Origin of the sequence: Streptomyces sp. NPDC096152 (assembly GCF_044763235.1) — a bacterium.
Lineage (GTDB): Bacteria > Actinomycetota > Actinomycetes > Streptomycetales > Streptomycetaceae > Streptomyces.
Genome location: NZ_JBIWFW010000009.1, coordinates 225,625 through 281,212, shown reverse-complemented (window position 1 = coordinate 281,212; position 55,588 = coordinate 225,625). Strand labels below are relative to the sequence as shown.

General features: G+C 73.4%; 51 protein-coding genes and 1 pseudogene (1 of these 52 cut by a window edge). 28 read left to right on the top strand and 24 right to left on the bottom strand.

All coding sequences use genetic code 11. The annotated features are described in order from the left end of the window. The 6 genes from ACIQ9G_RS29435 to ACIQ9G_RS29410 form a co-directional block, all read left to right on the top strand. Positions 1-356: the 3' portion of a sigma-70 family RNA polymerase sigma factor gene (locus ACIQ9G_RS29435; protein WP_403615444.1), read on the top strand. It extends 271 nt beyond the left edge of the window; the window shows 356 of its 627 coding nt (coding positions 272-627); the start codon falls outside the window, past its left edge; the stop codon is at positions 354-356. A 71-nt stretch (positions 357-427) separates the two neighbouring features. Then, positions 428-1,633, top strand: a complete 1,206-nt coding sequence (locus tag ACIQ9G_RS29430) for a MerR family transcriptional regulator (protein WP_403615887.1) — start codon at positions 428-430, stop codon at positions 1,631-1,633. 91 nt (positions 1,634-1,724) lie between these two features. Continuing rightward, positions 1,725-2,213 (top strand): hypothetical protein, encoded by a 489-nt coding sequence (locus ACIQ9G_RS29425; protein ID WP_356192159.1) that lies wholly within the window; start codon positions 1,725-1,727, stop codon positions 2,211-2,213. Between the two features lie 35 nt (positions 2,214-2,248). After that, positions 2,249-2,779 (top strand): hypothetical protein, encoded by a 531-nt coding sequence (locus tag ACIQ9G_RS29420; protein ID WP_403615441.1) that lies wholly within the window; start codon positions 2,249-2,251, stop codon positions 2,777-2,779. 15 nt (positions 2,780-2,794) lie between these two features. Continuing rightward, positions 2,795-4,009 (top strand): MAB_1171c family putative transporter, encoded by a 1,215-nt coding sequence (locus ACIQ9G_RS29415; RefSeq protein ID WP_403615438.1) that lies wholly within the window; start codon positions 2,795-2,797, stop codon positions 4,007-4,009. Continuing rightward, the gene (locus ACIQ9G_RS29410) at positions 4,006-5,577 is read left to right on the top strand and encodes an amidase (RefSeq protein ID WP_403615436.1); all 1,572 of its coding nucleotides are present in this window, start codon (positions 4,006-4,008) and stop codon (positions 5,575-5,577) included. Before ACIQ9G_RS29415 ends, ACIQ9G_RS29410 begins: the two co-directional genes overlap by 4 nt. A 339-nt stretch (positions 5,578-5,916) precedes the next feature. Here the strand turns inward: ACIQ9G_RS29410 and ACIQ9G_RS29405 are convergent, their stop codons facing one another. The 3 genes from ACIQ9G_RS29405 to ACIQ9G_RS29395 all read right to left on the bottom strand — a co-directional run bounded on the left by ACIQ9G_RS29405 (position 5,917) and on the right by ACIQ9G_RS29395 (position 9,364). Continuing rightward, positions 5,917-7,104 carry a GDSL-type esterase/lipase family protein gene (locus ACIQ9G_RS29405; RefSeq protein ID WP_403615433.1) on the bottom strand — a complete coding sequence of 396 codons (1,188 nt, stop codon included), beginning with the start codon at positions 7,102-7,104 and terminating at the stop codon, positions 5,917-5,919. A gap of 56 nt (positions 7,105-7,160) precedes the next feature. Beyond that, positions 7,161-7,730, bottom strand: coding sequence for a TetR/AcrR family transcriptional regulator (locus ACIQ9G_RS29400; protein WP_403615431.1), 570 nt, complete (start codon positions 7,728-7,730; stop codon positions 7,161-7,163). Positions 7,731-7,837: 107 nt separating this feature from the next. Then, positions 7,838-9,364 (bottom strand): CHAD domain-containing protein, encoded by a 1,527-nt coding sequence (locus tag ACIQ9G_RS29395; protein ID WP_403615428.1) that lies wholly within the window; start codon positions 9,362-9,364, stop codon positions 7,838-7,840. A 218-nt stretch (positions 9,365-9,582) separates the two neighbouring features. On the opposite strand from ACIQ9G_RS29395, the gene ACIQ9G_RS29390 reads away from it, so the two are divergent. Together ACIQ9G_RS29390 and ACIQ9G_RS29385 are read left to right on the top strand one after the other, a co-directional pair. Next, complete coding sequence (locus ACIQ9G_RS29390; RefSeq protein WP_403615425.1) at positions 9,583-10,461, top strand: serine hydrolase; 879 nt, start codon at positions 9,583-9,585, stop codon at positions 10,459-10,461. A 142-nt stretch (positions 10,462-10,603) separates the two neighbouring features. Next, entirely contained in the window at positions 10,604-11,923 is a 1,320-nt protein-coding gene (locus ACIQ9G_RS29385; protein WP_403615422.1) for a serine/threonine-protein kinase, read from the top strand. Between the two features lie 125 nt (positions 11,924-12,048). On the opposite strand, the gene ACIQ9G_RS29380 is transcribed toward ACIQ9G_RS29385, so the two are convergent. From ACIQ9G_RS29380 to ACIQ9G_RS29365, 4 genes are all read right to left on the bottom strand, one after another. Further along, positions 12,049-12,498, bottom strand: a complete 450-nt coding sequence (locus ACIQ9G_RS29380; RefSeq protein ID WP_403615420.1) for a response regulator — start codon at positions 12,496-12,498, stop codon at positions 12,049-12,051. Next, a complete protein-coding gene (locus tag ACIQ9G_RS29375; protein ID WP_403615884.1) occupies positions 12,495-14,051 on the bottom strand; it encodes an ATP-binding protein in 1,557 nt (518 codons plus the stop codon). Before ACIQ9G_RS29375 ends, ACIQ9G_RS29380 begins: the two co-directional genes overlap by 4 nt. 112 nt (positions 14,052-14,163) lie before the next feature. Continuing rightward, positions 14,164-15,435, bottom strand: a complete 1,272-nt coding sequence (locus ACIQ9G_RS29370) for a PP2C family protein-serine/threonine phosphatase (RefSeq protein WP_403615418.1) — start codon at positions 15,433-15,435, stop codon at positions 14,164-14,166. Between the two features lie 278 nt (positions 15,436-15,713). Continuing rightward, positions 15,714-16,199: a MarR family transcriptional regulator gene (locus tag ACIQ9G_RS29365; protein ID WP_403615415.1), complete on the bottom strand. Its 486-nt coding sequence runs from the start codon at positions 16,197-16,199 to the stop codon at positions 15,714-15,716. A gap of 211 nt (positions 16,200-16,410) precedes the next feature. Here ACIQ9G_RS29365 and ACIQ9G_RS29360 point away from each other — a divergent pair, with 211 nt between their 5' ends. After that, the gene (locus ACIQ9G_RS29360) at positions 16,411-17,607 is read left to right on the top strand and encodes a PP2C family protein-serine/threonine phosphatase (RefSeq protein WP_403615412.1); all 1,197 of its coding nucleotides are present in this window, start codon (positions 16,411-16,413) and stop codon (positions 17,605-17,607) included. A gap of 40 nt (positions 17,608-17,647) precedes the next feature. Here the strand turns inward: ACIQ9G_RS29360 and ACIQ9G_RS29355 are convergent, their stop codons facing one another. Next, on the bottom strand, positions 17,648-18,148 hold the full coding sequence (locus ACIQ9G_RS29355) for a MarR family winged helix-turn-helix transcriptional regulator (RefSeq protein WP_403615409.1): 501 nt from the start codon (positions 18,146-18,148) through the stop codon (positions 17,648-17,650). 196 nt (positions 18,149-18,344) lie between these two features. On the opposite strand from ACIQ9G_RS29355, the gene ACIQ9G_RS29350 reads away from it, so the two are divergent. Beyond that, a complete protein-coding gene (locus ACIQ9G_RS29350; protein WP_356195214.1) occupies positions 18,345-18,500 on the top strand; it encodes a DUF6131 family protein in 156 nt (51 codons plus the stop codon). A gap of 183 nt (positions 18,501-18,683) precedes the next feature. Next, the gene (locus ACIQ9G_RS29345) at positions 18,684-19,115 is read left to right on the top strand and encodes a DUF6003 family protein (protein ID WP_403615407.1); all 432 of its coding nucleotides are present in this window, start codon (positions 18,684-18,686) and stop codon (positions 19,113-19,115) included. Between the two features lie 15 nt (positions 19,116-19,130). Here the strand turns inward: ACIQ9G_RS29345 and ACIQ9G_RS29340 are convergent, their stop codons facing one another. Both ACIQ9G_RS29340 and proP read right to left on the bottom strand, forming a co-directional pair. Continuing rightward, entirely contained in the window at positions 19,131-21,158 is a 2,028-nt protein-coding gene (locus ACIQ9G_RS29340; RefSeq protein WP_403615405.1) for an ATP-binding protein, read from the bottom strand. A 139-nt stretch (positions 21,159-21,297) separates the two neighbouring features. Continuing rightward, positions 21,298-22,806, bottom strand: a complete 1,509-nt coding sequence (proP, locus tag ACIQ9G_RS29335; RefSeq protein WP_403615403.1) for a glycine betaine/L-proline transporter ProP — start codon at positions 22,804-22,806, stop codon at positions 21,298-21,300. 220 nt (positions 22,807-23,026) lie between these two features. On the opposite strand from proP, the gene ACIQ9G_RS29330 reads away from it, so the two are divergent. The 3 genes from ACIQ9G_RS29330 to ACIQ9G_RS29320 all read left to right on the top strand — a co-directional run bounded on the left by ACIQ9G_RS29330 (position 23,027) and on the right by ACIQ9G_RS29320 (position 25,664). Then, the gene (locus ACIQ9G_RS29330) at positions 23,027-23,497 is read left to right on the top strand and encodes a cation:proton antiporter regulatory subunit (protein ID WP_403615400.1); all 471 of its coding nucleotides are present in this window, start codon (positions 23,027-23,029) and stop codon (positions 23,495-23,497) included. Positions 23,498-23,503: 6 nt separating this feature from the next. Next, positions 23,504-24,778, top strand: a complete 1,275-nt coding sequence (locus tag ACIQ9G_RS29325; RefSeq protein WP_403615398.1) for a cation:proton antiporter — start codon at positions 23,504-23,506, stop codon at positions 24,776-24,778. A 250-nt stretch (positions 24,779-25,028) separates the two neighbouring features. Continuing rightward, positions 25,029-25,664 carry a class I SAM-dependent methyltransferase gene (locus ACIQ9G_RS29320; protein ID WP_403615395.1) on the top strand — a complete coding sequence of 212 codons (636 nt, stop codon included), beginning with the start codon at positions 25,029-25,031 and terminating at the stop codon, positions 25,662-25,664. A 12-nt stretch (positions 25,665-25,676) separates the two neighbouring features. On the opposite strand, the gene ACIQ9G_RS29315 is transcribed toward ACIQ9G_RS29320, so the two are convergent. After that, entirely contained in the window at positions 25,677-26,090 is a 414-nt protein-coding gene (locus ACIQ9G_RS29315) for a DUF4232 domain-containing protein (protein WP_403615881.1), read from the bottom strand. On the opposite strand from ACIQ9G_RS29315, the gene ACIQ9G_RS29310 reads away from it, so the two are divergent. From ACIQ9G_RS29310 to ACIQ9G_RS29290, 5 genes are all read left to right on the top strand, one after another. Further along, positions 26,023-26,355, top strand: coding sequence for a hypothetical protein (locus ACIQ9G_RS29310; RefSeq protein WP_403615920.1), 333 nt, complete (start codon positions 26,023-26,025; stop codon positions 26,353-26,355). The genes ACIQ9G_RS29315 and ACIQ9G_RS29310 overlap by 68 nt on opposite strands. 413 nt (positions 26,356-26,768) lie before the next feature. Beyond that, positions 26,769-27,143 carry a hypothetical protein gene (locus ACIQ9G_RS29305; RefSeq protein WP_392191432.1) on the top strand — a complete coding sequence of 125 codons (375 nt, stop codon included), beginning with the start codon at positions 26,769-26,771 and terminating at the stop codon, positions 27,141-27,143. Between the two features lie 199 nt (positions 27,144-27,342). Continuing rightward, complete coding sequence (locus ACIQ9G_RS29300) at positions 27,343-27,708, top strand: ArsR/SmtB family transcription factor (protein WP_392191431.1); 366 nt, start codon at positions 27,343-27,345, stop codon at positions 27,706-27,708. A 153-nt stretch (positions 27,709-27,861) separates the two neighbouring features. Further along, positions 27,862-28,449 carry an RNA polymerase sigma factor gene (locus ACIQ9G_RS29295; RefSeq protein ID WP_403615878.1) on the top strand — a complete coding sequence of 196 codons (588 nt, stop codon included), beginning with the start codon at positions 27,862-27,864 and terminating at the stop codon, positions 28,447-28,449. Continuing rightward, positions 28,439-29,215 (top strand): hypothetical protein, encoded by a 777-nt coding sequence (locus ACIQ9G_RS29290; protein ID WP_403615391.1) that lies wholly within the window; start codon positions 28,439-28,441, stop codon positions 29,213-29,215. Before ACIQ9G_RS29295 ends, ACIQ9G_RS29290 begins: the two co-directional genes overlap by 11 nt. An 81-nt stretch (positions 29,216-29,296) precedes the next feature. Here the strand turns inward: ACIQ9G_RS29290 and ACIQ9G_RS29285 are convergent, their stop codons facing one another. The 3 genes from ACIQ9G_RS29285 to ACIQ9G_RS29275 form a co-directional block, all read right to left on the bottom strand. After that, entirely contained in the window at positions 29,297-30,295 is a 999-nt protein-coding gene (locus ACIQ9G_RS29285) for a serine/threonine-protein kinase (protein WP_403615388.1), read from the bottom strand. Further along, positions 30,292-32,154 (bottom strand): ABC transporter ATP-binding protein, encoded by a 1,863-nt coding sequence (locus tag ACIQ9G_RS29280; RefSeq protein ID WP_403615386.1) that lies wholly within the window; start codon positions 32,152-32,154, stop codon positions 30,292-30,294. Before ACIQ9G_RS29280 ends, ACIQ9G_RS29285 begins: the two co-directional genes overlap by 4 nt. Before the next feature lie 67 nt (positions 32,155-32,221). Further along, positions 32,222-32,380: a hypothetical protein gene (locus ACIQ9G_RS29275; protein ID WP_403615384.1), complete on the bottom strand. Its 159-nt coding sequence runs from the start codon at positions 32,378-32,380 to the stop codon at positions 32,222-32,224. A gap of 193 nt (positions 32,381-32,573) precedes the next feature. Between ACIQ9G_RS29275 and ACIQ9G_RS29270 the strand changes: the two genes are divergently transcribed. Continuing rightward, positions 32,574-33,053 (top strand): copper-binding protein, encoded by a 480-nt coding sequence (locus ACIQ9G_RS29270; RefSeq protein ID WP_403615381.1) that lies wholly within the window; start codon positions 32,574-32,576, stop codon positions 33,051-33,053. A gap of 99 nt (positions 33,054-33,152) precedes the next feature. On the opposite strand, the gene ACIQ9G_RS29265 is transcribed toward ACIQ9G_RS29270, so the two are convergent. Next, positions 33,153-33,584, bottom strand: a complete 432-nt coding sequence (locus ACIQ9G_RS29265; protein ID WP_403615378.1) for a hypothetical protein — start codon at positions 33,582-33,584, stop codon at positions 33,153-33,155. 482 nt (positions 33,585-34,066) lie between these two features. On the opposite strand from ACIQ9G_RS29265, the gene ACIQ9G_RS29260 reads away from it, so the two are divergent. Beyond that, entirely contained in the window at positions 34,067-35,272 is a 1,206-nt protein-coding gene (locus tag ACIQ9G_RS29260; RefSeq protein ID WP_403615376.1) for a globin domain-containing protein, read from the top strand. Positions 35,273-35,288: 16 nt separating this feature from the next. On the opposite strand, the gene pgm is transcribed toward ACIQ9G_RS29260, so the two are convergent. Then, positions 35,289-36,929, bottom strand: a complete 1,641-nt coding sequence (gene pgm / locus ACIQ9G_RS29255; protein WP_403615374.1) for a phosphoglucomutase (alpha-D-glucose-1,6-bisphosphate-dependent) — start codon at positions 36,927-36,929, stop codon at positions 35,289-35,291. A gap of 392 nt (positions 36,930-37,321) precedes the next feature. Here pgm and ACIQ9G_RS29250 point away from each other — a divergent pair, with 392 nt between their 5' ends. Beyond that, entirely contained in the window at positions 37,322-37,948 is a 627-nt protein-coding gene (locus tag ACIQ9G_RS29250; protein ID WP_403615372.1) for a hypothetical protein, read from the top strand. 30 nt (positions 37,949-37,978) lie between these two features. On the opposite strand, the gene ACIQ9G_RS29245 is transcribed toward ACIQ9G_RS29250, so the two are convergent. Together ACIQ9G_RS29245 and ACIQ9G_RS29240 are read right to left on the bottom strand one after the other, a co-directional pair. Continuing rightward, positions 37,979-38,368 carry a TraR/DksA family transcriptional regulator gene (locus tag ACIQ9G_RS29245; protein WP_403615369.1) on the bottom strand — a complete coding sequence of 130 codons (390 nt, stop codon included), beginning with the start codon at positions 38,366-38,368 and terminating at the stop codon, positions 37,979-37,981. Positions 38,369-38,501: 133 nt separating this feature from the next. Next, positions 38,502-39,437, bottom strand: a complete 936-nt coding sequence (locus ACIQ9G_RS29240; RefSeq protein ID WP_403615367.1) for a LysR family transcriptional regulator — start codon at positions 39,435-39,437, stop codon at positions 38,502-38,504. Between the two features lie 94 nt (positions 39,438-39,531). On the opposite strand from ACIQ9G_RS29240, the gene mdlC reads away from it, so the two are divergent. The 4 genes from mdlC to ACIQ9G_RS29220 all read left to right on the top strand — a co-directional run bounded on the left by mdlC (position 39,532) and on the right by ACIQ9G_RS29220 (position 45,599). Next, positions 39,532-41,118 (top strand): benzoylformate decarboxylase, encoded by a 1,587-nt coding sequence (gene mdlC / locus ACIQ9G_RS29235; RefSeq protein WP_403615364.1) that lies wholly within the window; start codon positions 39,532-39,534, stop codon positions 41,116-41,118. A 43-nt stretch (positions 41,119-41,161) separates the two neighbouring features. Next, positions 41,162-42,616 carry a benzaldehyde dehydrogenase gene (locus ACIQ9G_RS29230; RefSeq protein ID WP_403615361.1) on the top strand — a complete coding sequence of 485 codons (1,455 nt, stop codon included), beginning with the start codon at positions 41,162-41,164 and terminating at the stop codon, positions 42,614-42,616. A gap of 183 nt (positions 42,617-42,799) precedes the next feature. Next, a complete protein-coding gene (locus ACIQ9G_RS29225) occupies positions 42,800-44,074 on the top strand; it encodes an MFS transporter (RefSeq protein WP_403615359.1) in 1,275 nt (424 codons plus the stop codon). A gap of 211 nt (positions 44,075-44,285) precedes the next feature. Next, positions 44,286-45,599 (top strand): phosphatidylserine/phosphatidylglycerophosphate/cardiolipin synthase family protein, encoded by a 1,314-nt coding sequence (locus ACIQ9G_RS29220; protein ID WP_403615357.1) that lies wholly within the window; start codon positions 44,286-44,288, stop codon positions 45,597-45,599. 75 nt (positions 45,600-45,674) lie between these two features. Here ACIQ9G_RS29220 and ACIQ9G_RS29215 read toward each other — a convergent pair whose 3' ends face one another. The 5 genes from ACIQ9G_RS29215 to ACIQ9G_RS29195 all read right to left on the bottom strand — a co-directional run bounded on the left by ACIQ9G_RS29215 (position 45,675) and on the right by ACIQ9G_RS29195 (position 52,575). Continuing rightward, positions 45,675-48,389, bottom strand: coding sequence for a SpoIIE family protein phosphatase (locus tag ACIQ9G_RS29215; protein WP_403615875.1), 2,715 nt, complete (start codon positions 48,387-48,389; stop codon positions 45,675-45,677). A gap of 404 nt (positions 48,390-48,793) precedes the next feature. Then, positions 48,794-49,672, bottom strand: a complete 879-nt coding sequence (locus ACIQ9G_RS29210) for an aldo/keto reductase (protein WP_403615354.1) — start codon at positions 49,670-49,672, stop codon at positions 48,794-48,796. A 334-nt stretch (positions 49,673-50,006) separates the two neighbouring features. Then, on the bottom strand, positions 50,007-50,582 hold the full coding sequence (locus ACIQ9G_RS29205) for a transcriptional regulator (protein WP_403615352.1): 576 nt from the start codon (positions 50,580-50,582) through the stop codon (positions 50,007-50,009). Positions 50,583-50,617: 35 nt separating this feature from the next. Continuing rightward, complete coding sequence (locus tag ACIQ9G_RS29200) at positions 50,618-52,264, bottom strand: helix-turn-helix domain-containing protein (RefSeq protein WP_403615349.1); 1,647 nt, start codon at positions 52,262-52,264, stop codon at positions 50,618-50,620. Next, entirely contained in the window at positions 52,261-52,575 is a 315-nt protein-coding gene (locus tag ACIQ9G_RS29195; protein WP_403615347.1) for a helix-turn-helix domain-containing protein, read from the bottom strand. The genes ACIQ9G_RS29200 and ACIQ9G_RS29195 overlap by 4 nt, the downstream gene beginning before the upstream one ends. A gap of 175 nt (positions 52,576-52,750) precedes the next feature. Between ACIQ9G_RS29195 and ACIQ9G_RS29190 the strand changes: the two genes are divergently transcribed. Beyond that, complete coding sequence (locus ACIQ9G_RS29190) at positions 52,751-53,623, top strand: trypsin-like serine protease (RefSeq protein WP_403615345.1); 873 nt, start codon at positions 52,751-52,753, stop codon at positions 53,621-53,623. 55 nt (positions 53,624-53,678) lie between these two features. Here the strand turns inward: ACIQ9G_RS29190 and ACIQ9G_RS29185 are convergent, their stop codons facing one another. After that, positions 53,679-54,902: an RNA-guided endonuclease InsQ/TnpB family protein gene (locus ACIQ9G_RS29185; RefSeq protein ID WP_403615342.1), complete on the bottom strand. Its 1,224-nt coding sequence runs from the start codon at positions 54,900-54,902 to the stop codon at positions 53,679-53,681. Positions 54,903-54,936: 34 nt separating this feature from the next. On the opposite strand from ACIQ9G_RS29185, the pseudogene tnpA reads away from it, so the two are divergent. After that, positions 54,937-55,368, top strand: a pseudogene (gene tnpA, locus ACIQ9G_RS29180) (IS200/IS605 family transposase). Positions 55,369-55,588: the final 220 nt, after the last annotated feature.

Sequence of the window (55,588 nt, the reverse complement as noted above, 5' to 3'; positions counted from 1 at the left end):
TGTCGGCGTGGCTGGTCGGCATCACCCGACGCAAGATCGCCGACGCCCTGTCGGCCCGCACCCGGCGCACGGAGCTGGCGGTGGCCGCCGGTTCGACAGCCGCGCTGCGGGCCCCCGACCGGGCCGCGCAGCCGGACGGCGTCCTGGACCGCGTCCTCGTCGGCCACGAGCTGGCCCGCCTGCCGGCCCCCCAGCGCCGCGTGCTCGGCCTGGCGTTCTACGACGACCTGACGCAGCGGCAGATCGCACAGGTCACCGGCTGGCCCCTGGGCACCGTCAAGAGCCACGCCCGGCGCGGACTGCACCGCCTCGCACGCTGCCTGCGGGAGGACACCGCCCCCGCCCGCACGGCGTGAACGATGCGGAAACGATGCAGGGGAGAGTCATGGTCGTGCCGAGCCCTGCGAAGTCCACGGCGTCCCCCGACGTGGGCGTGACCACCGGTTTCCTCGCGAAGAGACTCGGCGTCTCCCCCACCACACTGCGCTCCTGGGACCGCCGGTACGGGCTGGGACCCGCGGCGCGCGCGGACGGCCGCCACCGCCGGTGGTCGCCGGACGACGTCGCCATGATGCAGGAGATGTGCCGGCTGACGGCGGCGGGCGTGCCCCCGGCCGAGGCGGCCCGCGCCGCACAGGAATTCGCCCGCGGGCGCAGCGCGGCGGATCCGCCGGTGACCTCGTCGCCGCAGGCGGCGTCGCAGCAGGCGGTCCCGCCGGGGTCGGCCACGGCGCCGGTGTCGTCGGACCCGGCGTCGTCGGACCCGGTCTCGCGGCCCTCGATCTCGTCGCCGTCCCTCGCGCGGCCGTCGGTCCCGCGGTCGGCAGTCCCGCGGTCGGCGGATTCGCCGCCGTCGGTCTCGCGGCCGTCGGTCTCGCCGCCGTCCTCACCGCCGCTCCGGCGCGGGGCGGAGCCCGCCGCCACCGGGTCCTCGACGCGGGCGTCCCGGTCGGGCAGCGGGCTGCCGCTGGGCGACGTGCGCCAGGAGTGCCGCGGACTGGCGCGCGCCGCCGTGCGCCTGGACGGCGCGGCGGTGCAGGAGCAGGTGGCGGCGGCCGTCCGGACGTACGGTCTGGTGACCGCCTGGGACGAGGTGCTCGCCCCGACGCTGCGCGCGGTCGGCCGCAAGTGGCAGTCCTCCGGCGACGGTTACGTGGAGGTCGAGCACCTGCTGTCCTGGCACGTCTCCGCGACGGTGCGTCAGGTGTACGTCGGTTCCGTCCTGCGCGGGAGGCGCACGGACTCCTCCCCCGTCGTGCTCGCCGGGCTGCCCGGCGAGCACCACACCCTGCCGATCGAGACGCTGTGCGCGGCGCTGGCGGAGCGGCAGGTGCCGGTCCTGATGCTCGGCGGCGCCGTTCCCGCCGAGGCGCTCGTCGCGGCGGTGCGGCGGGTCGGTCCCGCGGCGGTGGCGCTGTGGTCGCAGTCCCGTTCCACGGCGAGCCCGGCGCTGGCCGGGCACATCGCCGGGCTGCGCTGGGGAGTTCGCGGCGCCCGGCGGCAGAGCCGGGTGCTGCTCCTCGGCCCCGGATGGGGCAGGCGGACGGATCCTGGACTGCTGCGCCCGCACAGCCTGCGGGACACCTTGCGGGCCCTGTCGTCCGTTGAGTCCGGAGGCGAACGGCCCCAGTAGGCAAGCCTGTTGCCCGTGGGGGCTTCCCCCGGGGCTTCCCTCCGCGATAGCGTCAACTATAGTTTCAGCGGACCGGGAGGGAGCGGTGCAGGTGGCGGAGCCGGACGACAACTCCGATGCGGGGACGGCGGAGGAACAGAAGCCGATCCCCGTGCCGGGCCCGGGGGCGCCGTTCGCCGACCGTCTCAACTTCCTCTTCGACAGGGTACGCCCGGCCGGGGCAAGGGAGTTCAGCAACCAGCACGTGGCGCGCACCATCTCCGCGTACGGCGACGAGAGCGTCACCGGCGCGTGGATCGGCAAACTCCGCAGGGGCGAGGGGAAGCCCACCATCACCCTCGTACCGCTCCTCGCGCGCTTCTTCGGGGTCGAGGCCGCCTACTTCGTGGAGGACGAGGTCACCCAGAAGGTGGCCACGCAGTTCGAACTCCTGCGCAAGATCAAGGAGAACGGCATCGAGCAGATCTTCCTGCGCTCCATGGGCGTCTCCGCGGCCGGTCAGCGCAAGGTGCTGGCCGCGCTCGACGCGGTCCGCGAGGAGGAGGGCCTGCCCCCCGAGCCGGAGGAGGAGTTGCCGTGACGGGCCGACGGGCCGCGACGAGGAGGGGAGTCCGCATGGGGCGCCGTGACCGCACGGCCGACGAGGTAGAACGCCGCAGCCGCGCGTTCCTCGACACGCTCGACCTGCCCGCGGTGGACAGCGTGCTGGACCTGGTGCCGTTCATGGAGGACCGGCGCGGACGCTCCCTCCAGCTCGTGCCGTTCACCCCGGACCCCGCCGACCCGGACTCCCTGGACGCCTCCGCGCCGTGCGGACTGTGGCTGGCCACGAAGACCACGGACTACGTCTTCTACGACGCCGGCATCAGCCGCTCCCACGCGGAGATCATCGTGGCGCACGAGTTCGCCCACATGCTCAGGCAGCACCGCGGCAACGCCGCCAAGTCCCCGTTCGGCAACCTCGGCGGCCTGATCACGGACATCGATCCGGGCACGATCCAGCTCATCCTCGGCCGCACCCGCTACAACGACCCGGAGGAGTTCGAGGCCGAGATGCTCGGCTCCCTGCTGCAGGAGCGTGTGAGCACCTCCCGCCCCGCGCCCGCCCCGGACACCGACCCCATCGCCCGCACTCTGCTGCGCTGACCCCCGCAAAGGCCCGTGAAAGACATCCTTCACCCCCTCTGCCTGGCCATCGCGAGCACCGGGTTCGTCCTGCTGCTGCGCGACCTCGGCAGGAGCAGACGCGATCCCGCGCTCGTCGCGCTGGCCTTCACCTACGGCTTCTCCGCGGTGAGTTACGCCGTGTCGCTCACCTGGGTGTGGGTGCGCATCGACGGCGTCTTCGGGGTCACCAACATCTCCGTGCCGCTCGCGCAGAGCTGCGTCATCCTCGTCCTGGCGCTCCAGTCGACCGTGCTGGCGTACTGGTCGATGCGGCCCGAGCGGGCCCGCCGGCGCGGCCGCCTGCTGTTCGTCACGGCGGCCGCGGTCATCGTCGGCATGTCGGTGCTGTTCGCCCTCCTGACCCCGGCGACGACCCGGCCCGTCGACTTCTCGCTCTACTACGCGCACGACCCCTTCTTCCAGGCGTACGTGCTGCTGTACTTCGGCACCTACAGCGCCGCCGAGATCTATCTGGCCGTCTCCTGCTGGACGTACGCCCGCACCGCGAGCACCGCGTCGATCGCCTGGGGTCTGCGCCTGATCACCGTGGGCGCCGTCGTCACCCTCGGCTACAGCGGCCTCCGCATCGCCGCCGTCGTCGGCGCCGAAACCGGCTTCAGCGTCGACCGCTGGAACAACTTCGCCTGGGCCTGCGGCGACATCGGCGCCACCCTCACCCAGATCGGCTACTTCCTGCCCGTCCTCGCCCGCCGGATGGACGCCGCCCGCGACTGGACGGCCGCGCACCTCACCTACAGGCGCCTGCGCCCGCTGTGGGCCGCCCTCGACCGGGCGGACCCCGGCATCACCCTGCGCCGCCCGGCGCGGCAGCGCGAGGAGGTCCTGCGCGGCCGCAGCGCCCACTTCCCCCTGCTGCGCCGCCGGGTGGAGATCCGTCAGGGCCAGAAACTGCTCCGCCGCTACCTCGACCCGGGCACCCGCGCGCGGGCGGAGTCCCGCCGCCGCGCCGAGGGACTGACCGGTGCCGAACTCGCCGCCGCCGTCACCGCCGACCAGATCCACCACGCGCTGCTCCTGCACCGCGCGGACACCCCGGCGGACCAGCCGGCCGAGTACGCCGACGCCGCTCTCTCCCTGGCCACCACCGACGACGAGCTGCGTCATCTCCGGCGCGTCGCCGCCTACTTCACCCCGCCCGCCCACGGCGACACGCCCCGTTCCCGTACGTCGTCGGGAGCCGGCACGTGATCCTGCGCCGCACCCTGCTCCTGGCCTCGACCGCCCTCGCCACCGCGGGATCCGTACTCACCCCCGCGGCCGCCCGTTCCCGTCCCCCCACGCAGAAACCCGCGCGCATGCCCCTTCATCTCGATTCCGCCCGCCGACAGCTCGCCGCCCTCCGCAGCGGCCAGACCAGCAGCCGCGACCTGCTGGAGCAGTACCTGCGGCACATCGACCGGACCAACCCCGGCCTGAACGCCGTGGTCACCCTGGACGCCGAGGGTGCCCGCGCGGCCGCCGACCGCGCCGACCGGCACCTGGCCCGGACCGGCGAACCCCTCGGCGCGCTCCACGGGCTGCCCATGACGGTCAAGGACGCCCTGGAGACGAAGGGGATGCGCACCACGTGCGGCTCCCCCGACCTCGCCGACCACGTGCCCGACACGGACGCCGACGTGGTGGCGCTGCTGCGCGCGGCCGGCGCCGTCGTCATCGGCAAGACCAACGTCCCGACGCTCTGCCAGGACATCCAGACCGGCAACCCGGTCTTCGGCACCACGAAGAACCCCTACGCCGGGGACCGCACCGCCGGCGGCTCCTCCGGCGGACCGGCCGCCGCAGTCGCCACCGGACTGACCGCCCTCGAGGTCGGCTCCGACCTCGCCGGGTCGCTGCGCCTGCCGGCCGCCTACTGCGGCGTCTACGCCCTGCGCACCTCCCGCGGCACCGTGCCGGTCGTCCCCACCCGCGGCCACATCCCGCGCCCGCCGGGCTGGCTCACCAGCTCCGACATGCTCGCCCTCGGGCCGATCGCGCGTTCGGCCGCAGACCTCGACCTGCTCCTGGACGTGATCGCCGCGCCCTCCCCCGCCGACGGCGCCGCCTGGAAGGTGTCCCTGCCCGCCCCGGCCGAGGCCGGGCTCGACCGGTACCGCATCGGCGTCTGGGCCGACGACCCGTACTGCCGTGTGGACGCCGCCGTCCGCGCGCTGTTCGACGAGGTCGTGGCGCGCGTGCGCAAGGCCGGCGCCACCGTCGACGAGACCACCCGGCCCGTCGACTTCGCGGCCGGCGACCGGCTGTTCCAGCGCCTGATGTACGCCACCAGCTCGGCCACCGCGACCGACGAGGCGTTCGCCGCGGAGGTGCGGGCCGCCGAGGGCCTCGCCGACGACCCCGGCGCCCTCTACCTCACCTCGCGCACCATGCGGCACCGGGACTGGGCCCGCGCCGACGAGGAGCGGCAGAGGCTGCGGGCGCGCTGGGCCGCCTACTTCACCGACCACGACGTCCTGATCACGCCGGCCGCCCCCACCGCGGCCGTCCCCGACCAGACGTCCGTCCCGACGCCCCAGCGGTACATCACCGTTGACGGCGTCCGGCGCTCCTACTTCGACCAGACGAGCTGGATCAACCTGGCCGGTCCGGTCGGGCTGCCCTCCCTCGTCGTGCCCGCCGGGCGGACAGAGGACGGCCTGCCGCTGTCGGTCCAGGTGATCGGCCCGTACCTGGCCGACCGGACGGTCGTCGCCGTGGGCGAACTGCTCGCCCGCGTACTGCCCGCCGCGCCGCGGCCCGAGGCCCTCACCGGCTGACGGCCGCCCGGGACCCGGGTGTGTCCAGCCCCCACGGGGGTGGGGCAGGGCATGCCCGAACGGCAGAGGGGCCCCAGCTCGCACCTGGGGCCCCTCTGCGCTGCCGCACCCGCCGCGGGCGGCAGCCCCGCACCGGGCGGCGCGGCAGGGCGGCGGACCCGTGAGCGAGGTGGCGTGTCTCCGCATCCCGGGGGGCGGTGACGTGTGGAACCCCGCTTTGGGGTTAGTCTGTTCACAGGCCCGGATGCTGCATCCCCCGTCGGCGTCCGGGCCGTTCACGTTCCCGAGGGCCTGGGTAGTGGCCCCGATCGCGGTGGTCCCGTGCGCGGAGGCCCGGTATCAGGCGGTTTCCCGCGCGAAGGGGCCGCCGGCGGTGAAGGCCAGCTCGGCGAAGCGTTCCCCGATCCGGCGGTGGGTGTCCGCGTCCGGGTGGAGCCCGTCGGGCAGCGGCAGTTCGTCGTGGTCGGCGGGTCCGTAGAGTTCGCGCCCGTCGAGGAGACGCAGGTTCGGGTCCTCGGGCGCCCGCTGCCCGACGATCCGGGCCAGCTCCTCCCGTATGACCCCCAGAGTCAGCTTGCCGCTCGCGCGTTCCGCCGGATCGCCCGCGGCCCGGAAGCGCAGGCGCCCGGTGCTGAGCGCGCCGAGGTCCGGGGCGCTCGGGCCGGGTGTGTCCTCGTGGATGGGGCACAGGAGGGGCGAGACGACGAGCAGCGGCGCGGTGGGGTGGCCCTCGCGGACGGTGTCGAGGAAGCCGTGGACGGCGGGGGTGAAGGCGCGCAGCCGCATCAGGTCGGTGTTGACGAGATTGATGCCGATCTTGACGCTGATCAGGTCGGCGGGGGTGTCGCGCAGGGTGCGGGCGGTGAACGGGTCGAGCAGGGCGCTGCCGCTGAGACCGAGGTTGATCAGTTCCACACCGGCCAGGGAGGCGGCCCGGGCGGGCCAGGTGGTGGTGGGGCTCGCGGCGTCGGAGCCGTGGCTGATCGAACTCCCGTGGTGCAGCCACACCGTGCTGGCGTGGTCCGGGGCGGGCTCGACGGGCGCGTCGGTGCGCAGGGCGACCAGTTCGGTGGTCTCGTTGTGCGGCAGCCAGATCTCGACGGTCTTCATCTCGCCGGGCAGGCCGGTGAAGCGGAGGGTGCCCACCGGGCCGGGCCGGTGCTCGGCGGCTCCGGTGGCCATGTCGACGGTCAGGGTGCTGCCGCCGCGCACGCTGCCCTGTCCGGCGAGGCGGCCGTCGACGAGGAGGTCGTACACGCCGTCCGGGCGGGGCGGGGCTCCCGCGTAGACCCGTTTGGTGGGGAGTGTGTCCAGTTCGACGGCGGTGGCCCGGGTGCGCAGGACCAGCCGTACGCCGGAGGGCTGGGACTCCGCCAGGGCGAGCTGGCCGTCGGGACACTGGGCGCGGGCCCGGGCGGGCAGCCGGTGCGGCAGCACGCCGTGCGCCGTGCGTTCCAGGTCGAGGGCGCCGCGCAGGAGGCCGGCGGTGACGGGCGTGGTGATCCACTCGTGCTCGGTGGTGTGCATGGTTGCGGCCTGTTGGTCGAAGGGGTGGGGCGGCGCGGGGGGCACGGGTGCGGCGGTCAGGGCGCGGGCCAGTTGCGCAGCAGGGCGTCGAGGGCGTCCAGGACCCGTGACCAGGTCTCCTCGGTGTCGGGGGCGCTGTGGCTGAACCCTCCCCCGAGCTCCAGGCTGACGTAGCCGTGGAAGACGCTGCCCAGCAGGCGGACCGCGTGGGTCTGGTCCGGCTCGGTCAGGTCGTAGCCGCGCAGGAGCGCGCGCGTCATCTGTGCGTGCCGGGGCCCGGCACTGGCGGCCGCCGTCTCCGGGTCGAGCCTGAGCTGGGCCGCGGCGTAGCGGCCGGGGTGCTCCCGGGCGTAGTCGCGGTAGACGCCGGCGAGCGCGGTCAGCGCGTCCTTGCCGGCCCGCCCGGCCAGGGCGTCGGCGGCACGGTCGGCGAGTTCCTCCAGGGCGAGCAGCGCGATCCTGGTCCTGAGGTCCTGGGAGTTCCTCACGTGCGAGTAGAGGCTGGCGACCTTCACGTCGAAGTGCCGGGCGAGCGCCGAGACGGTCACCTGGTCGAACCCGACCTCGTCGGCCAGGTCCGCCCCGGCCCGCGCCAGGCGCTCCGCGGTGAGCCCCACACGTGCCATGACCTTCCTCCCACTCGACCAAAGGCATTATGCAGTTTCCTAAAACCTTTAGGCAACTGCACGCACGGACAGCCGGGGGGGGAGGACGGCCGGGAGCCTCGCGGTGGCTACGCGAGCGACGACCTCGCCTTCCCGGCCCGCTCCCAGACCTCCGGCAGCTGCTCTTCGCGCAGGGCGGCCGTGACGCGCTCCTGGCCGTGCAGCAGGCCCCAGGTGAAGCTGGACTCCCCCGCCGCGTGAGCCGCGACGGCCAGGCGCCGCAGCGCGTCCTGGGTCACGACGCCGTCGTGGTGCGCTCCGCTCACCCGCTGGACGGCCTTGACGCGCTTGCCGAGCCGCCGGGCGGGACGGCCGAGGGCGGGACGGGCCGCCTCGGCGGCGTAGCGCAGCCGCTTGGCCGCCTTGCGGGCCTGGTGGACCGCGGCGTTCCGGTCCGGGCCGGGCGGCAGACCGAGCGCGCGGTCCATGCGCCGCTCCAGCCGGCCGTACTCCTTGACCAGCGACTTGACCATGACCTTCTCGGGCCTGCGGCGGGCCTTGGCGCGCAGGGGCGGGCGTGCGGCCAGTTCGCTCAGCCGGTCCAGCAGGGCCGTGTAGCGGGGCGAGTCGAGGGCCGCGAGGGTGCGTCCGCGGGTCGCGGCCCGTTCCGCCACGTCCCAGGTCTGCAGGCGTGCGGCGACGGGGCCGAGGACCAGCTCGGCGGGCAGTTCTCGCACCCCGGCGTGCAGGCGTTCGCTCAGCACCTCCTGGTCGCGTTCCGGCCCGAGCTCCCCGGCCAGCCAGCGCAGTTCGCCGCGGACGGGGTCGGTGACGTCGCGGTCGAGGACGGAACGGTAGGAGCGCAGGGCGCCGCGCAGCCGGCGGCAGGCGACGCGCATCCGGTGCACCGAGTCGGGCGCGCCGCGGCGGACCGCCGGGTCCAGGTCGACCAGCGCGCGTATCTGTTCGCGCAGGTGGTCGCGGAGGTACGCGCCGGCCGAGCCCGGGACCACGTCCGTCTCCGGCTCCTCGGCGCCGAGCGCGCCCGGCGTCGTCTCCGTCAGGGCGCGGGCCAGCTTGGAGGGGCTCTGCGCACGGCCGACGCCCCTCTTGCGCAGGATCTTCTCGACGCCGTCCAGCAGTGCGGGGTCGCCGCCCTCGGCAAGCTCGACCTCCATCTCCGTCCACACGGCGTGGCCGCCCCCCTCGACCAGCGAGTCGGCACGCACCGTGTCCAGGCTCAGCTCGGCGAGGGCGCCGCCCCGGGCGTCGACGAGGTCCCGGACGGACCGGGTGGTGCGGATGCGCACCACCGGCCGCACCGGCGCGCCGCGGGTGCGGGAGTGGACGAGAGCACGCAGTTCGTCCGGTACGTCGTCGGTGAGCGGGGCCTGCACCTCCTCGCGGCTGTCCCCGGCCAGGGGCAGCTTGAGGTGCCAGCCGGCGTCCGCGCCGCCCGTCCTGCGCCGCAGCGTCGCCGCGCCGCGGGCCAGCCGCAGGTCGGCGGTGTCGTAGTAGACGGCGTCCAGGTCCTGGATGCCCCGGTCGACCAGCGACGCACCGGGGTGCGCACGGGCCAGGTCGGGCAGCCACGCGATGTCGTCGGCCGCAGGCGCCGCGTACTTGCGTTCGGTCTCTCGTTTCGACTGGGCCATACAGTGCCCGTTGACGGAAACGGGCAGATGAAACCCTTCGGCCCCTCCCGGCGGCGGCGCGCTTCCGCTTATGGCGCTTTTCACAATCCGGCCGAAACGGGGCTCGCGGTGACGGCGGTCACCTCACGGAACCCGCGATTTGTCTACGTTCGCTGCCATGTGACCCTGTCCGACCACCCGCTGAGGCTCCCGTGATCCTGCCGTACCGACCCTGCCCCGTGCCGCCCTCGACGACCGCGGGGAGGCGCCGTGGCGGACGCGCCGTCGCCGCCGGCGTGCTCCTCGCCTCCCTGACCACGCTCCTGTCGGCCGCCGCCCCGCACGCGGCGACGGCCGCCGGGGCCGCACCGTCGGTGCGGAGCGGCGCCCCGACCGGGAAGCCCCTGCCGGTCCGGCCTCAGGGCAGGGCCCGGGTCACGGCCGCGGTGCTCGACCTCGACGGCCCGGCCCGGCAGCCCACCGTGTACGGCGACGACGCCCCGTACGACACCGCCAGCATCAGCAAGGTCGACATCCTCGCGGCGCTGCTGCTCAAGGCCCAGGACGCGCACCGGGGCCTCACCGCCCAGGAGCGCGCCTACGCCGCACCAATGATCCGGCGCAGCGACAACGCCTCCGCGAACGCCCTGTGGCGGCGGATCGGCAGGGCGCCGGGTCTGGCGGCGGCGAACAAGCGCCTGGGGCTGACCGCCACGCGCGGCGGCTCCGGCCCCCGGTGGGGGCTCACCCGGACCACGGCGAGCGACCAGGTACGGCTGCTGCGGGCGGTGTTCGGCACCCCGTCGGCGGCGCACGCGGGCTCCACGGCACTCAACGGGGGGTCCCGGGCCTACATCCGCACCCTCATGACGCATGTGTCGAGCGACCAGACGTGGGGCGTGCCGGCGGCCTCCGGCGCCGCGCCGGCCGTGAAGAACGGCTGGCTGCAACGCGACACGTCCGGGCTGTGGGACGTCAACAGCGTCGGCCAGGTCGGGGCGCACGGCCACCGCTACCTCGTCGCGGTCCTGTCGGACGGCAGCGCGTCGATGAAGGACGGCGTCCGGCTGGTGGAGGCCGCGGCCCGGGCGAGCGTCTCCTCCGCCTCCGGTCGCTGACCGGCGCACCGACGCGGCGGGCGAAAGCGCTCGACGGCGGCGCGACCGTCACCGATGGGGTGGACCGCGCGAAAGCGGGTACTTGCGACCAGGCACGGTTGGCCATTGCGCACTGCTTGCGTCGACAGTAACGGAGAGACAGATGAAGGGCCCTCGATCGGGTTTCCCGTCGACACTTCTGGCGCGGCCTGCCGAAGTCGTCGGTGGCCGCTACCGGTTGGGGACGCGGATCGGACAGGGCGGCGTGGCCGACGTCCACGAGGGCGTCGATCTCCGCCTGGGACGGCAGGTGGCCGTCAAGGTCTTCCGGCCGGGGTCCGACCCGCACATGGAGGAACGCTTCTCGGAGGAGGCGGTCCTCCTCGCCCGCATGCAGCACCCGAGCCTGGTCACCGTCTACGACGTCGGCCGGCACGGGGACCGCGACTACCTGGTGATGCAGCTGGTGAAGGGCCCGACACTGCGCCGGTGCCTGTTGGCCGGGCCCCTGCGCCCCGGGCGCGTCGCCGAACTGGGTGCCGCGCTCGGCCGCGCGCTCGCCCATGTCCACGGAGCCGGTGTCGTCCACCGTGACGTCAAGCCGTCCAACGTCCTGCTGAACTCCTCCGGACATCCCCATCTGACGGACTTCGGCATCGCGCGGCTGGCCGACTCCACCCGCCACACCGCCTCCGACGTACTGATAGGGACCGCCGCCTATCTCTCCCCGGAGCAGGTCATGGGCCAAGCGGTGGGCTCGCCCGCCGACGTCTACGCGCTCGGCCTGGTCCTCCTGGAGTGCCTCAAAGGGGAACTCGAGTACGAGGGGACCCCCCTGGAGGCCGCCGTCGCCCGGATGCACCGGCCGCCCGTGGTGCCGGACTGGGTCCCCGACGATCTGGCGTCCCTACTGCTCCTCATGACGGCCAAGGACGCGGCGGCGCGCCCCGACGCCGAGCACTGTGCCGAGGCGCTGTCGGCCCTGGCCGTTCCCTCCGACGCGACGGCAACCTCATCGCTCACCGCGGCGGACATCGAGGCGCCGCTCCAGGCACCCGCCGTCGCACCGCCCACCCGGCCCCGGCGTACGGGCCGGGGCGCACAGGTCCGGAGGCTGGCGGTGGGCACGGCCCTCACGGCACTCTCGGCCGCGGCGCTGGGGGCCGGATTCACCACGGTCTCGGACAGCCCCCCGAACAGCGGTGAACGGGCCGCACCCACGTCCCCGCTCACCCGGCAGCCCTCCGATGGCACGCCGCGGGCTCCCCGGCCGACCGGTCCGGCGTCCCACTCCTCCATGCCCTCCGCCGCCGCCGCGGCCGACCCCGTACAGCAGACCTCGCACCGGGAGGACTACACCGGGAGTGGAGGCAGCGTGTCCGGGCACGTCCCCGGGACCCACGGCGGCCGCAAGGCGGCCGCCCCGGCGCACCAGCCCAAGGGCCATGGCGGAGCCCACGCGAAGCCCAAGGGCCGCGGCTGAACGGCACATCGCCCAAGAGCTCGCATTGAACGGCACGTCGCCCGAGGGCCGCGGCCGAAGCGCGCGTACGGACCGATGCCGCCACGGCGTTCGCCGGCAGTGTCGGGCAGTCCGTCCGCCGCTGCTCAGCGTCTGTGCCTCGGCAGGCGGACGACCTGGACGAAGAAGTCGTCGATCTGGCGGACGGCGGCGATGAACTGGTCCAGGTCCACGGGCTTGGTGACGTAGGCGTTGGCGTGCAGCTTGTAGCTGCGCAGGATGTCCTCCTCGGCGGCGGAGGTGGTGAGCACCACGACCGGGATGTGGGCCAGGTCCGGGTCGGACTTGATCCTTTCCAGAACCTGACGGCCGTCGTACTTGGGCAGGTTGAGGTCGAGCAGGATCAGGTCCGGCCGCGGCGCGGCGGCGTGCTCGCCGCGCCGGTAGAGGAAGTCGAGCGCCTCCTCGCCGTCCCGTACGACGTGGAGGGTGTTGCCGATCTTGTTGTCCTCGAAGGCCTCACGGGTCATCAACTCGTCACCGGGGTCGTCCTCCACGAGGAGGACGTCGATGGGGGTGGCAGCGGGGACGGTCATGTCAGGGCCTTCTCTTCGGTGCGGGAGTCCGGACGGGCGTCGGCGTCCTCCGCCGTGCCGGTGTCGGACGGAAGGGTGAAGCAGATGCGGGTGCCGCCGGTGTGCGCGGTGTCGATCCAGATCCGGCCGCCGTGGTACTCGACGATCTTCTTGCACAGCGCCAGGCCGATGCCGGTGCCTCCGTAGGCGTCGCGGCTGTGCAGGCGCTGGAAGATGACGAAGACCTTCTCGGCGAACTCCTCCGGGATGCCGATGCCGTTGTCGGCGACGCACAACCGCCACATGTCGGGCTGGTCCGGGTCGGTCTCGCAGGTGACCCGGATGTGCGGCGCGAGGTCCGGGCGGCGGAACTTGACCGCGTTGCCGACCAGGTTCTGCCACAGCATGGCCAGCAGCATCGGATCGCCGACGATCCCGGGCAGCCGCTCCGGCCGCTCGACGCGGGCGCCGGACTCCTCGACGGACGCCGCCAGGTTCGCCAGCGCCCTGGCGAACGCATCGTCCAGCTCGACGGGGAGCCGGGAGTCGTTGACCCGTCCGACGCGGGAGAAGGTGAGCAGGTCGTTGATGAGCACCTGCATCCGCTTGGCTCCGTCGACCGCGAAGTCGATGTACTGCTGTCCGCGCTCGTCCAGACTGTCGCCGTAGCGCTTCTCCAGCAGCTGGCAGAAGGAGGCGACCTTGCGCAGCGGTTCCTGCAGGTCGTGGGAGGCGACGTAGGCGAACTGCTCCAGTTCGGCGTTGGACCGGCGCAGCTCCACCGCCTGGGCGTCCAGGTCGGCGGCCTGCCGGACCAGGATGTCCTGGGCACCGCGGGAGGCCTCCAACTCGGTCACGATCCGCTGCCGCATGTCCTCGACGTCGCGCGCCACGGCGGTCAGGTCGGCGGGACCGTCGCCGGTGATGACATGCGCGAAGTCGCCCCGTGCCACCTGCCGGGAGGCCGCGCGCAACGCCTCCAGCGGGCGGGCCACCAGCAGCTTGACCAGGAAAGCGAGCACCACCCCGGTGAGCAGGAACGCCGCCACCATGCCGGTCAGGACCGCGTCGCGCACGGTGCGGGCGTGCGCCAGCCGGGCCCGGCCGTCCTCGACCGCCCGGGCGAGGTCGCCGTTCTGCTTCGACCACAGCGTGCGCAGGTGGTCGAAGGCGGCCTTTCCGCGTTCGGCGTTCGTCCGGTCGATCGTCCGGGGCCGGCCCGGGGTGATGCCCGCCGCCAGCGGTTCGGCGTAGGTGCGCCGCCACGCGGCCGCTCCCCGCTCGACGGCGCGCAGATCCGCGACGAGCACCGGCCGGTCGCCGAGGAGGTCGCGCAGCCGGGCGGCCGAGTGTGCCTCGTCCTGCTTGCCCCGGGCGTACGGGGAGAGGAACTGGCGGTCGGCGGCGATGGCGTAGCCGCGGATGCCGGTCTCCTGGTTCACGAGCGCCGCCTGCAGCCGGTAGGCCTCCACCTGGGCCGGCTGCACCCGCAGGAGCAACTCGTCGGTGACCTCGGCGGTGCTGTTGAGCAGGCTGGAGCCCACCGCGGTGCCGACCACCACCAGCAGCACCATCAGCGCCAGTACGAGGTGGAACCACCCCCGCACCGTCAGCCGGCGCCCGGCCGTCCGGGCCCTGCCCGCGATCTTCCTCACCGTGTGCTCCGCCACCGTTCGTCCCGTCCGTTCAGTTCCATCGCAGGTGCAGCACGGCGACGTCGTCGGCCAGGCCGCCCTGCTCCTCGGCCAGGCCCTCGGCGCGTTCGATGAGACCGTCGACGAACGCCTCCGGCGCCAGTGCGACGGCCTCCCGCGCGAGGTCGAGCAGCCCGTCCTCGCCCAGCCGCTCCGGTCCGCGTCCGACGTGTCCCTCGAACAGCCCGTCGGTGAACAGCACCAGGGACGCGCCCGCGGGCACCGTCAGCTCCTCCTCGGGCCAGCGTGCCCCGCCGGGCACCACGCCCAGCGCCGGGCCCGCGGGCACCTCGACCCACTCCACGGCGTCCCGTGTGCGCCGCAGCAGGCCGGGGTGGCCCGCCCGCACCGTCCGGACCCGCCGGGCGCCGGGGACGGCGGTGAGGCTGGTCAGGGTGGCGAACACATTTGGCCTGACCCGCTCCGCCACGAGGATCTCCTCGAGCCGGTTGATCTGCCGCGCGCCGGTGATGCCGCTGAGCACCAGCGTGCGCCAGGCGATCCGCAGGGCCACGCCCAGGGCGGCCTCGTCCGGCCCGTGCCCGGACACGTCGCCGACCACCGCGTGCACGGTGCCGTCGTCGCTCTGCACGATGTCGTAGAAGTCGCCGCCCAGCAGCGCCTGGGCCCGGCCGGGACGGTAGCGGGCCACCGCCTCCACGCCGTCGCCGCGCAGCAGCGGGCGCGGCAGCAGTCCCCGTTCCAGACGGGCGTTCTCCTGTGCCTGCATCTGGCTTGCCTGGAGGGCGACCGCCGCCTGCTCGGCCTGCTTGCGCTGGATGGCGTAGCGGACCGCCCGTCCGAACAGGTCGGGTTCGACCCTGCCCTTGACCAGGTAGTCCTGGGCTCCGGCGGCGACGGCCGCGAGTCCGGTGTGCTCCTCGGCCAGTCCGGTGAGCACCACCACCGCGACCTGGTCGGCGTGGGCCTGGATGCGCGAGACGGCCTGGAGCCCCTGCACGTCGGGCAGGTGGAGGTCCAGCAGGACGCAGTCCGGCACCTCCGCGGCGAGCGCGTCGCTCGCCTCGGCCATCGAGCGGACCCACCGCAGGCGCATCGTCAGCTCGCTGTCGGCGACCAGTTCCTCCACCAGCAGCGCGTCGCCGGGATCGTCCTCGATCAGCAGGACCGAGGGTTTTCGGCCCGCCAGGTCCACGGCGAGGCCGTCCGGCGCCGGTATGCGCGGCTGCGGCCGTATCCGCGCTCGCGTCCGTGCTCGCCCCTGTGAGGACAGGTCGGCAGCCTCCGGCTGCGACGTCGCCATGGACCCGCCCCTCCTCGCCCCGCATCGTGCCCGCCCGACCCTTGCCGACAGGCAACGGTCGAGAGCATACCCAGACCGCTCGCCGGCGGCTCCGTTGGTTCGCGCCTTTCATTGCCGGGTCCCGCAACTATTGCAGATTGACAACTATGACCGTGAGGCAACAAAGTGGCCGCGTCACGTGAGCGCGGGGAGGAACGGGGGATGGTCCGATGGGCACAGGCCGGTGCGTGCGCCGCTCCGGGGAACCGCTCGGCGGCCCCCGCGCCGCGGGGGACCGCTCAGGCGGTCCGGCTGCCGGACGCCTGCGGCTCGTCGTATATCCGCGTCGCGGCCGTGGCGCAGAAGGCTTCCAGCCCTCGCACCAGCGCGCCGCGGTCGGCGGCCGACATCTGGTCGAGCACGGCGCTCAGCGAGGCCTCCCTGCGGGCGCGCAGATCGGCGAGGAAGGCGTGGCCCCGGCGGCTGAGGTGCAGTCGCACCTCGCGTCGGTCGGCCGGGCTGACGACCCGTTCGACGAAGCCCGCGGCCTGCAGGCGGTCGCACAGGCGGCTGGTGGACGGCGGGGTGGACGCGAGGGAGTCGGCCAGGGTGCGCAGGTTGATGCCCTCGTGGTGTTCGAGGACGAGCAGCACGCGAAGCTGGGACACGGAAGCGGGTGCGGTCGAGGCGCAGCCCCACAGGATCTCCAGCAACTCCGCCGCCGTGGAGGTCACTCGTGCGACCTCCTGGGGCTCTTGACGGGGGCGGAAGGAAGTCACAGTCACACTCTCGCAGGCACCGGGGTGCCTGTCAGCGTACTAGCCGGGCCGCGCCGCGCCACCCGCGGGTGCGGGTGACGTGTCCGCGCGGCGCCGCGCGGACCCGGACCGGACCGGCATGTGAGCCGGTGGTGCCGGGAAGTCCAACCATGTGCAGGCCGTACGGCCCCGAAGACCGAGGGGCCGGGACGGCGCGGACCACTGAGACGGAGAGGGTGTGGACAGCGTGAAGGCCTCCGAACCGGCCCCTTGCGCGGAGAAGCTGCTCCGGGCTGCCCCGCCCCACGAACTTGTCGCCACCACGGCCCGGCTGCTGGCCGACCGCGTCGGCGCCCGGGAGGTCACGCTTCTGGTGGCGGACTACGGGCTGAGCGTGCTGCAACCGGTCACGCATCTGCCGCACACCGGCGAGCCGGTCCCGGCCTCGGACGGCCCGGCCGGCCGTGCGTTCACCACCCAGGTCCCGGTCGTCGAGGTCACCGACGACCCCGTCACCGATCTGGTGCACCTGCCGATCACCGTCCGCGGCGACCGGCTGGGCGTGCTGTCCGTCCGGCTGCCGACCGGCGGCACCGATCCGGCCACCGTGCTCCAGATCGCCGACGTCGCCACCGCCCTGGCCCACGAGATCGCCGCCGCCGGCCGTGACACCGACCTCTACCTCCAGGCCCGGCGGACCCGGCGGCTCACCCTCGCCGCCGAGATGCAGTGGCAGTTGCTGCCGGGCCGGGGCTACGCCCGCCGGGAGTACAGCCTCGGAGCGCACCTGGAGCCCGCCTACGCCATCGGCGGCGACAACTTCGACTGGTCCTCGGACGCGGACCACCTCACCGTCACCATGACCGACGGCATGGGGCAGGGCATAGACGCCTCGCTGCTCACCACCCTGGCCGTCGGCGCCCTGCGCAACGCCCGCCGCGCGAACATCGGCCTGGCCGACCAGGCGTGCCTCGCCGACCAGGCCGTCTTCGCCCAGTACGGCGGCAAGGCCTACGCCTCCACGCTGCTGCTCCGGTTCGACCTGGACACCGGCATCGTGCAGGCCGTCGACGCGGGCTCACCGCAGTTGTTCCGGCAGCGCGGCGGCAGCATCGAGCGGATCGAGCTGGAGGCCCAGCTCCCGCTCGGGATGCTCGAGGAGACGCTGTACGAGGAGCAGACCTTCCAGGTCGAGCCGGGCGACCGGCTCTTCGCGGTCAGCAAGGGCGTGCACGGGGCGCGCTCCGAGAAGGGCGCCCCGTTCGGCGAGCAGGCCCTGCGCCAGACGATCACCGCCGCGGCCGCCATGCCCCCGCACGAGGCCGCACGGGCGGTGGTCTCCGGGCTGGTCGAGCACTTCGGCAGCCGGGACCTGGCGGCCGACGCCGCCGTCATCTGCCTCGACTGGCGGGGGCGCCCCGCCGCGGACCGCTGATACCGGGCCACCGCTCCGGGAGGCCGCGGTACCGCCGGCCCTACGTCCTGTCGGGGCCGTGCGGGTGCGCCGCGTTCCGTACGGCCCGGAACGCCCTCAACCCCCGCCGCAGCGCGGCACGGTCGGCCGTCTCCATCGCCTCCAGGACCTCCGCCAGGCCCTGCGCCCGCCGCCCCGCCACCTCGTCGAGCACCTGACGGCCCTGCGCGGCCAGGTTCAGCTGCACCTCACGGCGCTTGAGCGGGTGCAGCACCCGCTCCAGCAGCCCCGCCGCCTCCAGCCGGTCGCACAGCCGGCTCGCCGTCGGGGGCCCCATGTCCAGCCGCTCGGCCAGCGCGGTCAGATTCAGCCCCGGCTCGGCCGCCACCACCCGCAGCGCCCGCAGCTGCTGGAGGGACAGCCGCAGCGGCGCCTCCTGCACGGCCAGCAGCCACAGGTCCGTCAGGCTGTCCACGGCGTCGGCGAGCTCCAGCGCGACGGCCTTGGCATCGCCGTCCGGCCCGTTGACCGGGTCATCGCCGAAACCGCCGAGATGCGTCACGAGTAGGTCACTTTCAGTAAGTGGCAGACAAAACGTATGATGTTCCGTTCTTCCTCACGCAGTACCCGATGGGCCGACCGGCACGCACAGCGGTCGCGGTCATCAACCGTTTCGTCTTTGTACCAAAACCGGGGGACGACTCCCCACGACTCGGGGTACACGGTGAGAGACGCACCACCTGCAACAGGAGGCGGCCATGATCATCCTCGGCGTCATTCTGCTTGTCATCGGCTTCGTCACCGGCATCTCCGTCCTGTGGACCATCGGCATCATCCTCGCCGTGGTCGGCGCCGTCCTGTGGGTCCTGGGCGCCATGGGCCACGCGGTCGCAGGACGCCGGCACTACTGGTGAACGAACCGGCGAGCGGACCGGGCCGACGCGCACCAGCACGCGGCACCGCGCCCACTGGTGCGCGCGGCCCTTCCTGACATTCCGGCGTCGACACGTCGAGACCCCCCGGTCGGCGGACGATGATTCGGCCCTCGCGGGGTACGGGAACCGGGACCAGCCCCCCAGTTCCCGGGAGAACCGCGCATGACCGACGACGCCTACCTGTTCCTGCTGAACGATCTCGACGATCCGGCCGCCTCGCTCGGCGTGCCGCCGGCCGCCGTCGGGCAGCTCGCGTGCATGGACACCCCCGCGGTGCGGGCGTGGCTCGACGCGCAGGGCGTCTCGGCGACGTCGGCGAAGCTGCGGGTGCTGCCGCCGGACGAGACGGCGGCCATTCCGGAGCAGGCGGAACGCCTGCCGGTCCCGCTCAGCGAGGAGGAGCTGAGCCGGGTGCGTCAGCAGAGCGCACCGGAGAGGATCGCCCGGGTGGAGGAGGCGCTCCTCGCCTACCGCGACTGCACGGACGGCAGGGACGCCCTGCTGGGCCGGGCGCTCGCGGCCGGTGTGCCGGTCAACCGCATCGTGGAACTGACGGGCGAGGACCCGGCCGCGGTGGCGGCGGCCGCCCGCTGACGGCCCGCCGACGCGTCAGCCGCCGTCGGCCGAGCGGCCCAGGAGGTCCACCAGGACGGATTCTGGGTCCCGGCCGGCGGTGCGGAGCATGACCTCCTCGTACGTCTCGTCACCGAGCAGGGTCCGCGCGGTGGCCTCGTAGCGTGCGCGCACGGGCTCCAGTTCCGGGGTCCCGCGCTGCGGGTGGCCGACCGCGCTCCAGAACGTCTCGCCCGCGCCGTACGCCGCGACCGCCGACTCCCCCGCGCCCTGTGCGGCGAGTGCCGATGCCAGCAGATCGAGTCCGAGGGCGAGACCGAAGTTGTCCCCGATGCGCCGCTTGCCCTCCAGCATGGACGTGGCGTGCGCGGCGGCGTCCTTCACCCGGTCCTCGAACAGGGCGACGAGGGCGAGCTGGTAGTCGCAGTAGGCGCGGGTCCACCACTCCCCGAGGGCCACGCAGACGCCGTGCAGCTCCCCGGCCTCGTCGCGGGCACGTCCCAGCAGTCCTTCCGACGTGAGGGCGAAGACCCGCACCAGACGGCACAGGACCCGGCCCGGCGAGGAGAAGGCCGGTCCGGCGGCCAGGTCCAGGGCACCGTCGACCACCCACCGGGCGGTCATCGGCCGGCCCTGGAGAAGATGGATCAGGCCCTCCAGATAGGCCGCGTGGAGCAGGCCTTCCACGTCCCGCCGGGCCTCCGCCTCCTCACTGCACACCTCGGCCAGCGCGGTCGCGGCCGTGTGCTCGCCGCGCAGCACGCGGGCCACGCCGAGGCCCCACAGGGCCCGGGCGCGCTCCGGGCCGGGCTCACTCGCCGCCGCCAGCGCCGCCTCCCCGTAGACCACGGCCTCGCGAAGGTGCCCGCAGCAGCTCCAGAAGAACGCGAGCAGTCCCGCCATCTCCAGTGCCGCCGCCGGCCGGGTGACGAGCAGGTGGTCCAGGGCGGCGCACAGGTCGGCGTGGGCGCGCTCCACCTTCCCGTACCAGACCGCCTGGTGGGGGCTTAGCCAGGCCTGGTGTGCGCTGCGGGTCAGGCTCAGGAAGTGCTCGGCGTGCCGGTCCGCGAGCAGCGGGGTCTCGCCGATTCCGTCGAGCCACATGCCGCCGTACTCGCGCACCGTGTCGAGCATCCGGTAGCCGTCGCGGATCCGGGACAGGACGGACTTCGCCGCGAGGGCCGACATCGTCGCCTCGACGTCGGCGGTCGGCAGTGGCTCCCCGCCGCACACGGCGCGCACGGTGCCCGGGTCCACCACGCCGCGGAAGACGGACATCCGTGCCCACAGCAGCCGCTCCGCCGGTGCGCACAGTTCATGGCTCCAGCCGATGGCGGTCCGCATCGCCCGGTGGCGCTGGGGGCCCGCCGGGACCTCGCGGGCCTGCACGTCCAGCCGTGAGCGCAGATCCCGCTCGACCTCCGTGACGGTGCGCCGCGCGAGCTGTCCCGCGACCAGTTCCAGGGCCAGCGGGATGCCCTCCAGCCACCGGCACAGCCGCGCGGCGGCCACGAGGTCGGCCGGGTCGGTGAGGGGGGCACCCGCGGCGGCAGCGCGCCGGCGCAGCAGCTCGACGGCGTCGGTCTCGGCCGGCAGCGGCCCCAGGGCGCACACGTGCTCCCCGGGCACGCCCAGCGGCTCGCGGCTGGTCGCCAGGACGGTCAGGTCGGGGCAGGTCATGACGAGATGGGCGACCAGATGGCGGCAGGCCCCCAGCAGGTGCTCGCAGGAGTCGAGCACCAGCACGGCGTCCTTGTCCCCGAGCCACTCGCACAGGGCGTCCAGCGGCATGGTGGCGGTGTGGTCCGAGAAGTCGGCCGCGTCGGCCACCGTCGCGATCAGCAACCGGTCGTCCCGCAGCGGCCACAGGTCGGCCCAGGCCACCCCGCGGGCGCCGCCGTCGCGGACCGTGTGCGCGGCGCGCAGGGCGAGGCGGCTCTTGCCGACCCCGCCCATGCCCGTGACGGTGACCAGGCGATACCGCTTCAGCGCATCGGCGAGGTCGGCCAGTTCGGTACGGCGCCCCACGAAGTCGGCGTCGTTCTCGGGCAGGTTGCTCAACACGGCACCAGTCTCGCCGCCCGGCGGCCCGCGCAGGGCCATGTTGCCCCATTCGAGTGATCAGCGCACTACTACCGGCCACCCCTCACGCAGGGTCGCGCCCCACGTGAGGAGCACACCGTGGAGGACGGAACCGCGCGGCTCAGAACCTGGGCGCCTGGGTCTGGCTCTCCACCAGCCGGGCGGCCTCCTCCGGCGTCGACACCGCCGGCGGGGAGCCCGCCAGCGGCCGGCGCGCCGTCTCCTTCATGCAGGCGACCGCGACGACGCCGACGAGCGCCGCGGCCATGGCGTAGTACGCGGGCATGAGTTCGCTCCCGGTGGCGGAGATCAGCGCGGTGATCACCAGGGGGGTGGTGCCGCCGAAGAGGGAGGTGGAGAGGTTGTAGCCGATGGACAGGGAGCCGTAGCGGACCTGGGTCGGGAACAGCGCGGGCAGCGCCGCCGACATCGTGCCCAGCATGCACACCAGCGACAGTCCGAGCATCAGCATCCCCGCGGAGACAGCGATCAGGCTGCCCTGCTTGACCAGCAGGAACGCGGGGATCGACAGGAACAGGAAGCCGAGCATCCCGACCATCAGCAGGGGCTTGCGGCCCACCCGGTCGGACAGGTTGCCCACCACGTTGATCAGCAGCATCAGCACCACCATGGTGCCGATCAGGATCAGCAGGCCGTGGGTCTCGGAGTACCCCATCTCGTCCGACAGGTAGGTCGGCATGTACGACAGGAGCATGTAGTCGGTGATGTTGTAGGCGGCGACCAGGCAGACACACAGGACGAGGGTCGGCCAGTACTCGCGGAAGATCTTGGCCAGGTCTCCCTTGGCCGACGTCTCCACGGTGGACGCCGCCTCGGACGCCCGGTGGACGGAGCCGTCCTCCAGTCGCTGGAACGCGGGCGTCTCGTCGAGCTTCAGCCGCAGGTACAGGCCGATCAGCCCGATGGGGCCGGCCACCAGGAACGGCACCCGCCAGCCCCAGGACTCCATGCCGCCGTCGCCCAGGAGCGCGGTCAGCACGGTCACCAGGCCCGCCGCGCCGACGTAGCCGGCGAGCGTGCCCAGTTCCAGGAAGCTGCCGAAGAACCCGCGCCGCCGGTCGGGCGCGTACTCGGCGATGAAGGTGGACGCGCCGCCGTACTCACCGCCCGTGGAGAAGCCCTGGACCAGACGGAACAGGATCAGCAGGACCGGGGCCCAGAAACCGATGACGGCGTACGACGGGATCAGGCCGATGGCGAAGGTGCCGACCGCCATCATGATCATGGTCAGGGCGAGCACGCGCTTGCGGCCGATCCTGTCCCCCATCGGCCCGAAGACCATGCCGCCGATCGGCCGTACCAGGAAGGACACCGCGAAGGTCGCGAACGAGGACAGCAGCTGGACGGTGCCGTTCCCGGACGGGAAGAACACGTGCCCGATGGTGACCGCGAGATAGCTGTAGATCCCGAAGTCGAACCACTCCATCGCGTTGCCGAGCGAGGCGGCCTTCACCGCACGCTTGACGGCCTTCGCGTCGGTGACGGTGATGTCGGTCCGCCGCAGCGGCGGATTCCTGCGCCGCTTGACGGCCCTGAACAGGGTGCGGTGGCGCCGGAGCGCCTCGGGGTCGGCGTCGATCTCTAGCGGATCGGATGCGCTGTCCGCCACGGAGGACTCCCATCTTGCCGGTTCACGGGCGTGCACGGGATCGGTTGCTCACTCGTGGCGATCGCAAACAGTCCGGCCGGCCGGAGCGATCTTCGTCACGTTTGCGCCGCCCGGGCCCTGCACGGGAATTCCAGAGACGCCGGTTAGGGTGTCGCCAACGATCGGTCAAGAAAAAGTCAAGCACGAGTCAGGTGGGGAGACAGCCGTGGGGGTCGCACGCATGAGCAGTACGCCGTTGCCGGGCATCGGGGTCCGTTACGACCTCACCACGCGGGAGCGGAGCCGGCTGTCGGTCGTGGCCCACCGGGACGGCTCCCGGACCCTGAGCGCCTACCGGCAGGACGATCCGGACGCCTGCGCGCTGTCGGTGCGGCTGTCCCCGGGCGAGGCGGAGACCCTCGTCGACGCGCTGATGCCGGAGCACCGCAGTCCGAGCCTGCTGTCGACGACCGAGCTCGGGCTGGTGGCCGAGCGGATCGAACTGCCGGTCACGTCGCACTGGAACGGCCGGCTGCTGGGCGACACCCGGATGCGGACGGAGACGGGGGTGTCGATCGTGGCCGTGCTCCGCCGGGCCGGGGCGATCCCCTCCCCCGGTCCGGACTTCCGCCTGGCGGGCGGGGACGTCCTGATCGTGATCGGCACGCGCGAGGGCGCCGACGCGGCCGCCGCGATCCTCGGACGGGAGTGACCGGGCGTGCACTCCTCCGCGGTCTTCCTGATCGAGTTCGGCGCGATCATCCTCGCCCTGGGACTGCTGGGCCGGTTCGCCGGGCGCCTGCGGTTCTCGCCGATTCCGCTGTACCTGCTGGCCGGGCTCGCCTTCGGAGAGGGCGGGCTGCTGCCGCTGGGCGCCAGCGAGGAGTTCGTGGCGATCGGCGCCGAGATCGGCGTGATCCTGCTGCTGCTCATGCTGGGCCTGGAGTACACGGCCGGCGACCTGGTCTCCAACCTCAGGACCCAGTATCCGGCCGGACTCGTGGACGCGGCCCTCAACGCGCTGCCCGGAGCCCTGGCCGCGTTGCTGCTCGGCTGGGGCCCGGTCGCGGCGGTCGTGCTCGCCGGGGTCACCTGGATCTCCTCCTCCGGGGTGATCGCCAAGGTGCTCGGCGACCTCGGGCGGCTGGGCAACCGCGAGACTCCGGTCGTGCTGAGCATCCTGGTCCTGGAGGACCTGTCCATGGCGGTCTACCTACCGATCGTCACGGCCCTGCTCGCCGGGACCGGTCTCGCGGCGGGCGGTGTCACGCTCGCCGTCGCCCTCGGCGCCGCCGGACTGGTCCTGCTGGTGGCGGTGCGCTACGGCCGTCACATCTCCCGCTTCGTCTCCAGCGACGACCCCGAGAAGCTGCTGCTCGTGGTGCTCGGCCTGACCCTGCTCGTCGCCGGTCTGGCCCAGGAGTTGCAGGTCTCCGCGGCGGTCGGCGCGTTCCTGGTCGGCATCGCCCTGTCCGGTGAGGTCGCGGAGGGCGCCCACAACCTGCTCGCGCCGCTGCGGGACCTGTTCGCCGCGGTGTTCTTCGTCTTCTTCGGCCTGCACACCGATCCCTCGGACATCCCGCCCGTCCTTCTGCCCGCCCTCGCCCTGGCCGCCGTCACCGCCCTGACGAAGATCGCCACCGGCTACTGGGCGGCGCGGCGCGCGGGGATATCGTCCCGGGGCCGCTGGCGGGCCGGGGGCACCCTGGTGGCCCGCGGCGAGTTCTCCATCGTCATCGCCGGGCTCGCCGTCACCGCCGGGATTCAGCCCGCACTGGGCCCCCTCGCCACCGCCTACGTGCTGATCCTGGTCGTTCTCGGCCCGCTCACCGCCCGCTTCACCGAGCCCCTGGCCCGCCGGCTGACGGCTCGGCGGATCTCCCCCTCCATCTCCGCCCCCGCCCCCTCGCCCACCGAGGCCTCGCTCACGGGAGCGCGGGGCGCGGCGGGCGAGGGAGTGGTGGGCGGCCATGACCCCGCGGGACGGTCGTGAGCGGTGGCCGGACCGGCGGCCGAGCGGCCCGTCCCTCGCCGGGCGGACTCCGAACCGATGGCCGAGCGGTCCGCGCCTCGCCGGGCGGACTCCGAACCGATGGCCGAGCGGTCCGCGCCTCGCCGGGCGGGCTCACGGCCGCGGGTTCCAAGGGCGGGCGTCGGGGACCGCGCCCGTGTCACCCGTTGTCCGGGTCGGTCGTGGATGCGACGATGCCCGCACCGACGGCGGTCACGGAGGGGGAGGCTTCTTGAGCGACCAGGGAGAACGGGCCCGGGCGGCGGCGGTGTTCGACGCCCTCGGAGCCGACTACGAGAAGGCGTTCGCCCACTCCGAGGCGCACCGGGCGTCGCTGGCGTGGCTGCTGGAGCAACTCGCGCCCGGCAGCCGGGTGCTGGACGTCGGCAGCGGCACCGGCCGCCCCACCGCCGCCACGCTCGCCGCGGCGGGGCATCACGTGCTCGGCCTCGACGTCTCCCCCGTCATGGTCGACCTGGCCTCCCGTCAGGTGCCCGATGCCGAGTTCCGGTGCGCCGACGTGCGCGAGGAGCCGCTCGCCGAGGCCGGTTTCGACGCGGCCTGCGTGTACTTCTCCCTGCTGCAGATGTCTCGCGCCGACCAGACCTCGGTGGTGCGCCGGGTGGCGCGGGCCGTGGCGCCGGGCGGCAGCGTGGTCCTCGCCACCGTGCCCCTCGGTGTGGAGGACGTGGAGGGTGTCTTCATGGGCCAGGCCGTCCGGGTGACGAGCTTCGACGCACCGGACTTCACCGGCATGGCCGCCGGAGCGGGACTGGCGGTGGTCTCGCAGGAGACGCTGATGTTCACCCCCGACCACCCCGAGGGCGCACCCGAGCCGCACCTGTTCCTCCACTGCCGGCGGCCATGACCCGGACGCGGATCAGGCCGGCTTCACCGCCGACGCCGCCGTGACCGTCACCTTGTTGTCGCACTCCGCGAACTGACCGTCGTCCAGGGCCACCTGATGCGAGCCGGAGCCCGGCAGACCGATCACCAGCGTCGGGTAGACGACCGGATCGGCGCCGGACACGCAGTAGCCGTCCGCCTCGCCCTGGACCTGGACGAAGGTCAGCTTCACCCAGGCCCTGCCGCCCGGCGCGACCCGGACCGGAGCCGCGGAGCCGACGCGGGTGACCGACAGCGGAACGTTGTGCTGCGGGGAACCGTTGGCCGCGCCGGCCACCGTGGGATGCCCCTGGAGGAGGCACGGCCGTGCGGAGACGTTGGTGAACCCGACGACGGCCGCTCCGGTGCCCGTCCCCGGCGGACGGTGTGCGGCCTGGCGGGCGGTCACCTTCAACGCCGTCGCCGCGCAAGTCCGCACCGGCGCGCCCGACGACCCCGACACCGGAGAGGCGCCCGTACCCGGCGCCGTCGCGCCGCCCGCGCCGCCCGCGCCGCCCGTGCCGGAGGACGTCCCGCCCGAGGACGGCGCCCCGGCCCCCGGCGTCCCGCCGGCGGGTGCCGTGGTCGCGGCACCCGGCGTACCCGCGGAGGAGGCCGCCGTGCCCGGCGCCTGCGGTGACGCCCCGCTCGCCGGCCCGTCGCCGCCCGGCTGACACGCGGCCACCGACAGTGCGGCCGTGACTGCGGCCATCGCCAGCGTGGCCTTGCGGATGCGGTTTCCGTACTGCATGACGCCCCCCGAAATCGGACTGCCCGGCCGGCCCGTCGCCGGCCTTCCCCGAGGGAGAGGTGGCCGGCGGACGCCGGGTTCCTCCGGGGATCACCTGTGACACGGCGGTGACACAGCACGGCGGAAGGCGGCGGGGCCCGGCACACCTGCGTGACAACACCTGCGCCAGGGCACGCCAGTTCCGGTCGGCAGCCTCTCGAATACCGACACGTTCCGATCATCGGGCGTCACTCCTGGAGACCCTCCCCTGGCGCCGCCGTCATATGCCTACGGTGCGATCACCGGGTGGGGCGGCGATCGCCGGCCCGCCGCAGCAGACGATCAAGGGGAGGCGCCATGGCGAGTGTGGAAGTGTCGCTGAAGGAGATGATGGCCGGGGTCGAGGGTTCGCTGGGGGCGGCCGTGGTCGACTACACCAGTGGAATGGCCCTGGGAACGCTGGGCGGGGGCAAGGATCTCGATCTGACGATCGCGGCGGCCGGGAACACGGACGTCATCCGCGCCAAGGTGCGCACCATGGAGCAGTTGGGGCTCAAGAGCCAGATCGAGGACGTGCTGATCACGCTGGGCAGCCAGTACCACCTCATCCGGCTGGTCACCGGCCGGAACGGCAACGGGCTGTTCCTCTACCTCGTGCTCGACAAGGACCGCTCCAACCTGGCGATGGCCCGTCACCAGCTCAAGCGCGTGGAGGAACAGCTCGAGGTCTAGACCGTCCGACGTCCCGGGCCGACGTGCGCCCATGATGTGAAAACTTCTTCAAGTCAGCACATCAGCAAGATCCCAATACGTGGATGCACGCGGCCCCGGACGACCAGGATCGGCTGTCACAGGGCACATCCGGCGGCGGCGCCCTCGGGGCGCCGCCGCTTCTTGAGACCATCCCCGACGCGGCTGGGAGCGAGCACTCATGCAGGTCCCCCTCTATCAGGCCAAGGCGGAGTTCTTCCGCATGCTCGGACACCCGGTGCGCATCAGGGTCCTGGAGCTGCTGCAGCACGGGCCCGTGCCGGTGCGGGACCTGCTCGCCGACATCGAGATCGAGCCGTCCAGCCTGTCGCAGCAGCTGGCCGTGCTGCGGCGCTCCGGCATCGTGGTGTCCATCCGGGAGGGGTCCACCGTCCGCTACGCGCTCGCCGGCGGCGACGTCGCGGAACTGCTGCGTGCCGCCCGCCGCATCCTCACCGAGCTGCTGGCCGGGCGGAACGAGCTTCTGGCCGAGCTCCGGCAGACCGACGCGCCCCCGTCCCCCATGTCCACCAGCGGCCGGGGCTAGGCCGACTGCGGCTACCGCCCGCGCGGGCACGCTCGTCCTGCGCCGCCCCGGGCCGCCCGGTGAGCGCGGCGTCCGGGAACGGCGGCATGATGGAGGGGAAAGGGGTCGAATCCCTGGTCAATCCCCCGGCAGGGACGAACCGTACCTATGGATATGCAGAGGTTCCGGTTCCCCGTGGGCCGTCTCCCGGACGAGGCTCTGCTGTCCGGGCTGGCCACCGGTGACCCGGAGCTCGCCGTCACCTTCGTACGGCGATTCCAGCACACGGTCTTCGGGGTCGCCATCGCCGTGACCGGCGATCCGCAGCTCGCCGAGGACATCGCACAGCAGACCTTCGAGCGGGCCTGGCGGCACGCGCAGATCTACGATCCGCGCCGCGGCTCGGTGACGACCTGGCTGACGACCATCGCCCGCAATCTCGCCATCGACGCGGTCCGCGCGCGGCGGCCGGAGCCGGTGGCGCCGGAGGACCTCGACGCGATCCTCGGCGTGATCAGTGAGACGCCGGAGCAGCACGCGCTGGCCGACGAGGCGTCGACCCGGGTGCGGGCCGCGGTGGCCCAGCTGCCGCGCGAGCAGGGCCGTGCACTGGTGATGGCGGGCATCTACGGCATGACGGCACGGGAGATCGCCGCGTGGGAGGCGATCCCGCTGGGCACCGCGAAAACGCGCATCAGGACGGCGATGGGGAAGCTGCGGACCACGCTCGCGTCTCCGAAGCGAGGCGACCATGACCAGTGACGTGACCTGCGAGCAGCTGCGGGAGATCGGCGCCGAGTTGGCTCTCGGAGTGCTGCCCGGCCTTGAGCGGTCCGGGGCGGTCGCCCATCTGGACCGGTGCGCGGAGTGTCGCGAGTACGTCGAGCAGCTCACCTTCGTGGGCGACCGGCTGATCGGGCTGCTGCCGGGCAGTGAGCCGCCGGTCGGCTTCGAGGCCCGGGTGGCGCAGGCGCTGACGAGTGAATCGTCGACGCACGAGGGACGCCGGACGGGCCACGGCTTCGGCCTCCGGCGCAGGAGCCCGGGCGGTCGGACACGGGTGCGGTGGGCCGCCGCCGCGGCCGCCTTCGCGCTGGCCTTCGGGTTCGGCGGCTGGGCGGTCGGCACGGCGATCGAGGGCATGGTGGCGGGACCGGCCGGGCCCGCGGAGCAGCAGACCGGCCTGGTACAGGCCCAGCTGGTCTCCGCGCACGCCGTCGGCCGGCCGACCGGAGAGGTCTACCTGCACCCCGGCTCGCCGAGCTGGATCTACATGTACGTCGACCTCGCCGACGCGGGCACGCCGTACACCGGCCGGGTCGACTGCCTCCTGGAGCGCGGCGACGGGGGCACGGTCCGCGCCGGCAGCTTCGCCCTGCGCCAGGGGTACGGCTACTGGGGCGGCCCCTCCCCCGTCGCCTCCTCGGCGCTGTCCAAGGTCCGGCTGGCGTCGTCCGACGGCACCGTCCTCGCGACCGCCCGTTTCCCCTCGTCCGACGGAACGCCGAACGTGTCGAGCCGGGCGTAGCGCCTGCCCGGCGGGGCAGAGGGGGCGCGGCGGCTGCCCGGCGAGGGTGTCGGGGGCGTACGGGCGCGCACGTACGGCCGGTCACATTCCGGGAGCGCCGACGGGATCCCGGTCGGGGGAAGCGCCGGGTGTCCGCGCCGGGAGCGCCGTCCCGAGCGTCGCGGCCAGGGCCTCGGCCAGGCCGGGAATCGTGGGGCGGGCGGACGGCTCCTCGCGCAGGCACGCGTCGACGGCCGCGGCGAGGGCGGAGGGCAGACGGCGGCGTGTCGTGATCGGCGGGGCGCTCGCCTCCAACTGCGGGTACCACTCGTCCGCCTCCGGTCGCGGACACCGCTCGTCCGGGTCCGCCGCGCCGTGGTCGCCGTCCTCCCCGGGGGTGCCCGTTCCGTAGGTGCCGTAAGTGCCGTAAGTGCCGTCGGCGGTCTCGCCGTAGTCGAACGGCAGCTCGCCCCCGGCGACCTCGTAGAGCGTGATGCCGATGCCCCACACGTCCGCGGCGGCCGACAGCGTTCCGCCGCGCGCCTGTTCCGGCGACAGGTAGCGGTACGTGCCCACGCCGGGCGGGGCGGGCCCGGGCGCCCGGGCCACGCTCAGGTCGAGCACCTTCGCGTGGCCGCGGTCGACCACGACGTTGGACGGCTTGAGGTCCAGGTGCAGCAGTCGCTTCCCGTGCAGGTAGTGCGCGGCGGAGCACAACTGGACACCGAGGAGGGCCACGTCGGCGGCGGCCGGCCGGCGCCGCAGCCGGTGGATCAGGTGGGACAGCGTCTCCCCGGTCAGCGTCTCCAGCACCACCAGCGGCTCGGGCGCGTCGAAGGTCTCGTAGGCGCGCACCAGATGGGGATGGGTGAACCCCCGCAGCCAGCGGCCCTCGCGCAGCAGCCGCGCGCGCAGCGGCGCCTCGTCCAGGCGGTCCGGCCGCACCACCTTGACCACGCAGCGGCAGGCCCGCTCCTCGCTCCAGGCGTCGTACACGTCCAGCCATCCGGTGCGGGCCAGGTGGCCCAGGATCGCGTAGCCGGGGGCGGGGCGGGCGCCCGGGGCCAGGGCGGGTGGCGGTTCGGTCCGCGGGCCGGTCATGACAGCACCTTCCCCGGCGGCGTGACGCCCGCCCGTGCGGGACCGTGCACGCTGTTGAGCCGGTGGAGCCGGGCGTACGCGCCCGCGCGCAGCAGCAGTTCGTCGTGCGTCCCGCACTCGACGACGCGGCCGTGGTCGAGCACCACGATCCGGTCGGCGTCGCGGACGGTGAGCAGGTTGTGCGAGATGACGATGGTGGTCCGCCCGGCCATGAGGCGGCGCAGCGGCTCCATGATCCGCAGGCCGGACTCGGCGTCGAGGCCGGTGGTCGGTTCGTCCAGCAGCAGGACGGGGGCGTCCCGGATCATCGCGCGGGCGATCGCCAGCCGCTGGCGCTGGCCTCCGGACAGTGTCCGGCCGCGCTGGCCGACCAGGGTGTCGTAGCCCTCCGGCAGCCGCTCGACGAACGCGTCCGCGTCCGCCGCGCGTGCCGCCGCGGCGATCTGCGCCTGGGTCGCTCCGGGCCGGCCGTAGGCGATGTTCTCCCGCACGGTGCCGTGCAGGACGAGGGTCTCCTGCAGGACGACCGCCACGTTCTCCCGTACGTCGGACAGTGCCAGGCCGCGTAGATCGGCCCCGTCCAGGCGGACCGCGCCCAGGTCGGGGTCGTAGAAGCGCAGCAGCAGTTTCGCGGCCGTGGACTTGCCCGCGCCGCTGGCGCCGACCAGGGCCAGAGTCTCGCCGGGGGCGACGTGGAACGACACCTCCGACAGCGCCGGGTGGGGCCGGCCGGGGTAGCGGAAGGACACGCCGTCGAAGGCGACCTCGCCTCGGGCCCGGCCGATCCGCCGGGCGCCGGCGGTCTCGGCGACCTGGGGGCGCTGGTCCAGCAGTTCGGCGATCCGTTCCGCGGAGGCGGAGGCCGCGTAGAAGCTGGTGCCGAGGCGGGTCAGGTCCCGGATCGGGCTGTAGAGCTTGCCGATCAGCGCCAGGAACACCAGCAGCCCGCCGAGGGTGAGTTGGCCCTCCGCCAGCTTCCAGGTGCCGAGGCCCATGACGGCGAGGGCGCCGGAGACCTCGACCACCTCGACGAGCGATCCGTAGACGGCACGGATGCGGGTGGACGCCATCGCGGCGTGGAACTTGCCGAGGTTCTCACGCTCGAAGCGGCGCTCCTCCCAGTCCTGCCGGTTGTACGCCTGGACCAGGGTGACGTTGCCGAGCGACTCCTCGGCGACCGCGCTGAGGGCGCCGCTACGGCGCCTGCGCTCGCGCGAGGCCTCCTTGATCAGCCGGGAGAAGTGCCGGGCGGCGGACCAGAACAGCGGCACGACGAGGAGCGCGAGGAGGGTGAGGTCCCAGCGGAGGTAGAAGAGCAGGCCCAGGAAGACGCCCAGCCGGACCACGTGGTAGAGCCCGTCCGCCACGCCCGACAGCAGGAACGTCTCGACGGCGTCCACGTCGCCCGTGACACGCGACAGCACGTCCCCGAGCCGGCGCCGCTCGAAGAAGCCGAGGGAGAGACCCTGGACGTGCCGGAACACGTCGGAGCGCAGATCCAGCAGGAAGCGTTCGCTCACCCAGGCGGAGGTCACGTCGTCGGCGAACCCCAGCAGGCCGGAGCCGACGACCAGGCCCAGGTAGGCCGGCGCGATCCAGAAGAAGGGCCGCAGGTCCCGCGGGACGAGCACCTCGTCCACCACGGTCTTGAACAGCCACAGTTCGGCCGCGTCGATGAGGGGACCGGCCAGGCTGAACAGCACCAGAGGGACGAGCCAGCTCCGGCGCCCGCGGGTGTAGGTCCAGAACCGCCCGAACACCTCGCGCGGCGACAACGGCGGCGCGGCCGCGACCACGGCATCGCCGTCCCCGCGCACCGACAGCGGATGCCGCAGGCCGTGCCGCGGGCCACGCTCCATGGCGGACGTCCCTCATGGCTCGGCGGCGGGGCGGACCGGTCCCCCGGTCAACCGGTCCGCCTGGCCCTCAGTAGTGGTCGTAGAACTCGTGGTTCCCGTCGCCGTGGTGGTGACGGCGGCGGTGGTGACGGCGCCTCCCGGTCGAGGTGTCGTCGTGGTGCCTGGAGGTCCTTTCGTCGTCGTGATCACGGTGTCTGGCAGGGAAGAGATCGCTGAAGATCGCCATCGTGTGCCTCCTGGAACATCTCTCGTATTCACATACGGCGCACGGCGCCGATCGGATGGCGTTTCACGGGAGAAGGGAGGAATCCCCGGTCGGCTCTCGGCCGTACAGCGTGCAGAGCGCTTCCGTACGGAGCGCACGCGGCGTGTCCCCGGACCTGGAGCGGGCGGGCCGCGGGAGGCGAGGAGGTCGGGCCATGGCAGGACGGTTGAGCCGCGGCGGTACGGCGGCCGGGGCGGGCGCGGTGGCCCTGGGCGCGGTGCTGGCGGCGTGCGGGGGCCCGGGAGCGGGCGGCGTCGGCGCGGGGCCGGCTCCGGCCCCGGCGGGCGGCGGAGCGGCGGCGGGCACGACGGTGACGGTGCGGATGACCGAGTACCGGCTGGCCTTGTCGACGACGGCGTTCAGGCCCGGTGCCTACACCTTCGTGGCCGAGAACGACGGGCACACCCTGCACTCCCTGGAGATCGAGGGCGGGGGCGGCGACGCCCACCTGGCGCACGGGGTCGAGCCCGGCCGGTCGGCGCGGCTCACGATCACCCTCAAGGACGGCTCCTACGAGCTGTACTGCCCGGTGGACGGGCACAAGGGCCTCGGCATGAAGACGGAGATCACCGTCGGGGGCGGCGGCGTCGCCCAGGGCGCCCTGTCCCGCGCAGGCCGAGAGGCCGGCCGGTGACGACCGGCCGGCCTCTGCGCGCCCTGCCTCTTCGGCCCCTGTGGCCCGCACGGGCCTTCGCGGTGTGCGACGGACCGGGTGGACCCCCCGTCCCGGACGTCAGATCCGCCCACCGGTGAGCCGGGTGATGGGACCGTGCACGCGGCGCCCCGCACGGTGGCCCACCGCGTAGGTCGCGGCGCCGAAGGCGGCCACACCGGCACCGACGCCCGCGGCGATCAGCTTGCGCTGGGCGATCACCGTCCAGGCCGTCTTCGCGGTGGCCGCGACCTGACCGGAGGTGGCGATGACCACCTGACGGCCCTTCTCGACGCCCTGGGCCGCGCTCTGCACGGCGCCGTTGGCCACCTCGGCCGCCCGTCCCGCGCCGTTCTTGGCGGCTGACGCGACGTCACCCGCCTTCCCCGCGGCGCTGTTCGCGGCCCGCGAGGCCGGGGCGGTCGCCTTGTCGGCGGTCTGCCGGGCCTTGGCCGCGGTCCGCTTGGCGCCGGTCTTCTCGTTGGTTCCGCTGTTCGGTTCACTCATGGACATCGCGTTGCCCTTCACCGCGTCCGCAAACACCCTTCACGCCCATGAGTTGGCGGCGAGCCCGGCGGACGGCGCGTGCCACGGGGAACGGTCACTCCCCGGGCGCCGTCCCGGCGGGCCGGGTGGGCGCGGGCGGCAGCTGCTGCTCGGCCCGGATCGTCCTGCCCGTGGGGGTGTACCGGGTGCCCCATCGCCGGGCGACCTGGGCGACCAGGAACAGTCCCCGTCCGCCCGGACGGCGTACACACAGGTCGCGCCGATCACCGTGGGGCCGTCCTGCCCCACGTGTCTCCGCACCGCTCGCCGCGGAGCTCCACGACCCGCCCGGTCCCCGCACCGGCCCGATGGGCCCCACCCGGGGGGATGTTCGGCCCTATGGCACGTGCCGCTGCCGACGGGACGATCGTCGGGCTCGTCGGCCCCAGCACTCGTCCCGTGGCGGTGCGGGCGCCGTCCCGCACCCGCCCGCACCACGAAGGAGTGTCATGCTTTCGCCCGAGTCGGCCGACGTCATCCGCGCCACCCTGCCCGCCGTCGGCGGCGCCCTGGACGAGATCACCACGCGGTTCTACGGCACCATGTTCGCCGATCAGCCCCAGCTGCTGGACGGCCTGTTCAACCGGGGCAACCAGGCCAGCGGAGAGCAGCGCAAGGCGCTGGCCGGGTCCATCGCGTACTTCGCCCAGGCGCTGCTGGCCGATCCCGACGCACGGCCGGACGCGCTGCTGGCGCGGATCGCGCACAAGCACGCCGCGCTCGGGGTGACCGAGGACCAGTACACGATCGTCCACAAGTACCTGTTCCGGGCCATCGGGGACGTGCTGGGCGAGGCGGTCACGCCGGAGGTGGCGGCCGCGTGGGACGAGGTGTACTGGCTGATGGCCGGAGCTCTCATCGCCCAGGAGGCCCGTCTCTACCAGGAGGCGGGCGTCGATCCCCGCAGCCCGTGGCGCCAGTGGACGGTGGTGGAGCGGCGGGAGGAGACCCCCGACACGGCCTCGTTCCTCCTGCGCCCCGCCGACGACGCGCCGCTGCCGCCGGCCCGTGCCGGGCAGTACGTCAGTGTCCGGGTGGCCATGCCCGACGGTGTCCGCCAGACCCGCCAGTACAGCCTGTCCAACGCCCCCGGCGACCGGTTGCGCCGCATCACCGTGAAGCGGGTCGCGGGCGTGGCGGACGCGCCGGAGGGCGAGGTGTCGAGCCGGCTGCACCGCACGGTCCGGGCAGGGGACGAACTCACCTTGTCGGCGCCGTTCGGCGACGTGGTCCTCACCGACTCCGACCGCCCGCTCCTGCTCGTCTCGGCGGGCATCGGCTGCACCCCGATGGTCGGCATGCTGGAGCAGCTCGCGGCGACCGGCTCCGCCCGGCCGGTCCGCTTCCTGCACGCCGACCGCTCCCCCGCCGACCACGCGCTGCGCGCGGAGACGCGCCGCCTCGTCGGCGAACTCCCGGACGCCGCCGCGTGGTTCTGGTACGAGCAGGACGCCGCCGACGAGCCGGGCGCCCGTGACGGACTGATGGACGTCGCCGGCCTGGACCTGCCCGCCGACGCCGATGTCTACCTCTGCGGTTCACTGCCGTTCATGCGCGCCGTGCGCACCCAGCTGCTGCACGCCGGCGTCCCCGCCCGGCGCGTCCGCTACGAGGTGTTCGGCCCCGACCTGTGGCTGGCCCACGGCGAGGGCTGACACCGGCGCCGGGCGGTCAGCCGCCCAGGGCCGTCATGACCACCGCCCTGGCCTCCTCCTGCACCCGGGCGAGGTGGTCGGGTCCGCGGAAGGACTCGGCGTAGATCTTGTAGACGTCCTCAGTGCCCGAGGGGCGGGCGGCGAACCAGGCGTCGGCGGTGGTCACCTTGATGCCGCCGATGGGGGCGCCGTTGCCCGGCGCCTCGGTGAGCACGGCGGTGACCTCGTCCCCGGCCAGTTCCGTGGCGGTGACCTGCGCGGGAGAGAGCCTGCCGAGCAGGGCCTTCTCCTCGCGGGTGGCCGGGGCGTCGATACGGGCGTAGGCGGGGTCGCCGAAGCGCGCGGTGAGGTCGGCGTAGTGCTCCGACGGTGTCCTGCCGGTGACGGCCGTGATCTCGGAGGCGAGCAGGGCCAGCAGGATGCCGTCCTTGTCGGTCGTCCACACCGACCCGTCCCGGCGCAGGAAGGAGGCGCCGGCCGACTCCTCACCGCCGAAGCCGATGGTGCCGCCGGCCAGTCCGTCCACGAACCACTTGAATCCCACCGGGACCTCGACCAGTTCGCGGCCGAGGTCGGCGGCGACGCGGTCGATCATGCCGGACGACACCAGGGTCTTGCCGATGCCCGCGCCGGCGGGCCACTGCCCGCGGTGCGTGTAGAGGTAGGAGATGGCGACGGCCAGGTAGTGGTTGGGGTTCATCAGGCCCGCGTCGGGCGTCACGATGCCGTGCCGGTCGGCGTCGGCGTCGTTGCCCGTGGCGATGCGGAAGCGGTCGCGCTGCCCGATGAGCGAGGCCATCGCGTACGGCGACGAGCAGTCCATGCGGATCTGGCCGTCCCAGTCCAGGGTCATGAACCGCCAGGTCGGGTCGGTGTGCGGGTTCACCACCGTCAGGTCGATGCCGTGCTGCTCGGCGATGCGGCCCCAGTAGGCGACGGACGCCCCGCCCAGCGGGTCGGCGCCGATGCGCACGCCGGCCGCCCGGATCGCGTCGAGGTCCAGCACGCCGGGCAGGTCGGCGACGTAGGTGCCGAGGAAGTCGTACCGCTCGGTCGTGGCGGCGGCGAGCGCGCTCGCGTAGGGAACGCGCCGCACCTCCTTCAGGCCCCCCTCGATGATCTTGTTGGCGCGGTCCTGGATCCAGGAGGTCGCCTCGGAGGGCGCCGGCCCACCGCTCGGCGGGTTGTACTTGAAGCCGCCGTCGGCGGGCGGGTTGTGCGAGGGGGTCACCACGACCCCGTCCGCGAGACCGGTGGTGCGGCCACGGTTGTGGGTGAGGATGGCGTGGGAGACCGCCGGGGTGGGGGTGTAGCCGTCCTCGCCGTCGATCAGCACCGTGACGCCGTTGGCCGCGAGGACCTCCAGGGCGGTGGCCTTCGCCGGCTCGGACAGGGCGTGGCTGTCGGCGCCCAGGAAGAGGGGGCCGTCGACGCCCTGACCTGCGCGGTACTCACAGATGGCCTGGCTGGTGGCGGCGATGTGGTCCTCGTTGAACGCGCTCGCCAACGAGGACCCGCGGTGCCCGGACGTCCCGAACGCCACCCGCTGTCCCGGGTCGGCCGGGTCGGGGTGCAGGGTGTAGTACGCGGTGACCAGCCGGGCGACGTCCACCAGGTCCTCGGGTCCGGCCGGTTCGCCCGCTCGCTCGTGCGGCATGGGTCCGTTCCTCCGCTCGGTCGATCCTTCGCTCGCCGTGTCATTTTTCCTCCTCACCACGGCTGTATGCGAGTGGGCCGTGCGGGACGCGTCACCCCGGGAGGGAGCCGGCCGGGCGCTTGGCCGGCCGGCTCCCTCCGCGCGGCCGGGGACAGCGCCCCCGGCCGGCGCGGAGAACCCCGGTTCTTCCCGGTACTACGCGCAGCCCGCCGGGACGGCCCGGGACGCGTCGTCGATCAGCGTCCTGGGCCGCCTTCGGGCGCCGCACATCCGGCCGCCGCCCCCATCCCCTCGTTCGTTTTCCGTTTGACCCGGATGCCCGGGCCGGATCGCGCCCCGGGGACGCCCGCTCGATGATGGGCGCAGGTGCTCCCGGATCAGAGGATGTCGCGATGCCCCGCTCCTTCCGTCCGCGCGGTCGCGGGCCGATCCCCCGGCCGGCCGTGGCCGTCCTGCTCTGCGTCGTGGCGTGGGGGGTGCTGGCCGGATGCGGCGGCGGCTCGGGCACCGGGACCCCGGCCCGCTCGACGCCGGCCTCCCCGGACACCGCCTCGTTCTCGGGCACGCCGCCGTCGGCGCTGGCCTCGTCCGCCGCGTCCGCCGCCGCCTCCGCGCGGGCCTCGGCCTCGGCCGCCGCCTCGTCGGCGTCGGCCCGCGCCTCGGAGTTCGAGGCGTCGGTGTCGGCGGACACCGTCCGGGCGGCGGCGACGGCGCAGCGGCAGCTCAAGAACGTGCCGGGCCGCGGCAACGCGCTCTCCGAGGTGTCCATGCAGGGGCTGCCGAAGGAGCGCACGGGCGGCGTGCTCGCCGTGCTGGTCACCATCACCAACAAGACCGGCCACAAGGCGTCGTACGCCGTGCAGGTCGATTTCAAGGACCCGTCCGGCCATGTCGTCGAGACCCGTTTCGTCGGCGCGGAGAACCTCGAGCCCGGGCGGAAGGAGCAGCCCATCGCGTTCAGCCGCGCACCGGCCGAGCCCAGGCTGACCGCCTACCTGGCCAAGGCCCAGCGCTACTGAGCCTCCGTCCCGCCGGAGTCCGGACCCCCGTCAGCGGGGTGCCGCGGCGGCACAGCGCACGCAGGTGGTCGCCGCCGGGCGGACTTCGAGCCGCGCGGCGGGGATCGGCTCGCCGCACCCGGCACACCGCCCGTACTCGCCCCGGTCCAGGCGCTCCAGGGCGCGGTCCAGTTCGGTCAGGTGCTCACGGCTCTGCGCCAGCAGGGCGGCGACATGCGCTCGCTCGAAGGCGGTGCTCGCCCCCTCCGGGTCGTGCTCGTCGTCGATCGCCACGAGTGCGTTCGCCTCGACGATCCCGTCGAACTCCCGGCTCAGCGCGGCGATCCGGGCGAGCGTGTCGACGCGTTCGGCCGCCAGCAGCTCCCGCGCCGGTTCCCGGTCGGGCGCGGAGTGCGGGCCGCCAGGGGATGAATCCGTCATGTCGGTGGAAACGTTCGCGCCCGGGCCGGAATTCCGCGCCCGCCGCGGCCCGGGCTCCGGGGTAGGTGGTCCCGGTCCGGGGCGCGCGAGCCGATCCGGGAGCGCGAGGCGGTGCGCGGCCGCGGGTCCGCGGCTACTGGGCGGCGTACGGCGGCAGTTGGGCCGGGCTGACCCGCTCGCCCAGGACCTCGGCCATGAACTGGACCAGCCACCGCTGCGAGGGGGTGCGCGAGGACTCGTGCCGGGCGTAGAGGGCGACCTCGATCGGTTCGGTCTCGAACGGCAGCCGCACCAGGCGGAGGCGGTGGGAGGCGGTGAAGACCTCGCCGACGAACTCGGGGACGATGGCGATCAGGTCCGTCTGCTCCAGCAGGTAGGGGAGCAGGGAGAAGCGGGTCGCGTCCAGCGCCACGCGGTCCAGGAGCCCGTGCGCGGCCAGCACGGCACGCGGCACCACGTGCCCGCTGGGGCCGAAGACGGTGGCGTGGTGCTCGGCCGCCAGCTCCGCCAGCGTGACCGCCTCGCCCCGCACGCGCGGGTGGTCGGCGGCGACCATGCCCACGTAGCGCTCGTTGAAGAGCGGGATCCGCACGGTCCGGTGGGAGGTCAGCACCGGGGTGGCCACGAACGCGTCGAGATCCCCGCGGCGCAGTTGCTGCTCGGCGTCGTCCACGTCGAGGGGACGGACCGTGAACGACACCCGCGGCGCGCGCTCGCGGGCCGCGGCCAGCAGGCGCGGCAGCAGGGTCGCCTCCCCCAGGTCGGACAGGGCGAGGGTGAAGCGGCCCGGCATGACGGCGGGGTCGAAGTCGTCGGCCTGGCGGAAGGCCCCGTCGATGTCCGCCAGGGCACGCTGCAGCGGCTCGTACAGCCGGCGGGCCCCGGCGGTCGGGGTCAGCCCGTGGCCGCTGCGCCGGAACAGCTCGTCGTCGAAGTGCCGCCGCAGCTTGGCCAGGCTGTAGCTGACGGTGGGCTGGGTGACGTGCAGCGTCTCGGCGGTGGCGGTGACGCTTCCGGTCTCGTAGAGCAGCACGAAGACACGCGCGAGATTGAGGTCGAAGTTCCTCATATAGACGGAGTCTATATCGGCAGGCCGGAACATCTATTGGTGTCCATGTGGCGGCCTGCCTAGCGTGTCCGGCGTCACAACGGAAAGGAACGCCGTGCCATCCGTGCGTCGTGTCTCCCACGAGTTCCTGGAGCGCCAGGGGCTCACCACCGTCTTCGGGAACCCAGGTTCCAACGAGCTGCCCTTCCTCGCCGACCTGCCCGACGGCTTCCGCTACGTCCTCGGGCTGCACGAGGGCGCGGTGCTCGGCATGGCGGACGGGTACGCCCAGGCGACCGGCCGGCCCGTGCTGGTCAACCTGCACGCCGCCTCCGGCTCCGGGAACGCGATGGGCGCGCTGACGAACGCCGTGGCCTCCCGCACCCCGCTCGTGGTGGTGGCGGGCCAGCAGGTGCGCTCCGCCGTGGGCCCGGAGGCGAACCTCGCCAACGTCGACGCGCCGGCGCTGATGAAGCCCCTGGTCGGCTGGGCCGCGGAGCCGGCCTGTGCCGAGGACGTGCCGCGCGCCCTGGCGCAGGCCGTCTTCGAGGCGCGGCTGCAACGGCGGCCCACGTACCTGTCCGTCCCGTACGACGACTGGGACGCCGAGGCCGGGGAGAACAGCCTCGCGGTGCTGGACCGGCGGGTGCGGCGCGCCGGTGCGCCCGGCGGGGAGCAGGCCCGTTGGCTGGTCGAGCAGGTCACCTCGGCCCGGCGGCCCGCGCTCGTGCTGGGCGGCGACATCGACTCCGGCGGCCACTTCGACGAGGCCGTACGGCTGGCGGAGCGGCTGGGCGCTCCGGTGTGGGCGGCGCCGTCGCTGTTCCGGCTGCCCTTCCCCAACCGCCACCCGCAGTTCCGCGGGGTGCTGCCCGCCGGGATCGCGCCCGTCAGTGCCGCCTTCGAGGGCCACGACCTCGTCCTGGTCCTCGGCGCGCCGGTGTTCCGTTACCACGAGCACCTCCCCGGCCGGTACCTGCCGGAGGGCACCCGGCTGATCCAGGTGACCGAGGACGCCTCCGCCGCCGCGCGGGCTCCCATGGGCGAGGCGCTGGTCGCCGATCCCGGAGCGGTCGTCGAACTGCTGGTGAAGGTGCTCGACGAACCCGAGGCACCCCGGGACCCGGACCCGTACCGGCCCGTGCCCGAGCCGCCCGCCGCGGACGGGCCGCGCCTGCACCCCGAGCAGGTCTTCGCCGCGCTGCGCGACGAGCTGCCCGGGGACACCGCGTACGTGGTCGAGTCGACCTCGACCAACGCGTCGTGGTGGCGCCAGATGGACCTGCGCCGGCCCGGCTCCTACTACTTCCCGGCGGCGGGCGGGCTCGGGTTCGGCCTGCCCGGCGCGGTCGGGGTCGCGATGGCCCAGCCCGGCCGGCCGGTCGTCGGCGTGATCGGGGACGGCTCGGCCAACTACGGCATCACCGCCCTGTGGACAGCGGCCCAGCAGCGCGTCCCGCTCACCGTCGTACTGCTGCGCAACGGAACGTACGGGGCGCTGCGCTGGTTCGGCGGCCTGCTCGGCGTGCCGGACGCGCCCGGCCTGGACATCCCCGGCCTGGACTTCACCCGCATCGCGGAGGGCTACGGCGTCCGGGCCGTGCACGTCACCGGGGCCGAGAAGCTGCGGGCCGTCCTCTCCGACAACCCCGGTCACCCGCGGCTGATCCAGGTGGACACGGCGCTCACGACACCCTCCTGAACCCCCGGCGCTCCCGCTCCCGCAACCGCAGAAAGGCGATCCGATGACACTCCTGGACAACGAGGTCTGGGGCAGGAAGTTCTACAGCGACGGCTGGGCGGACTCCGCCCTGGAGCACCCGGTGGTCGAACCCGCGACCGGTGACCGGCTCGCCACCGTGGGCCTGGCCTCGGCCGAGGACGTGCGTCGCGCCGCCGCCCGTGCCGCCGAGGCCCAGCGCGCGTGGGCCGCCACCGCGCCGCAGCGGCGGGCCGCCGTGCTGCGGCGCGCGGGCGAGCTCCTCACCGAGCACGGCGACGCGATAGCCGACTGGCTGGTCCGCGAGGCCGGCTCGGTGCGGGCCAAGGCGGGCTTCGAGGTGCAGCTCGCCGTGGGCGAGTGCTTCGAGTGCGCGGCGCTGCCCACCCATCCCCAGGGCGAGGTGCTGGCCTCGGAGGAGGCCCGCTGGTCGTTCGCCCGCCGCCGCCCCGCCGGTGTCGTGAGCGTGATCGCGCCCTTCAACTTCCCGCTGATCCTCGGCCTGCGCTCGGTGGCGCCCGCGCTCGCCCTGGGCAACGCGGTGCTGCTCAAGCCGGACCCGCGGACCGCCGTGAGCGGCGGTGTCGTCATCGCGCGCGTCTTCGAGGAGGCCGGGCTGCCGGCCGGTGTCCTCCACGTGCTGCCGGGCGACGGCGCGGTGGGGCGGGAGGTGATCGAGGCGCCCGAGGTCCGGGTCGTCTCCTTCACCGGCTCCACCCCGGTCGGGCGGGCGATCGGCGAGCAGGCGGGACGTCTGCTCAAGCGGGCGCACCTCGAACTGGGAGGCAACAACGCCCTGGTGGTGCTGCCGGGTGCCGACGTGGCCAAGGCGGCCTCGGCCGGCGCGTTCGGGTCCTATCTGCACCAGGGCCAGATCTGCATGACGACCGGGCGGCACATCGTCCACGAGTCGCTGCTGGAGGAGTACACGGCCGCGCTCGCCGCGAAGGCCGAGGCGCTGCCGGTGGGCGACCCCGCCCGCGAGGACGTGGCGCTGGGCCCGCTCATCGACCGGCGCCAGCTGGAGCGGGTGCACGGCATCGTCACGGAGAGCGTCGCGGCGGGCGCGACCGTCGCCGCGGGCGGCGAGGTCGTCGGCGCCGGCTACCGCGCCACCGTGCTGGCCGGGCTGACGACGGACATGCCGGCCTGGCGCGAGGAGATCTTCGGCCCGGTGGCGCCCGTCATCGGCTTCTCGACGCTGGAGGAGGCCGCGCGGATCGTCAACGACTGCGAGTACGGCCTGTCCGTGGGCATCCTCGGGGACGTCGGTACGGCGATGAAGCTCGCCGACCGGATCGACTCCGGCAAGGTCCACATCAACGAGCAGACCGTCGCCGACGAGCCGAACGCGCCCTTCGGCGGGGTCAAGGCCTCCGGCACCGGGTCCCGTTTCGGCGGTGCCGCGGCCAACGCCGAGGCCTTCACCGAGACCCAGTGGGTCACGGTCCGCCCGGACATCGCCGACTACCCCTTCTGACCCCCTTACCCCGCGTCCGGCGTGTCCGCCGCGCCCACGCTCCGGCGCGCCGCCCCCGCTCTCGCGGCCGGCCCGCGCACCCATCCGTCCCGGGGTGGACTCCACCCCGGTTCATCCGCACCCCGTCGCACCCGTCCCCGGGGGTGATGTCACCCCCGCTCTCCCGTCCCTGGGGGGAATCTCATGGCACCCGCTGTCCCGTCCACCACCCCGGCGCAGACCGGCACCGCCGGCCGCAACGCCTGGACGGTGGTCCTGTGCTGGATCACCGTCCTGCTGGAGGGCTACGACCTCGTCGTCCTCGGCGCCATCATCCCGACCCTGCTCAAGACCCACCATCTCGGCATGACCGCCGCCGACGCCACCACCGTCGCGACGCTCTCGCTCGTCGGCGTGGCCATCGGCGCGGTCTGCGTCGGCCCGCTGGCCGACCGGCTGGGCCGGCGGATCCTGCTCATCGGGTCGGTGGTGCTGTTCTCGCTCTTCACCCTCCTGGTGCCGCTGGCCGGCTCCGTCACGATGTTCGCCGTGCTCCGCCTCATCGCGGGTGTGGGCCTGGGCGCCTGCATGCCGGTGTCGCTCACGATGATGGCCGAGCACATGCCGGCCGCCAGACGGGCCCGGGCCAGCACGCTGACGATGACCGGCTACCACACCGGCGCGGTCATCACCTCGCTCCTGGCGCTGCAGGTGACCGACCACTGGCAGATCCTCTTCTACGTCCTGGGCGTCGTCGGCCTGGTCGTCGCCGCCGTCCAGTGGTTCCGCCTGCCCGAGTCCGAGGCGTTCGTCAGCGCCAAGGGCGCGGCCGACTCGCCGCGCGTCCCGTTCACCGAGCTGCTCAAGCCGGCCTACCTGCGCGCGGGCATCGGGATCTGGGTCGCCTCCTTCATGGGGCTGCTGCTGGTGTACGGCCTCAACACCTGGCTGCCCAAGCTGATGAACGACGCCGGCTACCCCGTCCCGACCGCGGTCACCCAGCTCCTCGTGCTCAACTTCGGCGGCGTCGTCGGCCTGATCCTCGGCGGGTTCGTCGCCGACCGGCGCGGCATCAAGGGCACCACGCTCTGCTGGTTCGCGGTCGCAGTGGCGATGCTGGCGACCCTGAGCATCAAGATGGACAGCGACCTCGTGCTCGACGTGGTCGTCTTCCTCACCGGCGTGTTCGTCTTCTCGGCCCAGGTGCTCGTGTACGCCTACGTCACCAACTACTACCCGGCCTCCGTCCGCGGCACCGCCCTCGGGTCGGCCTCGGGCATCGGCCGGATCGGCTCGATCGTCGGCCCGACGATCACCGGCGCCCTGGTCGCCGCCGGGATCGGCCACCCGTGGGGCTTCTACTTCTTCGCCACGGTCGCGGTCCTCGGCTTCCTGGCCGTGCTGACCCTGCCGCGCGGGGCGGAGCACACAGGGGTGGAGAGCGCGCGGGCGTCGCAGGCCGCCGAGCCCGCCGTCTGATTCCGCGGCGCATCGCACGGCGCCGTTCGGCGGCGGTACGGGCCTCTCCCGGGGGCTCGTACCGCCGCCGCGCGTGCGGTGCCCGTGGCAGTGGCGGCGCACCGGGCGCGGAAGCCGGGTTCTGCGGATTATTCGTGAGGATTGCGGTAGGGGGATGCCTGGTATACGTACGCGAGCCAGCACCACAGGCACGTACAGCGGGAGGCGGAACATGCGACCGGCGGCGGAAGACACGAAGACCGCGGACGACCCCAGGACCCTGGGGTCCCCACGTCCCACGGATCTCACGAGCGCCGGGGAGGCCGACGGACACGCCGGGCTTCTCGAGCGCGCCGAACCCCTGCCCGGCGGGGAGGCGCGGGCCGACCCCGACGCCCGCAAGCAGCGCCTGCGAAGACGCCTGGAACGGCTCCTCGGCATAGCCGCCACCGAGGGCAACGAACTCGTCCCACTGCGCAACGGCGACGCCATCTTCCCCGCGATGCTCGAGGCGATCCGCTCGGCCCGGCACACCGTGGACATGATGACCTTCGTCTACTGGCGCGGCGATATCGCCCGGGAGTTCGCGGCGGCACTCGCCGAGCGGGCCAGAACGGGAGTGCGGGTCCGCCTGCTGCTCGACGGGTTCGGCGCGAAGGAGATCGAGCAGGAACTGCTGGACGACATGGACACCGCCGGCGTGCAGGTGGCGTGGTTCCGCAAGCCGGCGCGACTGTCTCCGCTGAAGCAGAACCACCGCTGCCACCGCAAGGCCCTGATCGTCGACGAGTCGATGGCCTTCACCGGCGGGGTCGGCATCGCCGAGGAGTGGTCCGGGGACGCCCGCGGTCCCGGCGAGTGGCGCGACACCCACGTCCAGGTCCGCGGCCCGGCCGTCGACGGCATCGCCGCCGCCTTCGCGCAGAACTGGGCCGAGTGCCACGACACGCTCTACGACGAGCACGACCGGTTCACCGACCACGAGCAGCCGGGGCGGGCCACCGTCCAGGTGGTCCGCGGATCGGCCAGCTTCGGCTGGCAGGACATGCAGACGCTGATCCGCGTGATGCTGACCTCCGCCCAGGAACGGTTCCGCCTGTCCACGGCCTACTTCGCCCCCGACGTCTACTTCGTGGACCTACTGGCGGCCACGGCCCGGCGCGGGGTGGCGGTGGAGATCCTGCTGCCCGGCCCGTACACCGATCAGCGGGCGTGCCAGCTGGCGGGCCAGCACCACTACCAGACGCTGCTCGACGCGGGCGTCACCATCCGCCAGTACCAGCCCACCATGCTCCACACGAAGATCATGACGGTGGACGGGGTGGCGTCCCTGATCGGCTCCACCAACTTCAACCGGCGGTCCATGGAGCACGACGAGGAGGTCATGCTCGCGGTCCTGGACGAGGACTTCACCGCGACCCTCGACCGGGACTTCGACCACGACCTCGAACGGAGCGAGGCGGTCGATCCCACGCGCTGGCGGCGCCGTCCGCTGGGTCAGCGGGTCCGGGAGGCCGCGGTGCTGCCGATCCGCCGCTTCCTCTGAATCCGCGGCCGTCGCGGATTTCGCGGATTCTCCCGTCAGGCCGTCAGGCCGTCAGGCCGTCAGGCCGTCAGGCCGTCAGGCCGTCAGGGAGTCCGCGTCGGGGGCGTCGGGGTCGGCGAGGACGGAGGCGAGCAGGCTCAGCTCCTCGTCGCCCGTGGGCAGGGCCTGCTCCGCCCAGATCACCTTGCCCTGCGGGGTGTACCGGGTGCCCCAGCGCTCGGTCATCTGCGACACCAGGAACAGGCCCCGGCCGCCCTCGTCGGTCGTGGCGGCGTAGCGCAGGTGCGGCGAGGTGCTGCTGCCGTCGGACACCTCGCAGATCAGGGAACGGTCGTAGATCAGCCGCACATGGATCGGCTCGCAGCCGTACCGGATGGCGTTGGTCACCAGCTCGCTCAGCACCAGTTCCATGGTGAAGCCGAGCGTGGTCAGACCCCACTCGTCGAGCTTGGCGGTCGCCTCGGCGCGTATTCCGGCGACGGCGGCCGCCTCCGGCGCCACGTCCCAGTCGGCGATCCGGTCGGCCGGCAGCCCGCGGGTGCGGGCGATCAGCAGGGCCACGTCGTCCTGGGGCCGCTCGGGCAGCAGCTCCTCCAGCACGGCGCGGCAGCTCTCCTCCGGCGGCCGGTCCGGGTGGCCGGCCAGGGCCCGCCGCAGCATCTCCATGCCCACGTCCAGATCGCGCCTGCGGTCCTCGATGAGACCGTCGGTGTAGAGGACGAGCTGGGTGCCCTCGGCGAGCTCCAGTTCGGCGGTCTGGAACGGCATGCCGCCGAGGCCCAGCGGCGGGCCGGCCGGCAGTTCGGGGAAGGTGGCCTCTCCGTCCGGGCCGACCAGCGCGGGCGCCAGATGTCCCGCGCGCGCCATGGCGCAGCGCCGGGTCACGGGGTCGTAGACGGCGTACAGGCAGGTGGCGCCCACGACGGCCGCGGCGATCTGGGTGCTGTCCTCGTCCTGGTCGATGCGTCCGACCAGGTCGTCCAGGTGCTGAAGCAGTTCGTCGGGCGGCAGGTCGAGGGTGGAGAAGTTGTGCACCGCGGTCCGCAGCCTGCCCATGGTGGCGGCGGCGTGCAGGCCGTGGCCGACCACGTCGCCGACGACGAGCGCCACCCGGCTGCCCGGCAGGGGGATCACGTCGAACCAGTCCCCGCTCACGCCCGACTGGGCGGGCAGGTAGCGGTGGCCCACCTCCAGGGCGGTCTGCTCCGGCAGGGCCCGCGGCAGCAGGCTGCGCTGGAGGGTGACCGCCAGGGCGTGCTCGCGGGTGTACCGGCGGGCGTTGTCGATGCTGACCGCGGCGCGGGCGACCAGCTCCTCGGCCAGTGACAGTTCCTCCGCCTCGAAGGGGCCGTGCTCCTTGGAGCGGTAGAAGTTGGCCATGCCCAGGACGACACCGCGGGCCTGGATCGGCGCCACGATCAGGGAGTGGATCCCGTAGTTGATGATCTCCGCGGTGCGCTTGGGGTCCTGGGCGTGCCAGCCCATGGCGCCCGACAGGTCGCCGACCAGCACCGCGCGGCCCGCGCGGTAGCCGCGGGCCTGGGGCGTGGACGGCAGGAAGTCGATCAGCCGGCCCTTCTCGTAGAGCGGGTGGTCGTCCCGTATCCCGTACACCGTGATGCGCCGCATCCCGGTGGCGGTCCCGGTGGCGCTCGGCTCCTCGCCGTGCAGCACGGCGTCGGCCAGGTCCACGGTGACGAAGTCGGCGAACCGGGGCACGGCGACCAGGGCCAGCTCGTCGGCGGTTCTGGCCACGTCGAGGGTGGTGCCGATGCCCAGTCCGGCGTCGTAGAGCAGTTTGAGGCGTTCGCGGGCCACCTCGGCGCGGCCGGACACCGCTTCCAGTTCGGTGGAGTCGCGCAGGGTGACGACCCATCCGCGGGGGCCGCTCCCGTCGCCGCCGGTGGGCCGCTGGTTGACGGCCAGCAGCCGGGGTCCGGCGACGTGCACCTCGTCGGTGGCCTCGCGCCCGGAGGTGAGCAGCGCGGCCGTCTCCGGTTCGAGGCCCGTCAGGTCCCCGACGTTCCTGCCCTCGGCGTCCTCGGGGAGCTGGAGGAGGCGTTTGGCCTCGTCGTTCGCCAGCAGCAGCCGTCCGTCGCAGCCGATGATGAGCACACCCTCACGGACCGAGTGCAGGACCGCGTCGTGATGGTCGTACATACGGGACATCTCGTGCGGGTCGAGACTGTGGGTCTGCCGGCGCAGCCGCCTGCCGACCAGGGCCGTCACGCCGGTCGCCACCCCGAGCGCGCCCGCGCCCGCGGCGAGGATGATCGGGATCTGGCGGTCCACCTGATTGGCAACGTTCTTGACCTTCAGGCCGGCCGAGACGAGCGCCACCACCTTGCCGGAACCGTCGCGGATGGGCACGGTGGCCTGCACTTCCTGTCCGAGCGGACCGTGCACGCTCTCCGTATAGACCCGCCCCGCCAGCGACGGCCCGATCGTGCCCACGAACCGCTTGCCGATCCGGTCGGGCAGCGGGTGGGTGTAGCGGATGCCGTGGGTGTCCATGACGACGATGAAGTCCACGCCCGCGGCCCTGCGCCCGGCCTCGGTCAGCGGTTGCAGCACTTTCGTGGGATGCGGGGTGCGCAGCGCGGCGGTCACGCCCGGGGAGTGCGCGAAGGTCTGGGCGACGGCGATGGAGCGGCGCTTGGCCTCGGAGTCGGTGTCCCGCTGGGACTGCAGAACGAGAGCGAAGACGGCGAAGGCCACGAGCAGCACGACCAACGCCACCTGCAAGATGAAGACCTGCCCGGCAACGCTCCGCGGACTCTTCCCCACCATCGAGCGCAGCGATATACGCCGAAGCCGGGCAAAACGCTCTGCCATCTCGCCTTTCTAACACCCCCCCACCCAAACCGTCACCCCCATGCCCCCTGGGGCCCCGCCCCGCCGAGCCGCCGGAGGCCCCCGGGGAGGCGCTCGTCAGGGGTTCGGGGCACCGCGTGGCGCTCGTCGATGACACGTCGAGGACACCGGGCGGGCCCGTCCGCGGGCGCTGCGGCGCGGAGGCCGCGGGACCGCGGCGGGCGGCGAGCAGGGCGGTGGGACCGCGGCGGGCCGGGGCAGTGGACCGCGGACGGCCCAGGGCTGCGGGTTCGCGGAGGGTCCCTGGCGCGGGTCGGCGCGCCGTCGCCCGCGCGGTCCCGCCCATCGGCGTGGCGGTCACCGGGACGCGGACGCCGAGGTCAGGCGCCGACGCTCTCGGCGAGCGCGGTGTACTCCTCGTCGGTCAGGGTGATCTCGGCTGCCGCGATGTTCTCCTCCAGGTGCGCCACCCGGGAGGTGCCCGGGATGGGGAGCATGACCGGGGAGCGGCGCAGCAGCCAGGCCAGGGCGAGCTGCGAGGGACTCGCGCCGTGCTGCTTGGCCGCGCTGTCGAGCGGGCCGCCGGGGCGGGCGAGCTCACCGGTGGCCATGGGGAACCACGGAATGAACCCCAGGTTCTCGCGTTCGGCGTGGTCGAGGACGTCCTCGGCGTCACGGTTGGCGAGGTTGTACAGGTTCTGCACGGACACGATGTCCGCGATCTCGCGCGCCTGCCCGATCTGCTCGACGGTCACCTCGGACAGGCCGATGTGCCGGATCTTCCCCTCCTGCTGCAGGAGCACCAGTTCGCCGAGCTGGTCGGCCAGCGGCACCTTGGGGTCGATGCGGTGGAGCTGGTAGAGGTCGATGCGCTCCAGGCCCAGGTGGCGCAGGCTCAGCTCGGTCTGCTGGCGCAGGTACTCCGGCCGGCCGACCGGGCGCCAGTCGTCCGGGCCGGAGCGCGTCAGGCCGCCCTTGGTGGCGATGACGAGATCGTCCGGGTAGGGGTGCAGCGCCTTGTGGATCAGCTGTTCGCTGACGAAGGGGCCGTAGGAGTCGGCGGTGTCGATGAAGTTCACCCCCAGCTCCACGGCGCGCCGCAGCACCCGCACGGCCTCGTCGGGGTCCTTGGGCTCGCCCCAGATGCCGGGACCGGTCAGTTGCATGGCGCCGTAGCCGAGGCGGCGGACCGGCAGGTCGCCGCCGAGGGAAAAGGTGCCGGAGGCCTCGGCGGGGCGGGAGTGGGAGGGGGTGCTCATGGTGTGCCCTTCGTGGAAGAGGGAGCTGCTTCGCAGGTTTCCCGGGTGCCCTTCCGAGGCGCGGGCCAAGCGGGTCGAGGAGGGCGTTGTCGGCCCATGGGCCGCCACCCGCTCCCCGCCCGGCCGGGGGCCGGACACCGGACGGCCGGCGGCCGGGCTCCCGGCATACGCCGCGGACGTCACCGGGCGCGGCGCGATGCCCGGCGCTCGCCGGCATCGGCCACCGGTGACCGCGTCACCGATCACCGATCACCGATCACCGATCACCGATCACCGACGGTGTCCACCGGTGACCGCCTCGGTTCCGGGGCGCAGTAGGAAAGGGAGAGCGGGCTCAGGCGGCGAAGCCGATGCTCGTGACGTACTCGTACTGGCCCCACTCGGAGCCGAGGTCCACGACGGCGTCGGTGACCCAGGCGTCCTCCAGCGCCGCCTCGTCGTCCTCGGCCCATGCCCGGACGATGCGGTCCCAGTGGCGGACGTTGAGCGTGCGGTACTCCAGCACCCGCTGACGCGGGCGCGGGACCTGCGACTGGTTGAGGGGGTGGAACTCCACCCGCGTGCCGCGGCCCTCGCGGTTGAGACGGGCCAGCAGGTAGCGGGCGACGTTGTGCCGGCGCACGGTCCGGTACGCCGTCTCGATCCGGTGCAGGTTCGCCGCGGACGGGACGCGCCTGCCGTCGAGCCACGCCTTGACCGTACGGTCGGTGACCGTCAGGCCCGCCTCGCGCGCCGCCCGGCGGGAGTGCTCGGTGCGGGTGAGGTAGTGCAGCCGGGCGAGCAGCCCGCGGCGCACCGTGATCGGCGTGGCGACGTAGCCCGCGAGGGCGTCGAGCCGGCGCGCCACGGCCTCGTGGCCCTTGACGCCCCGGGCGCCGTACAGACCGAACTCGATGTTGCGCTCAGGCACCTGAGGCCTCCTTCCTCCGCGCGCAATCTACCGGGTCACCGGGCCGGACCGGGGTCCTCGCCGACGGTGTACGTGTCCTTGATCTTCACCTCGGCCACTCCCCGGCCCTCCGGGAAGACACTCCGCCAGTCCCCGATCACGTGCAGCTCGTCGGTGCCCATCACGCGGACGGGCGTGAGCCCCTCCTCGTAGGCCTTGTACGCCTTCGTCCAGAGGTTGGCGAAGGCCTGGGAGCGGATGAGGTGCATCCAGTCGGGGCGGTACAGCTCCCGGTTGTAGTTCGACTCCCCCATCGTGGAGACGAACTTGGAGTACATCGCCTTCACGTACTCCAGCGTCACCTCGTCGTCCTCGGCGATCGCCCGGTCACGGGCGTCCTTGAGCGCGACCCGGAACTTCTCCAGGAGGTTCTCGGTCGCGCCCGAGGTGAACGACTCGTGGATCCGCGGCGGTTCGCACAGACCGTACTTCGGCCCGGACAGGCGCAGCAGCAGCCGCAGCGTCGGTTCCGTGACCCACAGCGGGCCCGGCTCGTCGCGGTTGCCGATCGGGTTCGGAAGGTGGGCGTCGTGCTCCCAGTCCGGCGGGGTGATCAGGTGGACCCCGGCCCGGCGGCGGTCGTGACCGAAGCCCGTGGAGTGCTCCAGCTGACCGATGGGGAGGTGGGTCTTGAGCGCGGAGAGATAGGCGCCGTTGACGTCCAGTGCCGTCACCTCGTGGGCGCCGGGCGGGAGTTCGCGACGGGCCCACTTGGGGCGGGCCTCCCAGATCTGGTCGGCGCCGCGGGCGCTCTGCTTGCGCAGGACGTCCGGGATCCAGGGGTGCGCGACGACGTCGTAGCGCCCGCCCTTGCGTGTCTCGTCCAGCAGGGCCATGGCGTCCGGGATGGCCCGCTTGACCAGTGCCGCGGTGGCCTCCGCCAGGTCGCCCCCGTGCTGGGCCAGCGCGGCCGCGACAGCGCGGCCGATCAGGTCGGGGGTGTCGGAGGCCGCCCGCACGCGGCGGCCCACGGGGACGACCGGTACGGACTCGTGCGGGCCGGGACCACGCCCCGGGCGGCCCGGCCGCACGGGAGGTGCGGACCGCGGCTCCGGTGCGACCCGCTCCGTCACGGGGGCCGCGGGCCGCGGCTGCGGACGCGGGGGCCGCGGCGCGGGCGTCGGTGTGCCGCACTCGGTGGGGTCCAGGTGCTGCGGGAAGCCCGCGACCTGATGGCGGGCCGGGGCGCCGCACAGGACGCAGGGCTCGGGCGCCGCGAGGGCTTCCACGTCGTCCGCGGCACCCTCGTGGGCACCGGCCGAGGTTCCGGCCTCGGCCTCGGTCCCGGAGTCGATCCCGGTCCCGGTGTGGATTCCGGTCCCGGTGGCCGTGGCAGTGGCCGGCGCGGTCTCCGCATCGGCGGCATGGGCGCCGGCGGCCCCGGCGGCCTCGTCCTGCGGGACCTCCAGCTTGGTGCGGGCCCCTTCGAGGAAGTAGGCGTACTTCTCGCGGACCTCGCCCGAGGGGTCCCGCCCCGACTCCCAGCCACCGACCGTGGACGGACTCACTCCGAGGGCCTGGGCGAGCTGGGCGCGCGAGAGGTTCAGCCCCTCCCGCAGCGCCCGGCGCTCGGCCGGCGGCGGCAGGGGGACCTCCGGCCCGGCCGCGGCGAGCAGCGCGTCGATAGCCTCGAAGTCCGTCATCGCGGCAGCTCCTCCCGCGTCCCCGGAACAGCGGCGGGCAGGACCCGCCGACCGGCCGGACGACGGCGGGCGTCCGGCAGGGACTCCGACGCCCGGGTGGGCCCGGCCAGCAGGTCCAGTACGTCGATGCCGAAGTGCGCGGCGACCGCCTCGCAGTCGTCCAGACTCCAGGCCGCGCTGCCCGACTGACGGCGGCTCACCTGGGCCTGGCTCACCCCCAGCGCGGCCGCTAGGCCGGTCTGCGACTCGCCGGTGGCGTGCAGCAGAGCCGCCACCGCCGACCGGACCCGGTCCGCCAGAGTCATCCGCATGACGACGAACCTACCACCCACATCCCATGAACCATGCGCAGAACGCATACCCGGTGATCGACCGGAACCGGAGGAGAAGCCCGATCGCGCTCTTGTACTTGACCACCCCAGGCGCTTCAATACCCCTCACCCCCGCAGGAGAACACCCGTCCCACACCCGTCGAAGGGGTTCTTCTTGACCGCCGTACGCGCCACCGCCGTCACCGCAGCGGCCTGCGCCACCGTGCTCGCCGCCGCTCTGCCGTCGTCCGCGATCAACAGCTACAACGCGACGCCCGCCCCCGAACGCACCGAGGTCGGGGCACTCGTGGCCACCTGGGACAACGACGACGACCCGGCGACCCCGGACCGCGTCGACTGGGTCTGCTCCGGCACGATGATCGACGCGGACACGTTCCTCACCGCGGCCCACTGCACCACCGACTGGCCGGACAACGTCAAGTTCTACGTGTCCCTCGACCAGGACGTGCAGGCCGGTCTGGACGCCGCCGCGAAGCAGTTCCCGGGCGACCCGGCCGCCCAGGCGAACGCCGTCGCCGTCCAGGGCACGGCCCACAGCCACCCCGACTACCCGGGCCCCTCCTCGGACCCGCACGACATCTCCGTCATCGAACTGCCCGCCGCGAAGATGAAGGCCCGCTGGACCTTCACCCCGGCCACCCTGCCGACCGCGAACCAGTTCGGCGCCCTCGGCCCCCGGCAACTGAACGCCACCGACTGGTTCGTGGCCGGATACGGCACCCAGGAGGCCGTCAACGGGCCGGGCGGCCAGACCCATCCGGGCGGCGGCGTGCGGATGAAGGCGCCCGTGACCTTCGACGCGCTCAACGACGCCTGGGTGCGCCTCGCCATGACCGCGCCCCAGGGCAACGGCGGTGCCTGCTACGGCGATTCCGGCGGCCCCAACTTCGCGGTCATCGGCGGCAGGAACATCCTCGCGGCCACGACCATCACCGGCGACGGACCCTGCTACGCCACCAACGTCTCGTACCGGCTGGACACGCCCGGGGCACGGGCCTTCCTGTCGCCGTTCGCGAAACTGCCTTGACTTGCTCCCCTCCTGAAGGAGGGAGATTCTGGTCTGCTCGCTCGGTGCTGTGCCGCTATGCGGCACGGGCATCGGGCGGGCTTCCGTGGCTTCCTGCTTCGTCGCGCTGTGCCAGAACGGGTTCTGGTCTTACCGGCGCTCCACAGGCTGTCACCGCCAGTCCGGCGGCCGATTTCACGTTCTTCGCGGCGTTGTGGTCCCGGTCGTGGACGGTGCCGCAGGCGGGGCAGGTCCATTCCCGCACGGTGAGGGGCTTGGGCCCGTCGCGGTGCCCGCAGGCGGAGCACACCTGGCTGGTGGGCTCGAACCGGCCGATCTTGACGAAGGTGCGCCCGTACCGCTTCGCCTTGTACTCCAGCATGTGCACGAACGTCGACCAGCCCGCATCATGCACGCTCTTGGCAAGCCGGGTGCGCGCGAGCCCGTTCACCGCCAGATCCTCCACGGCGACCGCTTGGTTCTCGCGGATCAGCTTCGTGGAGAGCTGGTGGTGGAACTCGCGACGCGCGTCAGCCACCTGCGCATGCGCGCGGGCCACCTTCCGGCGGGCCTTCTCCCGGTTCCTCGATCCCCTCTGCTTACGGGACAGCTCCCGCTGGGCCCTCTTGAGCTTCTTCTCCGCCCGGCGCAGAAACCTGGGGCTGTCGATCTTCGTGCCGTCGGAGAGCACCGCGAAGTGGGCCAGCCCGAGATCGATACCGATGCTCGCCTCGGCCTCGGGCATCCGCTGCAGATCCGCGGCCGGGTCGGTGGCGATGACGAAGGATGCGAAGTACCGACCCGCCGCATCCTTGATGACGGTCACCGAAGACGGCACACACGGCAAGGTGCGGGACCACTTCACCCGTAACTCACCGATCTTCGGCAGGTTCAGCCGTCCGCCGGGCGTGATGGACCAGCGGGCGTTCGCGGTGAACCGGATCGACTGCCGTGAATCCTTGCGCGACTTCAACTTCGGCGCGCCCAGCCTCGGGCCCTTGCGCTCACCTTTGAGGGAGGCGAAGAAGTTGCGGTAGGCCGTCTCGGCGTCGCGCAGCGCCTGCTGCAGTACCACCGCGGAGACCTCGCCCAGCCAGGACCGCTCGGCGGTCCGCTTGGCCTGGGTGATCAGGGTGCGGGACAGCTCGGCCGCCGTCGGGAACGGCCTGCCCGCCGCGCGGGCGTCCTCACGGGCACGCACCGCATCGTTGAACACCACGCGGGCGCACCCAAACGCCCTAGCCAGCGCAGCGCGTTGGCACGGTGCCGGGTACAGGCGAAAGCCGTACCGAAGCTGCATACCGATCACCCTACAAATTCGGGTGATAGCTGGGATGTGGAACGTCAGGACTGGCCGGCACTGTGTTTTCGTAATGCGTGCACTTGGTCTTCGTGACCATGGTCCGGCACCAGGTGTTCACGGATGCTCGTCTGACGCGCATGCAGGAGATCATGCGGGCGGTGCGCGGACTTCGAGTGCGAACTGAGCGAGTTCAGCGGTGAGGACAATCACGTCCACCTCCTGGTGAACTTCCCGCCCAAGATGGCCGTGACCCGGCTCGTCAACTCCCTCACGGGAGTCTCCTCCTGACGCCTGCATCTGGGGGCATCTCCCGGCCGAAGGCTGGGGGAGAATTCCCGACCCGGTGCAGCACTACTGGCGGGCCAACAAGCTCTGGTCCGGGTCCTACTTCGCCGGAACCGTCGGCGGCGCCCCGCTCTCCGTGATCAAGCAGTGCATCGAGGAGCAGAACCGGCCCGTGTGAGCATCCCCCAGCTCCGCCAGAGCAGCCGTCGCGGCGCTCCGCGCGGCAGGTGGTGGGCACGCGACGGCCGGCTCCACCGACCAGGAATCCGCGACGCTCCGCGTCGCCACAACACGATTCGCTTCACCACCAGGCTGAAGCCCGGTGCACTGCGAATGAATCCCGGTAGCGGGCCCGGCCGGCGAGCGACGACCCGGTCCGGGGAAGAGCCCTGCCGTGC

Bases quoted from the DNA above. Each gene is read 5' to 3' on its own strand.
- ACIQ9G_RS29420 (WP_403615441.1), top strand. From the start codon at position 2,249: ATGGGGCGCCGTGACCGCACGGCCGACGAGGTAGAACGCCGCAGCCGC.
- ACIQ9G_RS29405 (WP_403615433.1), bottom strand. From the start codon at position 7,104: ATGCACACCACCGAGCACGAGTGGATCACCACGCCCGTCACCGCCGGC.
- ACIQ9G_RS29400 (WP_403615431.1), bottom strand. From the start codon at position 7,730: ATGGCACGTGTGGGGCTCACCGCGGAGCGCCTGGCGCGGGCCGGGGCG.
- ACIQ9G_RS29395 (WP_403615428.1), bottom strand. From the start codon at position 9,364: ATGGCCCAGTCGAAACGAGAGACCGAACGCAAGTACGCGGCGCCTGCG.
- ACIQ9G_RS29385 (WP_403615422.1), top strand. From the start codon at position 10,604: ATGAAGGGCCCTCGATCGGGTTTCCCGTCGACACTTCTGGCGCGGCCT.
- ACIQ9G_RS29380 (WP_403615420.1), bottom strand. From the start codon at position 12,498: ATGACCGTCCCCGCTGCCACCCCCATCGACGTCCTCCTCGTGGAGGAC.
- ACIQ9G_RS29375 (WP_403615884.1), bottom strand. From the start codon at position 14,051: ATGGTGCTGCTGGTGGTGGTCGGCACCGCGGTGGGCTCCAGCCTGCTC.
- ACIQ9G_RS29370 (WP_403615418.1), bottom strand. From the start codon at position 15,435: ATGGCGACGTCGCAGCCGGAGGCTGCCGACCTGTCCTCACAGGGGCGA.
- ACIQ9G_RS29350 (WP_356195214.1), top strand. From the start codon at position 18,345: ATGATCATCCTCGGCGTCATTCTGCTTGTCATCGGCTTCGTCACCGGC.
- ACIQ9G_RS29345 (WP_403615407.1), top strand. From the start codon at position 18,684: ATGACCGACGACGCCTACCTGTTCCTGCTGAACGATCTCGACGATCCG.
- ACIQ9G_RS29330 (WP_403615400.1), top strand. From the start codon at position 23,027: ATGAGCAGTACGCCGTTGCCGGGCATCGGGGTCCGTTACGACCTCACC.
- ACIQ9G_RS29305 (WP_392191432.1), top strand. From the start codon at position 26,769: ATGGCGAGTGTGGAAGTGTCGCTGAAGGAGATGATGGCCGGGGTCGAG.
- ACIQ9G_RS29300 (WP_392191431.1), top strand. From the start codon at position 27,343: ATGCAGGTCCCCCTCTATCAGGCCAAGGCGGAGTTCTTCCGCATGCTC.
- ACIQ9G_RS29295 (WP_403615878.1), top strand. From the start codon at position 27,862: ATGCAGAGGTTCCGGTTCCCCGTGGGCCGTCTCCCGGACGAGGCTCTG.
- ACIQ9G_RS29290 (WP_403615391.1), top strand. From the start codon at position 28,439: ATGACCAGTGACGTGACCTGCGAGCAGCTGCGGGAGATCGGCGCCGAG.
- ACIQ9G_RS29285 (WP_403615388.1), bottom strand. From the start codon at position 30,295: ATGACCGGCCCGCGGACCGAACCGCCACCCGCCCTGGCCCCGGGCGCC.
- ACIQ9G_RS29280 (WP_403615386.1), bottom strand. From the start codon at position 32,154: ATGGAGCGTGGCCCGCGGCACGGCCTGCGGCATCCGCTGTCGGTGCGC.
- ACIQ9G_RS29275 (WP_403615384.1), bottom strand. From the start codon at position 32,380: ATGGCGATCTTCAGCGATCTCTTCCCTGCCAGACACCGTGATCACGAC.
- ACIQ9G_RS29270 (WP_403615381.1), top strand. From the start codon at position 32,574: ATGGCAGGACGGTTGAGCCGCGGCGGTACGGCGGCCGGGGCGGGCGCG.
- ACIQ9G_RS29265 (WP_403615378.1), bottom strand. From the start codon at position 33,584: ATGTCCATGAGTGAACCGAACAGCGGAACCAACGAGAAGACCGGCGCC.
- ACIQ9G_RS29260 (WP_403615376.1), top strand. From the start codon at position 34,067: ATGCTTTCGCCCGAGTCGGCCGACGTCATCCGCGCCACCCTGCCCGCC.
- pgm (WP_403615374.1), bottom strand. From the start codon at position 36,929: ATGCCGCACGAGCGAGCGGGCGAACCGGCCGGACCCGAGGACCTGGTG.
- ACIQ9G_RS29250 (WP_403615372.1), top strand. From the start codon at position 37,322: ATGCCCCGCTCCTTCCGTCCGCGCGGTCGCGGGCCGATCCCCCGGCCG.
- ACIQ9G_RS29245 (WP_403615369.1), bottom strand. From the start codon at position 38,368: ATGACGGATTCATCCCCTGGCGGCCCGCACTCCGCGCCCGACCGGGAA.
- ACIQ9G_RS29240 (WP_403615367.1), bottom strand. From the start codon at position 39,437: ATGAGGAACTTCGACCTCAATCTCGCGCGTGTCTTCGTGCTGCTCTAC.
- ACIQ9G_RS29230 (WP_403615361.1), top strand. From the start codon at position 41,162: ATGACACTCCTGGACAACGAGGTCTGGGGCAGGAAGTTCTACAGCGAC.
- ACIQ9G_RS29225 (WP_403615359.1), top strand. From the start codon at position 42,800: ATGGCACCCGCTGTCCCGTCCACCACCCCGGCGCAGACCGGCACCGCC.
- ACIQ9G_RS29220 (WP_403615357.1), top strand. From the start codon at position 44,286: ATGCGACCGGCGGCGGAAGACACGAAGACCGCGGACGACCCCAGGACC.
- ACIQ9G_RS29215 (WP_403615875.1), bottom strand. From the start codon at position 48,389: ATGGTGGGGAAGAGTCCGCGGAGCGTTGCCGGGCAGGTCTTCATCTTG.
- ACIQ9G_RS29210 (WP_403615354.1), bottom strand. From the start codon at position 49,672: ATGAGCACCCCCTCCCACTCCCGCCCCGCCGAGGCCTCCGGCACCTTT.
- ACIQ9G_RS29200 (WP_403615349.1), bottom strand. From the start codon at position 52,264: ATGACGGACTTCGAGGCTATCGACGCGCTGCTCGCCGCGGCCGGGCCG.
- ACIQ9G_RS29195 (WP_403615347.1), bottom strand. From the start codon at position 52,575: ATGCGGATGACTCTGGCGGACCGGGTCCGGTCGGCGGTGGCGGCTCTG.
- ACIQ9G_RS29185 (WP_403615342.1), bottom strand. From the start codon at position 54,902: ATGCAGCTTCGGTACGGCTTTCGCCTGTACCCGGCACCGTGCCAACGC.